The organism is Undibacterium sp. GW821-FHT07F11, from assembly GCF_059418665.1.
On record NZ_JBWKQH010000010.1, the window covers coordinates 112471 to 169638 of the forward strand.

Genomic DNA, 57168 nt, shown 5'->3' on the forward strand with positions numbered 1-57168 from the left:
GGATTGGCTTTTGGGATATCCATGAATTTTTGAGGATTCAAATCCACCAGCGGGAACCAGCTGCTCTGCACCTGTACCATGATGCGGTGACCACGGCGGAAGGTGTGCTGGATATCCGGCATGCTATAGCTGATGGCAGCGACTTTGCCAGGCACAAAGGGCTCTGGCTTTTCAAAGCTGTTACGGAACTTGCCTCGCAAAGGCTCTCCCCGGACCAACTGCTGATAACCAGCCATGGCCACTGACGGTGGCGGCACGTCATTGGCACGATCGCGCATTACCTGTTTATCTGGATAAGTCGAGGGATACACATCAATGAGTTTGACGACCCAATCGGCATCCGTTCCTGAAGTTGAGACAAACAATTTTGGATTGACTGGCCCGACGATGGTTACATCTTCCTCCAGTGGCTCAGTCTGATAAACCAGCACATCTGGCCGTGTCGATGCAAAGCGCTGGTCAGAAACGACATATTCACGCGGTGCACCAGTGGCAGCGTAAGAGATGAAGGGTACTGGCTTTTTAGGGTCGCTGACATATTCGTCGAAGGTATTAAATTCTGTCTGCGGCTCTTTCCAGCTCAGGCTGCCGTCATTGCCAAAATACAGAGTACGTTTTTGTGCCTGTTGCGGTGGCCAGCCAGGATATTCGCGCCAGACATTGGTGCCGGTTTCAAATACAGTCACTTCCGGCAAGGCCTTACCAGTCGTGCCTTTCAAATGCTGCTCAAAGAAAGGAAAAACAATGTTCTTGCGATAGTAGTCACCTGTTTTGGTGTCGAAGCTGACATTGCCAATTGACTTGCCATCAGCACTCGCCCAGCCGCCGTGCGACCAAGGCCCCATGACCAGGCCATTGTAATAACCCTTGTTATTACTTTTGATGCTGTGATAAGTCGTGAATGGTCCTTGCGGGTCTTCAGCGTCATACCAACCGCCGACAGTCAACACCGCTGCCTTGATGTTTTTCAGATGAGACGCGATGTTTCTGCTCTTCCAGAAGTCATCATAGGTACTATGCTCTATCGTCGGCATCAGCAATTCGCGCTGCTTGGCTGACAGCTGGGAAGTAATATTTTTCAGGCTCATATGCTTGAGAAAGTATTGATAGCCATCCGAGGTACCAAAATCAAACTCTTCCCAGCGTTTGGGCAAGGTGGTGGGATTTTTTTCTACTGTGAAGTTGGAGAAAAAACCAAAATTTGCCGCCAGCATGAAGGCACCGCCATGGTAAGAATCATCACCCATGAACAAATCAGTCACTGGTGCCTGAGGTGATGCTGCCTTGATGGCTGGATGCGAATCTATAATACTGGCCGAAGCATAAAAGCCGGGGTAGGAAATACCCCAGATACCTACCTTGCCATTATTGCCCTTGACGTTTTTCAGCAGCCATTCAACGGTGTCATGCATATCCTGGCTTTCAACACCCTCGCCAGCCAGCCTGCCGGCTTTGATATGCGGTGTCATTTCTTGCCATACGCCCTCTGACATATAGCGACCGCGTACGTCCTGTTTAACGAAGATATACCCACTTTGATCAAATTCTTTAGAGGGTCCCAGCGATTGCGGGTAAAAATCCACGCCATAGTGCGATTGCCCGCCCTCATAGACACCGCTGCCATAAGGTGAGCGTGTCATCAGGAAGGGATAAGACTTGCTGCCATCTTTGGGAACATATACCACTGTAAAAAGCCGCGTACCATCACGCATGGGAATCTGGTACTCATATTTGGTGTATTGTTCACGTATGCCAGGTTTGGCAGCTTCAGGAGCATCAGCCATGGCAGCTTCAGCAGCATATACCGGCAAATTGGCCATCAAGGCTAGAGCACACAAGGCTGCACATTTTTTAATCACAAATTTCATAATTCCCTTTAAGATAAGGCGCTATTGTTTTATTTATTCTGGTCGACATCCCTGCAGACGAAGTCTGGCGCAGCGAACGATAAAGAGAGTGAATTTTGCCCAATAAGTTTCCTGATTCCGACCTAAACTGCTAAATAGTCACCAAACAAATATTTTATTGCGGAAATACCATGAAATCACTCAGAATATTTGCCCTTGCCCTGGGTTTCCTAACGCTTACAAACTCTGTATGGGCGCGCCCTGGCGGTCACCATTTCCACCCGAGGGTGAGCATAGGTATATCCATACCGCCGCTGTATTTTAATTATGGCAACCGTCATAGCTATGTATCTGCGTATTACCCTTATGATTATTCCTGGCGCTATTACCCCAGCCTGGTGATCTCGCCCACAGTCAGCTACGTTACGCCAGCAGTCAGCAATGGCAACGTGATTTATACGGATAGCTATGGCACATACAATACCTATAGTCAAAGTTATGCTGACGACAGCAACATCATCAGCCAGCCTGACCCGACACCTCAATCTACAGCAGGCAAGGATTGGTTATATTGCCACCAGCCAGATGGCTTTTATCCTGCCATCAAGTCTTGTCCAGGTGGCTGGCAGCGCGTACCAGCACAGACAAGATAAACGCTAAACACCAGATACAAAAAGGGTGCAATTATTTACTAATTGCACCCTTTTTCACTAATTGAAGGCGGGTATTTATTTTGCCAGTACGGCACGTATAGTCGCAGCCAATTCCTCAGCAACAAATTTGGCAACATAGGCATCTGCACCTACTGTCTTGATATGGTCTTCGTTGGTCGCACCAGACAAAGACGAATGTATTACCACAGGCAGGAACTTGAATCTGTCATCTTGCTTGATCTTGCGTGTCAGGGTAAAGCCATCCATCTCCGGCATTTCCAGGTCTGTCAGCACCATTGCCACCTTGTCGCGCACGCCCTTGCCTTCAGCCTGCGCTGCAGTAGCCAGGGATTGCAGTTTTTCCCAGGCCTCTTTACCAGTCTTGGTCATGATGTATTGCGCACCCATGGCGGTCAGTGCTTGCTCTATCAGGCCACGGGCCACTGCTGAATCATCCGCAGCCAGAATGGATGCCCCGGCTTGCATTTTCAGTTTGGCACCTATGGTTTCAGGGTCAACATCCTTGGTGTCAGACGGTGTGATCTGGCGCAGTATCTGTTCTACGTCCAGCACCTGGGCCAGACGAGTATCTTCAGTATCACCATCGAGCCGGGCGATACTGGTCACCATGCCGCCAACAGCACTATTTTCTGCAGACAAAACCTGATTCCAGTCGAGACGCACGATTTCTTCTACAGATTCAACCGCAAAGCCCTGGGTAGTTCGTGCATATTCAGTCACCAGCATGATATTCAGGCCAGTCTTGGGCTTGAGCCCGACGACGGAAGGCAAATCGATGACGGGGATAATCTGCCCGCGCAAATTCACTACACCCAGCATATGGGGCATTGCGCCAGCCATGCCGGTAATCGTGGGCATGGCAACAATCTCTCGCACCTTGAAGACATTAATGCCAAACAGTTCTGACCTGTCGCTATTGCCATCTGTCCCTAACCGGAACAGCAACAGCTCAAACTTGTTGGACGCAGTCAGGTTGGTACGTTCGTCGACTTCTTGCTGTACGGAACTCATGTCTGTTTTCCTCATATTGATGGAACAGGGTTGCACCATTATCCTACGGTTTTACTGCAACGCAATTACTTTATAACACGGTAGCAAGGGGTATAAGCCTTACCTGGTAATTTCATGCGACTTTGTGCAACAAAAGATGCCAGCAAGGTGTCCATTGATGCCATTATTTCACTATCGCCGCGAATTTCAAAATGTCCATGCTTTTCTATCGCACGTATACCCTGGTTTTTGACGTTACCAGCAACTACACCTGAAAAAGCACGGCGCAGATTTGCTGCCAGCAAATGGGTTTCCTGGTTTTTGTGCAAAGCCAGATTGCGCATATTTTCATGGGTAGGCTCAAAAGGCTTCTGGAATTCTGCATCTATTTTCAACAACCAGTTGAAATAATAAGCATCACCCTTGGCTTTGCGGAATTCACGCACTTCTTTGATGCCAGCCTGCACTTCTTGCGCTACCCTGACCGGATCATTGACGATGATCTTGTAACTCTGCTGCGCTTTAGGCCCCAGGGTTGCAGCAATAAACTGATCTATCTGACGGAAATAATCTGCTGCACTTTCTGGCCCGGTAAAAATCAGGGGGAAAGGCAAATCAGCATTATCAGGATGCAGCAAAATACCCAAGAGGTACAAAATTTCTTCCGCCGTACCCGCACCACCAGGGAAGACAATAACGGCATGCCCCATGCGTACAAAAGCCTCAAGGCGTTTTTCTATGTCCGGCAAAATCACCAGGTCATTGACGATGGGGTTGGGTGCCTCAGCGGCAATAATGCCCGGCTCGGTGACTCCCAGATAACGGCCAGTAGTAATCCTTTGCTTGGCATGGCCGATGGTGGCACCCTTCATCGGCCCTTTCATGGCTCCTGGGCCGCAACCTGTGCAAATATCCATGCCGCGCAAACCCAGTTGATAGCCTACATGTTTGGTGTAATCGTATTCATCACTGGAAATCGAATGTCCTCCCCAGCACACCACCATATTAGGGTTAACTTGCGGCTTGAGCAAATTGGCATTACGCATGACGTGGAAAACGGCATCACTGATACCTTCAGTCGTATTCAGATCAAACTTGCGGTCGTCTTCAATGGCTGCCTTGATGAACAGGATGTCGCGCAATACGGCAAACAAGTGTTCCTGTATGCCCTTGATCATGACGCCATCAACAAAAGCGCTGGCAGGCGCGCCCTTGACGTCAAGCTTGATGCCTCGTTCGCGCTGAATAATGCTGATATCAAAGCTCTTGTAACGCTCCAGCAGTTCCTTGCCATCATCCAGGCCACTACCGCAATTTAATACCGCCAATGCGCAACTGCGAAACACTTGGTACAAGCCACCATGACTATTGTCGAGCAACTGCGCGACCTCGGCCTTGGACAAAACTTCCATGCGGCCGCCGGGAGAAATTTGTGTGTCGATGACTTCGAATTCCATAACTGCTTTTTCGCTCCTGAAAATGATCTCTGGTTGATGCATGCGTGGCACCACACTGCACTTCCCTGTGTGTCCATTATGCATCCAATTTATTCTACGGGTTGCATCAGCAGCATTATTTTCCACAGTTGCATTGTGAAGAATGGCAAATTACGCCGGATTCAGATTGCTGATTTGACGCTCGTATAAAAATATTTCTATAAACGATTGTATATAGCGCCCGCGCCATGTACAATTCGCCTCCTTCAGACGCGGGGTGGAGCAGTCTGGCAGCTCGTCGGGCTCATAACCCGAAGGTCGTAGGTTCAAATCCTGCCCCCGCAACCAAGTTTTTTTGTTCTGGTGCATTCGCACAAATTTACCGAGCACTATTTATACTTCTGGCAAGCAATTGCCGGGGTCGGTTTATTTTGCTTTTTGCTCAAGCGTCACAAAATATCGCCAAACATCAACATTGATCAAGCTCAACTGATGAAAGACAATAAAGATCACGCTACTCTGGAGTTACCGGGCTTTGGCGAACCAGCATTTTTATTGCCAGAAGCCAGAAAACCTTTGCCAGCACAACGTCAGCGCGGTAAAAAACAAGAGCAGCTTGAACTTCTGGAAGTACTGGGGCCAACTGACCGCACTGGTCTGCCAGCCTGGGTACATGATGAAAACACTGACCTGACTGGCTTGCCGGTCTGGCGCTGAACGGTCTGGCGCTGGAGGCGCTGGATTTGCTCAGCGCGCAAAACAAGTCAAACCCGCACCAAAGCCTTGATTATGGGCCATTGTCTGCGTGAAATCGGCAGACGTTCAGTACAACCGCTGACGATGATTTGCCACGACTCTGATACCTTTTCCTGATTATTCTCCACATCCACTAATTGCACTGCCCGTTCAACACCATTAATGGCTGTACGTGCGACAAGAGCATTCCTGTGCACCCTGACCAGCAAATCACCCAGCTCCAGCTCTATCGACGTCAGCGATTCTTCCAGCAGATATTCGCGCTGCACAGTATGCAGGGTCACATATTTTTGTTCTGCCTTCAAAAACAGTACATCTGCCACTGGCACTAATAATATTCTCCCTCTTTCCAGCACAGAAAAATGCTTGCGCCTGGATCCGCTGACATCTGCTGCCATGGTTTCAGGCAGGCGGCGTGCCACCTTCATTTTTTCACCGGCGCGCACCAGGGCGTCTACCAGGCGGCTGGCCCGCACCGGCTTCATCAGATAGTCAAGCGCGTGAACTTCAAAAGCCTTGACGGCGAATTCATCGTAGGCAGTCACAAAAATAATCGCTGGCGAGCGCAGGTTGGCCTGATGCTGTGCGAGGTGCTGCGCCAACTCTATGCCATTCATGCCCGGCATCTGCACATCAAGCAAAACGATATCTGGTTGCAAACTACTGATTTTCTCCAGCGCCAGCATGGCATTTTCTGCTTCACCCACCACCGTCACCGGGCATTCGGCCTGAATATCCGACAACAATGTCATCAACCTTTGTCTTGCGGGTGCCTCATCATCAACAATCAGTATTCTTGGTGTCATCATCTTTTAGCCGGGAATTGCAATTTAACCTCAAAGTACGCATCTACTACTCCGTATTGAATTTGCGCTTCGATATCATAAAGCAAACTTAGTCGCTGTCGTATGTTTTCCAGTGCCATTTGGTTACCAGAAACCATATTCGCCTCTGCATGGTAAGGATTACGGATGCGAATTTCCACCTTATCCAGTTGACGTTTTATCTCCACAGTAATGGTGGCCTGCTCCACCGATGGCTCAATGCCATAATGAACCGCATTCTCCAGCAATGGTTGCAACAACAAGGAGGGAATTTGTATTTCACCCAGCTCTTTGGGTGAAATTTTTTCTTTATCCCAGATCACCTGCATGCGCTCCCCCAGACGTATTTTTTCTATCGCCAGATATTGCTCACATAAACGTATCTCATCCTGCAGACTGGTGACATTACGCGTATCACGCATCAATACCCTGAATAGATCAGCCAGGTCTTCCAGAACGATCTCGGCACGACGCGGCTCGGTACGTATCAGTGACAAGGCAGTATTGAGGCTATTGAATAAAAAGTGAGGGCGTATCCTGGCTTGCAAGGCTTGCAGCTTGGCCTCACCCAACGCCGGCGAAAAAGCCCTGGTACGCAGTTCAAAATACTGTTGAAATGCCAGCGCCAGCAAACCAGTTGCGGCGACGACGAAGATGGGATTAAATTTAGGAAAACCTGCCAATATCCAGTATTGCGTACGCAAATACAGCATCAGCATGGAAGCTATCGCTGTTGGCAAGGCGCAACACAACAAGCGCTGAAACCAGCCAGACATGTAATATCGCATCGCCAGTCTGCGCAAATTGCATAAAACCAGCAAAGACAGCAAGCATATGGTTTCCAGCAATGCTGCGCTTTCCAAAAAATTTTGCAATACCACACGCCACTCATCCCCCCGCGACCACAAAGCCAGTAAGGCCAGCAGATTCACACTGATCAAGATGCGGGAAAACACACCCAAATTGCAACAATCAGGGATCAAAGGCTCACTTACGGTGTTTTTCTTATCGCTAGTCATTGTTGTTTATCTTTATTTTTTATATGCGCAATAGCGTCTCGAATGCGCCTTGATTCTTAGCTGACCTGCAGTTTATAAGTGACCACACGGGCACCCGGGTAAGTAAATTAAATGACTAATTATCCACGACCAGACAGACATCTGGCATTTCCAAGGGTAATCATGCGCAAAATCTGGGATAATCAAGGGAAATTCTCTCGCAAATGCAGCCAATATGGCAACAATTCACTATGACATCACAATTCAATAAAAAAAGCGAGGCATGGTCTGCCCGTTTCTCTGAACCTGTTTCCGATCTGGTCAAACGCTATACTGCCTCAGTTTTCTTTGACAACCGCATGGCTGCCTTTGATATTGAAGGCTCATTGGCGCATGCTGAGATGCTGCAGGCACAAAATATCATCACTGCTCAGGATTATGCTGACATACAACGTGGCATGGCACAGATCAAATCTGAAATCGACAGCGGCAAATTTGAATGGTTGCTGGATCTGGAAGATGTGCATCTGAATATAGAAAAACGCCTGACCGAGCTGGTAGGTGATGCTGGCAAACGCCTGCACACCGGCCGCTCACGCAATGACCAGGTCGCCACTGATATCCGTCTGTACATGCGTAGTGCCATCGACAATATCCTCGGCTTGCTGCAAGACTTCCGTCTGGCTCTGCTGGATCTGGCAGAAAAAAATGCCGATACTATCCTGCCTGGCTTTACTCATATGCAGGTGGCCCAGCCCATCACTTTTGGTCACCACATCCTTGCCTATGTAGAAATGTTTGGCCGCGATGCCGAGCGCATGCAGGATTGCCGCAGACGCGTCAACCGCCTGCCACTGGGTGCTGCAGCCCTGGCTGGCACAACCTTCCCTATCGACCGCGAACGCGTCGCCAAAACCCTGGGCTTTGACGAAGTTTGCTACAACTCGCTGGACGCCGTCTCTGATCGCGACTTTGCCATAGAATTTTGCGCAGCCGCTGCATTGGTGATGACCCATATCTCGCGCATGTCAGAAGAACTGGTGATCTGGATGAGTCCGCGCATAGGCTTCATTGATATCGCTGACCGCTTTTGCACAGGCTCTTCCATCATGCCGCAAAAGAAAAACCCAGACGTACCAGAACTGGCACGTGGTAAAACCGGCCGTGTGAATGGTCATTTAATTGCCCTGTTGACCCTGATGAAAGGCCAGCCACTGGCCTACAACAAGGACAACCAGGAAGACAAAGAACCTTTGTTTGATACGGTAGACACGGTCATCGATACTCTGCGCATTTTTGCTGACATGGCAGGTGGCATTACAGTCAAGCCAGAAGCCATGCGTGCCGCTGCCCTGCAAGGCTATGCCACAGCAACCGACCTGGCTGACTACCTGGTCAAGAAAGGCCTGCCTTTCCGTGATGCCCATGAAGCCGTAGCACTGGCAGTGCGTACCTGCGTAGAGAAAGCCTGCGACCTCAGCGATATGTCACTGGAAGAATTGCGTGCCTTCTCCAGCCTGATCAATGACGATGTCTTTGAAGTCCTGACGCTGGAAGGCTCAGTTGCGGCCCGCAATCATATAGGCGGTACCGCACCACAACAAGTCAAACTGGCCATCGCCAGACTGCGCAGTCAGTTAAGTTAAGCCAAGGCTGGCCAAACCTAACCAAGCAAGTTGGCATATCTACATTAAACTGCTGGCCAGGGTGCGATTTATCACACAGAAATCGCACCCGCCCACCAAGCTTTAAATTCCCGCATTAAATATTCATCTAAGTAGAAATACTGGGAATGTCGTTTTCACTCCAAAAAAGCATTTTTTCAGCGCTTACAGGCTCTCGTGTATGTGAAAAAATGTCTTATACTCGTGACGGCTAATGGAATACCTGCACTAAGCTCATGGTAATTCCAGAAGCACCAAATAAGACACCAGGAAACCATGCTGCGCAGGATTTATGCTCCTCAGGCAGGATTAGTTTTCTTGGTAGTCTATAAAATAAAAACTCAGGAGATATGTATATGCAAGTATTTCTGCGTCTGTCTAAATGGATCGACGTAATGAATGAGCGTATCGGTAGTCTGGCAAACTTGTTAATTTTATTATCATGTATCGTCAGCGCTACGAATGCGTTAATACGTTATGGTTTCGACTGGAGCGACAACTGGCCATTGGAATTGCAATGGTATTTGTTCGGTGCCGCCGTCATGCTGGGTGCCTCCTACACCTTCCAGAAAAATGAACATGTCAGGGTAGATTTGATTTACGCCCACGTTTCTGAACGTGCTCAACTCTGGATCGATATTTTCGGTATCGTCTTTTTCCTTTTCCCTTCGTGCATATTGTTTTCCTGGCTGGCCTGGAAATCCTTGTTCCTGCCATCCTGGGCAATTCTGGAACAATCGAGCAATTCTGGTGGGCTGCCGCGCTACCCCATCAAACTCATCGTTCCTGTTGGCTTTGCATTACTGACTTTGCAAGGCGTATCTGAACTCATCAAGCGTATTGCATCTTTGCAGGGCAAGACACATCTGGAATCGAAATACGAAAGGCCTGTGCAATGATCCCTTTAGAGTATATGCCGCCACTGATGTTTGGCGGTCTGGTGTTGTTCATGCTGGTCGGCTTCCCCGTTGCATTTTCGTTGCTGGCGGTGGGCTTGTCCTTTGGTCTGCTGTCGATAGAACTGGGCTTTTTTAACGTCGCTTTCCTGCAAGCTGTTCCACAACGTATTTTTGGCAGCGTGCTTGCCAATGATCTTTTATTGGCCATTCCCTTCTTTACCTTCATGGGGGCGATACTGGAGAAGTGTGGCCTGGCAGAAGACATGCTCGACTCCATGGGGCAGTTGTTTGGCCCTATCCGTGGTGGCCTTGGTTACTCCGTCATTATCGTCGGTTTCATTCTTGGCGCCATCACAGGCACGGTTGCCGCCCAGGTGATTGCGATGGCGATGATCTCATTGCCGGTCATGATGCGTTATGGTTACAACATGCGCTATACCACTGGCGTATTGGCGGCCTCAGGTACGATTACCCAACTGGTACCACCTTCACTGGTACTGGTGGTATTGGCTGATCAATTGAAAACCCAGACTTCCAGCGCCGACGTAGGCAGCATGTATCTGGGCGCATGGGGACCATCGCTGGTACAGATTGCGCTGTTCATCCTGTACACCTTCATCCTGTCCCGCATCAAGCCAGAATGGCTGCCTGCCGTCCCGAAAGAAGCACGCACTTTACAAGGCTGGGCCCTGTGGAAGAAATGCCTGCAAGGGATTATTCCATCAGCCGTACTGATTTTCATGGTGTTAGGCACCATGATGCTGGGTATAGCCACACCGACAGAATCCGGTGCCATGGGTGCACTCGGTGCAATCATCCTGGCGGTGTTGCGCGACAAGGAATTCAACAAGAGGGATAAACTGGCTTTCCGCGCCGGCCTGGCTGGTCTGGGCATCGCCCTGATCATCGGCCTGTTTTTCTACTCCGACACCAAAGAGATCAGCAAACCAGCGAAGCTCGCATTGCAAATTGCCCTGGTCGTTGTATATGTTGCTCTCGTCTGGCTGGTGACACGTGCCTATCGCATTGCTGATTTGCGTGCACTGATTACACTGGGATACCAGTCCACCATGCGCATTACCGCCATGGTTGTCTTTATCCTGATAGGCTCGACCTGTTTCTCCGTGGTATTCCAGGGCGTTGATGGCGGTGTATGGGTAGAACATCTGTTCACTTCCTTGCCTGGTGGCTGGATAGGCTTTTTGCTGATCGTCAATCTGTTCATTTTCTTCCTGGCTTTCTTCCTGGATTTCTTTGAAATTGCCTTTATTGTGGTTCCCATGCTGGCACCGGTTGCAGAAAAAATCCTCGCCCCAGTTTTACTGGAAAGCATGGGTAGCCCGCAAGCCGCCTCTTCTGCTGCACTGGTATGGTTCGGTGTGATGTTGTGCGTGAATATGCAAACCTCATTCATGCATCCGCCATTTGGGTTTGCGTTGTTCTATCTGCGTGGCGTAGCCCCCAAAGAAGTCAAGAGCTCGGATATTTACTGGGGAGCCCTGCCCTGGGTGGGTCTGCAGATGATCATGGTCGTGCTGGTCATGTGCTTCCCTGTCATGGTCACTGCCCTGCTTGATAAAGGCTCCAGCAAACCTGTGTCAGACAATCTGGTGATAGAAAAAACTGTCAATGAACCGGATGCCGACGTCAAGCCCCCGGTATTTAGCGACAGCACCGAGAAGCCCGCCAGCGCGCCTGCTACACCTGAAACGCCGCCAGAAGAGGAGCAACCAAAGTTCCAATTCCAGGAGCCGCAGAAGTAAGTGGCGAATAAAAGATAAACAAGCAGTATTAGCAATAAGAAAAAACCTCTGACTAGTAATAGCAGAGGTTTTTTCATTGCTGCAGGTAAGACACAAAACAAAAATCCCCGCAAAATTCTGCGGGGATTTTTGTTTGTAAAACCTGAATTACAATTATTTCAAAGCCTTGCCAAAGTTAAAGCGTGCAAAGGCTTGCTCAGCAACCCCGAACCATTGCCCCTGGTTGTTGCGGAAGTTGATCCAGTCCGTATATACCTTGGCGAATTTTGGGTTCTTTGCCACTTCTTCTGTAAAGGTCTCCTGGGCCGCTTTAAAGCAGGCATCCATGACAGGCTGCGGGAAAGGCTTCAGATTGATTTTTTGCGCCAGCAAACGTCCCAGCGCTGCCGGGTTGCGTGCATCGTACTTGGCTTGCATGTCGTTATGTGCTTCATGCGTCGCAGCCTCAATTGCAGCCTGGTATTGCTTGGGCAGCTTGTCCCATTCTTTCTTGCTGACATAGAAGGACAATTGCGCGCCACCTTCCCACCAGCCTGGATAATAATAAAACTTGGCAATCTTGTTGAAGCCCAGTTTTTCATCATCATAAGGACCTACCCATTCAGCAGCATCTATCGTGCCTTTTTCCAGCGCAGGATAAATGTCACCACCGGCGATCTGTTGCGGCACTGTACCCAGCTTGGACAACACGCGACCAGCAAAACCACCGACGCGGAATTTCAGACCATTCAAGTCTGCGACCGTCTTGATTTCTTTACGGAACCAGCCACCCATTTGGGTGCCGGTATTCCCGCCCAGGAAATTGACCACATTGTATTCAGCGAAGAACTCACGCATGAGTTTCATGCCATTGCCATGCAACATCCAGGCAGTTTGTTGACGTGAAGTCAGGCCGAACGGTACTGCTGTATCAAATGCAAATGTTGGGTCTTTGCCAAAATAGTAATATGACGCAGTGTGTCCCATTTCTACAGTGCCATTTTGTACCGCGTCCAAAACCGCCGTACCAGGAACAATCTCACCAGCAGAAAACACCCGTATATTCAATTTCCCATCTGTCAGTTCTTTGACGCGTGCTGCAAAAACCTCGGATGCACCAAAGATGGTGTCCAGACTTTTAGGAAAACTGGATGTCAAACGCCAATTCAGGGTTGGCAAAGCATCCGCAGCCAGGGCTGGTGCGGCAACCGCAGCGCCAACTGATGCACCTGCTGCGGCTTTTTTAAGAAAGGAACGACGTTCCATACTATCTCCGATATTTTGAATAATGACCAGAATTGCTCCCGGACCAACTTTGATTTAATGATGGCAGCACCATTTGCTAAAACCGAAATCATTCTATGGGCGTAAGCAGGAGCTAGCAATAAATGATTATATTGCAATGCAACAATTGCCACCAATCCCCGCGAACGATCAAGCTTTATTGCAGCGACAAGTATCAATTTCGCACACATGCACTGCGCCAGCAATATAGAATCCGGGGTGGTTCAGACAGTAATTTAAGTAGTACTACTGAGGGCGAATAACAACAGGCATATTTCTGTCTATGCATTTTTTCGCGTCATACACCAGAATGTAGGCTATTCAAAAAACGACAACAACTCTGGAAAAATTAATTCATGGACATCAGTAATCCACAATTTTGGTTTGCCATCCTGCAAATCATGGCAATTGATATTTTGCTCGGGGGCGACAATGCCATCGTGATAGGAATGGCTTGTCGTCGCCTGCCCGATCATCAGCGCAAACTGGGTATTTTCTGGGGTATGGTGGGCGCCATAGGCTTGCGCATTGCGCTCATCCTGTTTGCCCTGAACCTTTTGGCTATCCCTTACCTCAAGATAGTCGGTGCCTTGCTGCTGGTGTGGATAGGCATCAAGCTTTTGATACCAGAAGACGAAGAAGCACATGAAATTGATGGTGGCTCTACCCTGTTCACGGCAATCAAAACCGTGATCGTGGCCGACGCTGTCATGAGCATGGATAATGTCATCGCCATTTCTGGTGCTGCGGGTGGTCACAACTGGCTGGTTATTTTTGGTATTTTGCTGAGCATCCCGATTATCGTCATGGGTAGCCAACTGGTTTTGAAATTAATAGATCGCTTCCCTCTGGTCGTTTATTTTGGTGGTGCCATGCTGGGCTGGATAGCTGGCGGCATGTTTGCTGAAGATGTCGCCATCCACGGCTGGCTTAAATCCAATGTCCCTGCCGTCATCAATTTAATACCGGCAATTGGTGCAGGCATTGTTTTACTGCTGGGCAAACTTCAGGCGGGCAAGAGCAAAACGAAAGAGTAATAAAAAACGCCGGACTACATCAAGTCCGGCGTTTTCGTTTTTACTATAAGGCTATCGACTATCAACTACCTGCGATAGTCATGTTCTCTATGAGAATGGAGCCAGTTTGCTTCGTGCCACGTATTAAAGCATCATTGCCAACAGCAGCGATTTGCTGGAACATTTCGCGCATATTGCCAGCGATCGTAATTTCTTCTACTGCATACTGGATTACACCGTTCTCTACCCAGTAACCGGATGCGCCACGTGAGTAATCACCGGTTACATAATTGACACCCTGCCCCATCAGCTCGGTGACCAGCAAACCTGTACCCATTTTTTTGAGCATGCCAACAAAATTGTCTGCGCGCTTGGTCAGGCTGGAAGTCAGCGACAGATTATGCGAGCCACCGGCATTACCGGTAGTTTGCATGCCCAGTTTGCGGGCAGAATAAGTGGACAGGAAATAGCCCTGCAATACGCCATCCGTAACGATATTGCGCTTCTGGGTTTTTACACCCTCATCATCAAATGGTGAAGAACCAACAGCACCGATAACATGCGGATCTTCCACCACTTGTATATGGGACGGAAAAATTTGCGTCCCTAAAGAATCCAGCAAGAAAGTGGATTTGCGATACAGGGCACCACCAGATGTAGCCTGCACCAGGGCACCCAGCAAACCGGCAGCCAACGGTGCCTCAAACAAGACCGGGCACTTGCGGGTATCGAGCTTGCGTGCATTCAACCTCGCCAGTGCACGTTCCGCGGCATAACGACCTATGGCTTCTGGCTCTGCCAGTTTTTTGGCATTGCGCTGCGAGGAATACCAGTCATCCCTTTGCATTTTTGAGCCCCTGCCCGCAATAGGTGCAACCGAAATGGTATGACGGGAAATGGGATATCCCCCCATGAAGCCACGTGAATTGGCTGCCACAAAATGCGATTGCTGGGCGTGTACGCTGGCACCTTCGCTATTGGTGATGCGCTTGTCGACTGCAAAAGCCGCAGCTTCTGTGCGTTTTGCCAGCTCTATGGCTTCTTCTGCAGTGACCAGCCACGGGTAGCACAATTTGAGGTCACGCGGCGCCATTTCCAGCAAGTCTGCCTCAGGCAAGCCAGCGCAATCATCTTCTGCCGTGAAACGGGCAATATTGTAGGCAGCATCGACAGAATCACGCAGGGCCTGTTCAGAAAAATCCGAGGTACTGGCGTTGCCACGGCGTTGACCGATATACACCGTAATACCTATGCCTTTGTCACGGTTCTGTTCTATGGTCTCGACTTTACCCTTGCGTACGCTGATGGACAGGCCACCGCCCTCACTGATCTCAACTGCCGCATCCGATGCCCCTTTTTCACGGGCGAAACGCAACATGTCCTGCGCGATTTGCTTTAACTGGTCCTGGGTATGGGTGAAAACTGGTTTGCTCATGGATGGGGTTCTATGTTTGTCAATGCTAAATGACCAAATGGCCAAACGGAAATATCCTAATTATTTACCTTGATTCACACCATATATGGGTCAATTATGGGTCAATCGCAGCTTGATTTTAGGTAATTCCAAGCTAAAAAGGGTATCATAGCAGCCGTTTCATTAAGTTAATAGTAAAGGCGCAGAATTATGCCAAATCCAAATCGTGGCTCATGTGGCTACCAGTCCAGTGAGTTCGAACCAGAATACGAGCGTCCTTCCAAGTCACAATTAAAGCGCGAGATGACCGCCTTGCAGAAATTGGGGCAGGAATTGGTCGAGCAGCCGCGTGAACGCGTCAAGCGCGTACCCATGCCAGAAGATGTGCGCGATGCCATCCTTGAATGTCAGCAAATCAAGGATCATGAAGGCCGCCGTCGCCAGATGCAGTATGTAGGCAAGAAAATGCGCACTCTGGATGAAGAAGAAATTGCCCTGATCCAGAAAACCATCGATAGCTGGAAAGGTGCATCCAAGGCCGAGACTGCGGCAATGCATGCGCTGGAGCGTCGCCGCGACAAATTGCTGGCAGACGACAATGCCCTGACAGAGCTGATGGCAGAACACCCTCACCTCGACGTACAGCAATTGCGCACCATGATACGCAATGCCCGCAAAGAACAGGCTGAAAACAAGCCACCGAAGGCTTATCGCGAAATCTTCCAGATTTTGAAAGATTTGCAAAAATCCAAAGCTGCAGCCAACGCTGACGAAGCGGATGACGCAGACCTGGATGAAGAAGACGATGGGTTTGATGACAAGTGAGCCTGAACAAATGACCTCAGCAGATGGTGAAAAACTCAAAATAGGTCTGGTATCAATCTCGGACCGCGCCTCTGTCGGCATTTATCAGGACCAGGGATTGCCTGCATTGCAGGAATGGTTTGGCAAAGCGCTCACCAGCCCATGGGAAATGGTGACGCGTCTGATCCCCGATGAGCGCCCAGCTATAGAAGCGGCTTTAATCGCCCTGGTGGATGAAGAACAATGCCATCTCGTTATTACCACGGGTGGTACCGGCCCATCGAGACGTGATGTCACACCCGAAGCGACACTGGCAGTCGCTAGCAAGGAAATGCCGGGTTTTGGTGAACAAATGCGCCAGATCAGCCTGCAATTTGTACCAACGGCCATCTTGTCACGCCAGGTTGCGGTGATACGCGAAACGCCAGACCATGCTGCCTTGATTTTGAACCTGCCAGGCCAGCCCAAATCCATCAAGGAGACGCTGGAAGGCTTGAAAGACGGCGAAGGCAAGCAAGTCGTTGCCGGTATTTTCGCAGCAGTACCATATTGCGTGGATTTGATAGGTGGCCCGTATATAGAAACGGATGACGGCGTCTGCAAAGCTTTCCGCCCTAAAAACGCCATACGCGCCAAAACCCCATCTGCCTGAACGGCAAAAAACCGATTGCGATGGCAACCATACTGACGCATCCCGTTGTACCACTGACTTTGGGCCTGATACTGGGGCAAAAACGCCTGCCCTGGCCTCTGGTAGTAACGGGCATGCTAGCCGCGATCTTGCCTGATCTTGATGTGATCGCCTTCAAACTCGGTATTGCCTACGAATCTGCCTTTGGTCACCGCGGCTTCAGCCATTCCATCGTGTTTGCCATGCTGGTTGCCAGCCTGACCAGCGTCTTTCATGCACGTTTGCGTAGTTCAGCTCTGGTTTGCTGGCTGTTTATCGCTTTTGCCACACTTTCACACGGCCTGCTCGATGCACTGACTACAGGCGGCCTGGGAGTGGAATTTTTTTGGCCATTGACTGAAGAGCGTTATTTCTTCCCCTGGCAATTCATCCAGGTATCACCTATAGGCGTGAGCCGCTTTCTGACAGCGCGCGGATGGCGTGTAATACAATCTGAACTACTGACCGTCTGGCTACCCTGTGGCCTGCTTTTGCTGTCGGTCAAACTGGCTGCTTATTTTTCATCTTCCCGAAAATCATCATGACACAAGATATTTTAGAAACCGTAGAACTGGAAAGCACACCTAATCCAACTGTTGCCATTATCTGGATGCACGGCCTAGGCGCGGATGCGAATGATTTTGTCCCTATCGTCAGGGAGCTGGATTTGCGCGGCAATCCTGGCATACGTTTTGTCTTCCCGAATGCACCCACCATGCCGGTGACTATCAATGGTGGCTATGTCATGCGTTCCTGGTACGACATCCTTGGTACAGATATCGCCAAGCGTGAAGATGAGGCTGGTTTGCGTCTGTCACAAAAACGCATAGAGCAATTGATCGCCCGCGAGAATGCGCGCGGCATCCCGTCTGAGCGCATCATCCTGGCTGGTTTCTCGCAAGGTTGTGCCATGACTTTGCAAACTGGTTTGCGTTATCATGAAAAACTGGCAGGCTTGCTATGCCTGTCTGGCTATGTACCCTTGCGTGATGTGATTACAGAAGAACGCCATGCGGCAAACCAAAATACTCCCATCTTCCAGGCCCATGGCCGTGGTGACAATGTCATCCAGATACAACGTGCAGAGCAATCGCGCGATCTGCTGAAAGATCTGGGCTATCAAGTGGAATGGCATGAATACATGATGCCGCATTCCGTTTGCCCTGAAGAAGTGGATGACATCAGCCTGTGGTTGAAAAAAGTCTTGCAGTCTTAATGCATTACATCAATCAAAGCATCGCAGAAACCCTGGCAAGCCAGGGTTTTGTCATCTTGCCGGGCTTTCTTGATGAATCTGAATTACAGCAATTGCGGCAGGCTTGCCAGCCCATCTCTGATCAATACGGTGTGCGCCAGGTAATGCAAAGTTACCCAGGCATACGCCAGGCTTTGAACTGGAACAAACTCCATGCGCTACTAGATGCTGCAGATATGACAGAAGCACAAACAGTGCGCAGCATCTTTTTCAATAAGAATGCCGATCATAATTGGCTGGTACCCTGGCATCAGGATATGACTATTTGCGTCAACCAGAAAACCAAGTTTGCTGGCTATGGCAAATGGACTTACAAGAAAAATGTGCATTATGTAGAGCCACCAGCAGCAGTGCTGGAAGCGATGCTGACTTGCCGCATTGCCCTTGATGATGCTGGCGCTGACAATGCTGCGCTCAAAGTTATTGCTGGCAGCCACACATCGGGCAAACTTGACGATACCCAGATACAAGACGTCAGCCAAACTACCAGTTCTCATACCTGCATCATGCAGGCAGGCGATATCTTGTTGATGAAACCCTTGTTACTGCACGCGTCCGACAAGGCAAAACTGATTAGCCAACGCAGGGTACTGCATCTGGAATTCAGTAACTACATACTTCCACCGCCACTATATTGGGCAGAGGCTGTTTCCAGTACGACCTAGACCAGTGAAGCTGTTTTGTCTGCTTTAAGCGGCAAATAGTTGCGCAGGCACTTAATTACCACTGATTTCCAGGTCAAGGCCGGTTTTTCTATTATGTGCCACGAACATACCGCCAGCAATAGTGTCGCAAAACCCGACACCATCACCATACTCCACACGGCAATCCCCGGGAATAAAGCAGCAATTGCCTGCTGTACCGGGAAGGCATAAATGTACACTCCATACGAATAATCACCCATGCGGTTATAACGCCTTACCCCACCTTCAGGCAAGTAAGCAATGCAGGCCACAAGATAAGCAATCGTCAGGTTATAGACGCTAAAGAATACAGGTTTGCTGATGAACGCAGTTGCCAGTACCAGTAACAGCAAGGAATAGAAAAAACGCCTGGTCAACACCAGTTTTTCTTTCAGCACAAACAGGCTGGCACCAGAGAAAAACATGAACAGCAAACGGGCAAACTGACTATCGTAAAAAGGATAAAAATGAAGAAGGAATTCGCTATCTTGATAAAGGTAAAAATAGCGCATGAACATCAACATGGCAGCCAGCAAAGTAACAGCCGGTATCAGGTATGTCAGAATCTGTATGCGCCATTTCTTCAGCAGGGCCAGGCAACACCAGAGCGCCAACAATAACAAATACATCTTGATTTCGTATGGCATGCTCCACAGTGAGCCATTGACTGCATACGGATAAGGATTATGTACAAACACGCCGGGCAATATATAGGCGACATCGGGTAACAGCCTCGCACATTTGAGCAGGTATTTCCACGTCTCCACAGCAGACAAATATCCTGTCAACGGCAAGCTGCTGAAATAAGGTCCCAACAAAAATACTGTCAGCAACAACATGCATATCAGCGCAGGGAAAATGCGTAATACCCGTGCGCATATATAGTCAACCATGCTTTGCTTGTTGAGCAGGCTTGCTGTCACCAGCATGCCACTGACGATGAAAAACACATCAACTGCAATTGAGCCCGGGGTCATGCCTGTCAGTGCACCCCAAGGTTCTGGTTGACTCAACAGAGCAAAGCTATGTCCAACCAATACTGCCAGCGCAGCGACTATGCGCAACAAGCTCAGGTTATTGTCCCTGCCGCCTATGCATTCAGACAAGCGCATTCAGGCAAACTCTTTAAGTACTTCCAGATCGATTTGTACGGAGGCATCTCCGGCAGACATCCAGATTTGGCCGTCCTGTATCGTGCATTGCAATTGCATATTGCGCTGGGCGAGTTTTTCCAGTGCCTGACTTTGCACTGAGGGCACATTCATGACGCGCAAATTCTTGGCTCGGTCGAGACGGCTATTCATTGCCTTCCACCAGATATCACTGGCGCTGGCAAAACTATAGACGATGACTTGCTCGGAACGACCACAAGCCTTCAGCAAACGTCTGTCATCTGGCTGGCCTACCTCTATCCATAGCTGTATGGCGTCGGTGTAATCCTTGAGCCAGATATCAGGTTCCTCCGTATCCGAGATACCTTTGCCAAATTCCAGACGCTCAGCGGCATGGATGGCGAAAGCCAGCACGCGTATCATCATGCGCTCATCGGTTTCGGATGGGTGACGGGCAATAGTCAGGCTATGGTCGGCATAATAGCCACGGTCCATGTCCGAGATGTTCAGGTCGGCTTTATAAATGATGGATTTGAGTGCCATTACTTGAATACCACCGTTTTGTGACCATTCAACAAAATGCGATGTTCAACAAAGCATTTGACTGCACGTGCCAATACCACGCATTCCACATCGCGACCTATGGCTGTCAGGGTTTCTGGCTCCATGGAGTGATCAACACGTTCCACGTCCTGTTCAATGATAGGACCTTCATCCAGATCACCCGTCACAAAATGCGCAGTAGCACCGATCAGTTTGACGCCACGTTCATGTGCCTGGTAGTAAGGCTTTGCTCCCTTGAAGCTGGGCAGGAAGGAATGATGAATATTGATGGCCTTGCCCTTCAAGGCATCACACATTTGTGGTGACAATATCTGCATATAACGCGCCAGCACCACCAGTTCAATATCATTGGCAGCAACAATATCCAGCACTTTTTGTTCCTGCGCCTGTTTGGCTTCTGCCGGTGCACCCGCTGCCAGTGGCAGATGATGGAAAGGAATATTGTAGCTGGCAGCGAGTTGATAAAAGTCTGTGTGATTCGAGACGATGGCCTTGATTTCTACTGGCAAGAGACCGCTCTTGTAGCGGAACAGCAAGTCATTCAGGCAATGGCCTATCTTGGATACCATCAGCATCACGCGCGGCTTGTGATGGGCATCATGCAACTGCCAGTTCATTTGCATATTCGCACCCAAAGCCGCAAATTCTTCGCGCAAGGCACCGTCGCTCACACTGAAATCTTCTACCGCAAAATGCACACGCATGAAGAAAGTTGCAGATTGGGCATCGCCAAACTGGGCAGAATCGATAATATTACAGCCGTGGTTGGCCAGGAAGCCCGATACGCTATGCACAATGCCGCGCTGGTCAGGACAGGATAAAGTCAGGATATATTCTGGTCGTATGCTCATGATGTCAGTGTATAGGCCAGGATTGCTGCTTTCCATGGCCAGAAACAAATTAAATTCGTTAAATTGATTGCAAAGCTTAAAGATTAACCGTCTATTGTCGCATGATCAGTCGCATAATTCATAGAATCCATCTTCAATTAAATAATCACAACAAAAAGCACGATCGTTCTAATTAGTGTATAGTCGTTCTTCTGGCAGCCCCCAATTGGTTCAGACAGCAGCAACCTAAGTACAACATTCTGGAGACAACATGAGCACACTCAGCAATCAGCAATACCGCCTCGCCGCCCGCCCTGTCGGCAACCCCAAGCATAGCGACTGGAACTTCACAACAGAAGAAGTACGCGATATCACAGATGGTGAAATCGTCGTGCAAACCATTTACATCTCGCTGGACCCTGCCATGCGTGGCTGGATGAACGAAGGTAAATCCTATATCCGTCCGGTTGCCATCAATGAAGTCATGCGCGCTGGCGGCATAGGCAAGGTGATTGCCTCTAAATCCCCCAAATTTGCGGTGGGTGATTATGTTTCGGGCGGCACTGGTGTCCAGCAATACTGGGTAGGTGCAGCCGATGACAAAACTGCTGGCTTTTACAAGGTCAGCCCCAAACTGGCACCTTTGCCAAAATTCATGAATGCTCTGGGCATGCCTGGCATGACGGCCTATTTTGGTCTGCTGGATGTAGGTCAGCCTAAAGCTGGTGAAACCGTCGTGGTATCTGGCGCTGCCGGTGCGGTCGGCCAGACTGTGGGCCAGGTCGCCAAACAAAAAGGCTGCCGCGTAGTCGGCATCGCCGGTGGCAAGGATAAATGCGATTTTGTGGTCAATGAACTGGGCTTTGATGCGTGCATAGATTATAAAACCGGCTCAGTCAAAGATGGCCTGAAAGAACACTGCCCGAATGGTGTTGATATTTACTTTGATAATGTCGGTGGCGATATCCTCGATACCGTGCTGACCCGTATCAATCTGAAGGCGCGCATCATCATCTGCGGTGCAATCTCACAGTACAACAACACTACGCCTGTCAAAGGCCCGGCCAACTACCTGTCGCTGCTGGTGAACCGTGCCCGCATGGAAGGCATAGTCGTGTTTGATTACGCTGCCCGCTATGGCGAGGCAGTGGCAGAAATGGGTAAATGGATGGCTGAAGGTAAATTCCAGACTCGTGAAGATATTGTCAAAGGCCTGGAAACTTTCCCTGATACCTTGATGATGCTATTTGAAGGTAAAAATTTTGGCAAGCTGATTTTGCAGGTAGCAGACGAATAAAACTTTGCTTGGAGTCGGTCAGAAATCGGCCTGATTTTGAATAGATCAGGCCGCAGCACTTCAGTTTGTTTTTGGGGTAATTGCAGGAAAACTGAAATACAGGCGCACGCCTTGATCGTCTTCACTCTCAAGCTTTACAGTTCCCTTGAATATACCCTGCACGAGGTTATGGACGATATACAGACCCAGACCTGACCCCCCCTGTCCCAGGCGGGTTGTATAAAAAGGTTCAAACACCTTGTGATGCAAGGCTGGCGCGATGCCTGAGCCGTCGTCCGTATAAACGAGTTCAATCATCCCGTCCCCGCTACGCGCATCAATGACGATATGCTTATCCGTTCTTCCCTCAAAGCCATGGGTAAGGGAATTAACGATAAGATTATTGATGATCTGCTCCAGATGGCCTGGAAAACTATCCATCATCAGCCCTTCAGGAATGCGGTTATCAACCGACACCACTGCGCGATTGATCATGCCACCAAGGGCATTGATGCTGTCTTGTACCGCAATGCGTACATCAAATGAGCGTCTGCGCTGGCTGGTCTGGTCTACTGACACACGCTTGAAACTGTCTATCAATTCACTGGCACGCCCGCCACTGCGTACAATCAATTGACCGACATCAGCACATTCATCCAGGGCTTGCACCAGACCTGAGCGCGTCACCTTGCCACTCTCGATCAGTTTGGCCACGTCCTTGAGTTTGTCTGCCAGAGATGAAGCGGCCAGCAACATATTTCCTATAGGTGTATTGAGTTCGTGCGAGACACCCGCCACCAGTACGCCCAGCGAAGCAAGTTTTTCTGATTCAATGATCTGCGTCATGGCGCGACGCAATTCGTGTGTGCGTTCTTCCACACGCAATTCCAGTTGCTCGTTCAGGATGCGCAATTCCTCTTCAGCCTGCTTGCGCTCGGAAATATCGACGTGGGTACAAATCATGCGAGTGGCAACTCCATGCTCGTCATGGCTGACGATCATGCCTCTGTCTATGACCCATTTCCAGCTACCATCCTTACCAAGAATTCTATGCTCACTGTGATAGCGCGGCATGGCACCAGCAAAATAAGCACGCAACGCGTCCCGGACCAACGGCAGCTCATCCGGGTGTACCAGGTCCATACCGCCATCGACGGTAGCCGGGATTTCATTACTGCCATAGCCATGCATACTGGCCCAACATGATGAGTACAGCACATGACCCGTTTTGATATTCCAGTCGGATACCCCATAGCCAGCGCCTTCCAGGGCAAAACTCCAGCGCTCTTCGCTCTCGCGCAACGCTTCCACGGCCTGCCTGTGGGCTCGTCTTTGCGCGGCTTCGCTCATTTCACGTTTGATGGCAGGCGGCAGTCGTGCCAGGCTATCTTTCATGACATAGTCATGTGCACCGGCCTTCATCAGGGCGACTGCAGCATTGTCACCAAGCTCGGCAGAGACAACGATAAAAGGCAGGTCCAGGCCAGATTCTTTTAACAGTGCCAGAGCTTCATTGGTATTGAAATGCGGCAGGTTGTAGTCTGAGAGTATGACATCCCAATCACACTCAGCCATGGCCTGGCGCATCTCTTCACTAGTTTCAACCCGTGTCATACTGACATCAAAATCGGCACGACGCAGGCACAGCAAGACCAGCTCTGCATCCATATCAGAGTCTTCAACCATCAGCAAAGCCAGTGGTGTTGCCATGTCAGCCCTGTTTCATCTTTATTTGCCTGATTATGATTGGTGCGGATTTTCGTTAATCACCAGCCAATACAAACCCAATTGCTTGATGACTTCGGCAAACTGTTGAAAATCCACTGGTTTGCGTATGTAACTGTTCACACCAAGATCATAACCAGCCGCCACATCCTGCTCTTCCCGCGAAGAAGTCAGGATCACCACCGGCACTCTGTGGGTACGCGGGTCATTGCGTATCTGCCTTAATACTTCCAGGCCATCTACTTTAGGCAACTTCAAATCCAGCAACACCAGCATGGGAGGATTTGCATCTTCTCTATTGGCATAATTCCCCTGGCAAAACAGGTAATCCAGTCCTTCCTGCCCATCCTGGGCAATCACGAGATTATTGGTGATATGGCTTTTCTTGAAGGCGCGTTCGGTCAAGCCTATGTCACTGGGATTATCCTCTACCAGCAAGATGGTTCCTGTACTCATTGAAACTCCTTCAAGGTAAAATAAAATGTCGCCCCTTCGCCTGATGTTGAGTCTGCCCAGATATGCCCACCATGGCGAAAAACAATACGCTGCACCGTCGCCAGACCTATGCCTGTACCGCTGAATTCACTGGCTTTATGGAGTCTTTGAAATACACCAAAAAGTTTGTGGGCATAGCGCATGTCAAAACCCGCGCCATTGTCTTTGACATAGAAGGCTCGCACCTCTGTCTGCGACAATGGTTCTGTTATGTGCACACTGCCAAATGTAATCTGAGGCAGTTCTTTCATTTTAGAAAATTTGGCCGCATTTTCGAGTAAATTAGTCAAAACGACTTCCAGCAAACGTTTATCACCCCAGGCGTGCAAGCCCGGAGCAATGACGAAGTTGTATAGACGCTGCTCATTTGCGCCCTGTTGCGCGTCCTGTATGCGTGCCGCGATGGTCGTCGCCAAATCACTGAGATCAACTTCGCGCATAGTCAGGGCTGCACGGCCTAAACGTGAGAACTGCAACATATCGTCTATCAGCTGCCCCATGCGCTGGCTTTCAGCACGCACCCTTCCCAGATACTCCTGGCCTGTTGCATCCAGTTGCGGGCCATAATCTTCTTGCAGGGCCAGACTCCAGCCATCAATACCACGCAAGGGGCTGCGCAAGTCATGCGATACTGAATATGAAAATGCCTCCAGTTCCTTATTGGCGGTTTCCAGCTGCGCAGTACGTTCCTGCACCTGTTTTTCCATACTGTCGTTGATCAGGCGTAGCTCAGCCCGTGCCAGTTCATTCTCGACCAGCAGCGTGCGCATATCTTCTGCAGCCTTCAATTGCTCACTGATATCAGTATGGGTGCCTATCATGCGCGTAGCTTTACCTTCGGCATTCTTTTCCACTACCATGCCACGCGACATCACCCATTTCCAGCTACCATCCTTGCATAACATTCTTTGTTCTATACTAAAAAAATCTGATTTACCCGATAAATTATTATCCAGTTGAGCAAACGCACGGGCAGCATCTTCTGGATGTGCAAGCCTGGTATAAGTATCAAGAATGCCGGGCAATTCATCTTCGCGATATCCAAGCATTTCTTTCCAGCGTCGCGAATAGACGACTTCATTGGTGACAAGATTAAAGTCCCAGACACCATCGCCAGCACCTTCCAATGCAAATTTCCAGCGAAATTCACTTTCCTGTAAATCTTCAACGAACTGATCAAGACGCTGCTGCATGGCATTGAGCGCACCAACAACTTGTTCAAGCTCGTCCCCTGCTACTCTGGGGCCTGGTTTACGCTCAAGCTGCAATTTTCCTGCCTTGCTGCCTGCAAACAGGCGATCTGAAAACAAAGCGATTTTTTTTAAATGCCGCCCCACCATGTATTGAAACAGCATGAGGATAAACAAGGACACCAGGAAAGTCTTGATGGTCTGGGTAATCAATATCACCACCACCTTGTCGCGCAAGCGTTGATAAACACCTTCCAGATTGGCGACGATCAGCACGCTACCTATATGAACCTGATTTTGCCTGTGGATGAAGTTAAGCGGGAATTCATGGCGTATGACGTGCGTGCTGATGGCTTGCCCTGCCCTGGCAACGAGTGCCCCGTGATCGGTACGCACTTCGGCATATTGCATGTCAGGTAATCTCAGGATGCCGTTCAGTTGCAGCTCCAGGTCACGTACACTGGTCACCCACAGGCTGGATGACAAACTTTCTTCATAGCTGGATTGTATCTGCGTCATCTGCGCTTCTATATCGCTGACTTCCCGCTTATAGTCTATTGCCAGCTGAAATACCGTAGACACCAGCGTCACCACAGAGCTGAACATGAGGATGGCAATCGCTATCCTGCGCCCCAGACTATTGGCGCCGCTTCCACCCAGATTGCGTATCAGTGAGCGCATTCAAGCACCGGCTATGGGCTGATAGCGTTTTAAAACTGAATCAAAAATCCGCTTATGAGTACCATCCTGTTTCATCTTGCGGATTTCTTCAGCCAGCCTGGGTACCAGTGCCTCATGTTTCTTGTGGAGGTATAAAAACCAGTCACCCTCAACAAAAGCCGGCTCCATGATCTTGATGTCCTTGAGTCCCAGGCTCTTGATGAAATGCAAACCTTCCAGTTTTTCTATCACCGCAACATCTATCCGTCCTTTATCCAGCATGGAAAACAATTGCGTACCCGTTTCCAGTTTGAGCAAGGACCGGGTATCAACGATATTCCGTTCAAGAACTTTCCAGCCTGTGAGTATGCCTACGTCAAAAGGCTTGAGACTATCAGCGCCTGTCACAGTAAAACTGGGTTTGCGGGTAAACACCACCATTTGATAAAACATGACGGATTCTGGCACGCGCACAAGATTCGGGTAAGTCTTATCTATACCCAGGACGCGCGAGACATCACCATCATCAATACCATTGTTAACATTGAGCAGACTGCGCTCAGCCGACATAGGCTGGATATCGACCTTGAACCCTACGCGCTTGAATAACTCAGCGTAGAACAGGTCAAGTACGCCATCGCGCCCAGGGGAAGTAATTGGTGCAAAAAAGGGGGTATTTAATACCAGCGTAGTTTCTGCATGAACGGAACTGGCCAGCATCAGCCCCAGCATGACTGACAGCCAGATTTTGATACGGATACTCATGATCGCCTCCAATGCACTTCAAGGAGTAAGAGAACCACAAAAGCTGCTTGCTTTGATCACTTTCCGCCGTTTTCATGCCACTGTCAATGCATCTTCAAATGACTGTGGCAAAGCTGATTTTCGCGGCAATTCAGCATATTAAATAAGCATATCAATTCGATATATTTATCCGCGTAACCAAGGAGCCAACCAGCCCAAGCCGGCACTGGTTCCTGCTTTAGGACGGTACTCACAGCCTATCCAGCCTGGATAGCCAAGCTCATCAATCAAATCAAACAGGTAGGGGTAATTCACTTCCCCTACATCAGGTTCATGCCGGTCCGGCACACCGGCTATCTGTATATGACCTATGCCGGCATGCTTGCGTGACATATCGCGGCGCAGCTTGGTGGCAACATCGCCTTCCACGATCTGACAATGATAGATGTCAAATTGCACACGCAAATTCTCTACACCAATTTCCTGGCAAATCTCTTGCGCCTCATCTTGCCGGTTCAAAAAATAACCCGGAATGTCCCGTGTATTGATGGGTTCAATGACGATGGTGATACCTTCCCGCGAGGCCAGCAAGGCAGCATAGGCCAGATTGCGTAAATAGACGGCACGGTGTCTTTCCCTGTCTTGCTCAGGCTGTATCAATCCAGCCATGACGTGCAAATGACGGTTACCCAGGATGCGCGCATAATCAAGTGCAGTATCAAAGGCTTGCTTGAACTCTTCTTCCCGGCCAGGCAGAGATGCGATACCACGTTCGCCCAACGCCCAGTTGCCTGGCGAGGTATTGAACAAGACTTGCTCCAGTTCATTTGCATTGAGCAAGCCTTTCAATTCAGTCGCGGCATAATCGTAAGGGAACAAATATTCGACCGCCCTGAAGCCATCTCTGGCAGCAGCGGCAAAGCGCTCAGTAAAAGCTAATTCGGTATACATCATGCTGAGGTTGGCAGCAAAACGTGGCATGTCTGACTCCTTATCTTTTAGCGTAATGTTGCGCCATGAAGGCACATACCATCAACTGTAGCTGATGAAACAGCATTAGTGGTAATAAGACCATACCAACCGCATGGCTGGCAAATAAAACTTTGGCCATGGGCACACCACTGGCAAGGCTTTTCTTTGAGCCACAAAACACGATCGTGATTTCATCTTCCTTGCTGAATCCAAGACGGCGGCTGATGATGGTTGTCAGACTCATGATGATCGTTAGCATCACGGCGCTGATACCCAACAAACTTGCCAGCATCAAAGGTGGTAACTGCTGCCACAATCCCTGCACTACTGCTTCGCTGAAAGCGACGTAGACCACCAGCAAAATTGAGCTTTGATCCACCATGGTCAGTGTGCTGGCATATTTTTCCAACCAGGCTTGCAACCAGGGCCGCGCCAACTGTCCTGCGATAAAGGGTAATAATAATTGATAAACAATTTTCAACATCGCATCCAGTGACGAATGACTCTCACCATGTGCGACGACAACCATGCCGACCAGTAATGGGGTCAGGAAAATTCCCAGCATATTACTCAATGAGGCACTGCAAATGGCAGCAGGCACATTGCCACGGGCTACGGATGTAAATGCAATTGACGATTGCACGGTCGAGGGCAGTACACATAGAAAGAGTATGCCTACATAAAGTTCTGGTGTAACCAGAGACAAGAGTAAGGGCTTTAATGTCACGCCCATAAGAGGGAAGATGGCAAAAGTAAATGCCATCACCAGCAAATGCAGACGCCAATGAGTAAGACCAGCCAGCACGGCCTGACGCGACAACTTGGCCCCATGCATAAAAAACAGCAAGGCAATCATGCCGACAGACAAATGATCAAAGCCTGATGCGACCACCCCGCGTGCAGGAAACAGGCTGGCCAGAGTGACCACGCCTAACAGCAGCAAAGTCATGTTGTCGGGTAAAAAACGCGGGCGTTTCATGTGGGGAAAGCAAGAAATAGAGGTAATTGATTGTACTTGAATAATGCACCTTACTTGCCAGCATGTAGATGCTGCCCTGTAAAGCGTAGTCTGAGTCCAACAAATGCCTGGCTTAATGCCACCTCCCCTGAATTGCCGCTTACAGAGATGGAACCACCGCCGGTAAATAGATATCGCAAAACTCTGCAGGCATGCGGCGTGCCCGGCCACTGCTAAGCTCTATGCAGACCAGATTCCAGCGCCCCCTGAGTACGGTGGCACTATCGCTATCGCGTATCAATTGAAATCGCCGGTCCATGGTGAGTTTGCCATCGCTGGCAAACAGCCATGTCGCCAGCGTCAGCGATTCGCCAAGCAAGGTTGGCAAGACATAATCATATTCACCACGCCTGATGGCCATGGCGCGGTCCAGGCGATGGTAGTCTGCGAGATTCAAGCCCAGCGCTTCAGAATGACCCCATGCGACTTCTTCACACCAGCGTACATAGACTGCGTTGTTAGTGTGATTCAAACCATCGATATTACTTTCTTGCGGCTTCACTGCTCGCGTGAACGGTTGCGGATAATCCCAAACCATGGAAATACCTGAAGTCTCTAAAGCCCCTGAAGCATTTAATTCAGTCATATATATACACGCAAAAATTTAATCGCTAAAACACAGTGTTTACAAACCAATCACAAGCCCAGTTCTTGCCAGATCTGGTCTACCTTGGTTTTGACTTCCGGCGTCATCTCTATGGTCGTACCCCACTCACGGCTGGTCTCACCTGGCCATTTATTGGTGGCATCTATACCCATCTTGCTGCCGAGGCCGCTGATGGGCGAAGCAAAATCCAGGTAATCAATCGGCGTATTATCCACCAGCGTGGTATCGCGCAAGGGATCAACGCGGGTAGTGATCGCCCAGATGACTTCTTTCCAGTCACGGATATTGACATCTTCATCCACGACGATGATGAACTTGGTATACATGAACTGGCGTAAAAAACTCCAGACCCCGAACATGACGCGCTTGGCATGACCCGCATAAGCCTTCTTCATTTGCACCACTGCCATACGATAACTGCAACCTTCTGGCGGCAAATAAAAGTCCGTGATTTCACTGAACTGTTTTTGCAACAGAGGGATGAAGACTTCATTCAGCGCCACCCCCAGTACCGCAGGTTCATCTGGCGGTTTACCTGTATACGTAGAGTGATAAATAGGATCACGACGCATGGTGATGCGGTCTATGGTAAAGACCGGGAACCAGTCTTTCTCATTGTAATAACCGGTGTGGTCACCATACGGTCCCTCCAGCGCATGCTCATAGCCGCTAGGGTGATTTTCATCAGGATAAATATGCCCCTCCAGCACAATTTCGGCTGATGCTGGCACGCGCAATTCACTGCCGATTGCTTTTACCAATTCGGTACGGCTGCCACGCAAGAGACCGGCGAACTGGTATTCAGACAAACTGTCTGGCACCGGCGTCACTGCGCCTAATATAGTCGCCGGATCTGCACCCAGGGCAACGGCGATGGGATAAGGTTTGCCTTTATTGACGATGCCATGTTCACGGAAATCCAGCGCACCACCGCGATGTGCCAGCCAGCGCATGATGACTTTATTGTGGCTCAAAACCTGCTGTCTATATATACCCAGATTCTGACGCTTTTTATTGGGGCCTTTGGTAATCACCAGACCCCAGGTGATCAATGGCGCAACGTCGCCAGGCCAGCAATGCTGTATGGGTAAACGGGCGAGATCAACGTCATTGCCTTCCCAGACTATTTCCTGGCATTTGGCGCCGCGCAGTTCTTTTGGTGACATATCCCAGACGGCTTTGACCAAAGAACCCATGCCCATGATTTCTTTAAAACCCTTGGGAGGTTCCGGTTCTTTCAATGCCGATAAAACATGGCCTATCTGGCGCAATTCGCTCAGGTTTTCTGCCCCCATACCAAGTGCTACGCGACGTGTCGTTCCAAATAAATTACCCAGTACTGGTATGGTATGACCAACAGGTTTGGTGAATAAAAGAGCCGGACCTTCGGTACGCAAAGTGCGGTCACAAATCTCGGTCATTTCCAAATGTGGTGAAACAGGCAAGTCCACCTGTTTAAGTTCGCCTTTTTCTTGCAATTGGGAAATAAAATCTCTCAAGTCAGAATATTTCATCATTTTTCGCTTTTTCGTATCTCTGCACTAGTCGCACTAGCAATTTCTGCCAAGTGCTTGATTTTATTGAATTTTGCTGCATTGCAGCACAAATCATAAGACATAAAAGTAATTACTTTCCTGTTTGATAGTGTTGACTTGATATAAAACCGCCCCTACAATTCGCCCAACTTGATGAAGAGGTTAATGACTTCCGCCACTTTCGACACAAAGAGAGTTTCGCCAAACGGTAACATCATTCACGGGGATCGGGCCCCAACATAACATTGTAAGGATTGTTTTCAAAAGGCGTCTGCCTTATCCCGAAAAAAGTTGTTTGTCACTGGACACACCATGAACAGGTTCGACGGACCTGATTTGACAAACGGCTCCGGCGTCTCACGATCACACTTGTGACGGGGACGATGTTTCTGATTCGCGGAAGTACGCACTGTGTTTGGCTTTTAAGTAAGTTGAATGACGCATCGCGAAGATTCAGGAGGTAAGAATGTTTCAACGTTTTATTTTAGCTGTACAACAAAGTAGTTTTTCTTCAATGGACATGCGCAAAGCGCTCTCCATGGTAGCGCGTGATACAACCAGTGGCTTATTCACCACCCTGCGCAACCTGCTGACACTCGCTGGCATCATTGCAATGACCGTTTTGGTCACGATGTATGTCAAACCTGAACTTACCGACAAATTCAAAGGTTTGTCACCCTATGCTGAAGCAGGCGAAGAGCCCGCGGAAGCCGTAGCAGCTATACCAGCACCTAATCTTGCCCATTTGATGCAAGCACCAGGCCAGGCTGATTCTGACAGCAATTTGCAAAAAACAAGCACATCTGAAGAAGAAGCAAAAATGATGGGCAACACACGCCAGCAACAATGGGTAACCACCTGGCTGGCCAAACGCTACCGCGTGGCTACCGATGCTACCAACATGCTGGTATCTGCAGCTTATCTGACCGCCAAGGAAATCAAGATTGATCCTTTGCTGATTCTGTCTGTTATGGCGATAGAATCCGGCTTGAATCCTTTTGCTGAAAGCCCGGTAGGAGCGCAAGGCTTGATGCAAGTTATGTCAAAAGTACATCACGACAAGTTTCAGGATCTTGGTGGCGTTAAAGCCGCCCTGAACCCTGTTGCCAATATCCGAGTTGGTGCTTTGATATTGAAAGACTATGTCACCCGTGGTGGCTCTGTTGAAGCTGGCCTGAAGATGTATGTAGGTGCAGCCGATGCCGACAATGATTCTGGTTATGGCGCCCGTGTATTGAATGAATACAAGCGCCTGAAAGATGTATCAGCAGGTAAAAATGTGCCTACCTTCTTTAGTGCCCCTGCACCAGCACCTGTGCAAGCCCGTCCTATCGAAGCGGCTCCGGTACACAAGCCTGATGCTACAGAAGCTAAATTGACAGTAGAAACGAAAAAAGACCAGGTCGCAGCACTGTAATCCTGCTCGTTCCTGTTCTTTTGAAAAAGCCACCTGAATTTTGATCAGGTGGCTTTTTCACTTCCTGACGCCCCTAGCATAATTATCTGTGAGCCAGGAACTTCTTCAACCTTGCAACTGCTTCCTGCAAATTCTCCAATGAATTGGCATACGACAGACGCACATACGATGTCGCTGTCGCTGGACCAAAATCCAATCCCGGCACGATCACCACACCGGCTTCGTTCAACACCTGTTTGGCAAAAGCATCTGCATCGTCAGTAAATCTGGAACAATCGGCATATACATAGAATGCACCATCGGGCATAACTGGAATACCAAAGCCAAGCTCACGCAATGCTGGCACGATGTAGTCACGGCGGCGCTTGAATTCTGCCTTGCGCTCTTCATAAATGGCGATAGTCGCAGGCTCGAAGCAAGCCAGGGCAGCATACTGTGCAATCGAAGACGGACAGATGAACAGATTTTGCGCCAACTTTTCCAGTGCAGGCACGATACGCTCAGGCACCACCAGCCAGCCAAGACGCCAACCCGTCATATTGAAATATTTGCTGAAGCTATTGATGACGACCACATCCTCATCCAGCGACAGGGCAGAAAATGGTGCGCCATCATAAGTCAGTCCCTGATAAATCTCATCAACGATGCTGAAGCCACCCAATTCTTTTACTGCAGCGACGATCTTGCCCAGTTCTTCATGCTCAATGGACGTGCCGGTAGGATTCGATGGAGAAGCCAGCAAAACGCCGCTGCTGCGTCCATCCCATTGCTGGCGGACGATTTCTTCAGTCAGTTGAAAGCGGTGGTCAGGCCCGCTGGCGATGAGTTTTGCCCTGCCCTCAAATGCCGCAACAAAGTGGCGGTTGCAGGGATAGCAAGGGTCAGGCATCAGCACTTCCCTGCCCGGTTCGACCAGCGCGGCACATGCCAGTAGCAAGGCAGCCGATGCTCCAGCCGTCACAATAATGCGGGAAGCTGGCACGTCAAGACCAAACACATCACGGTAGTGCTGCGATATCGCCGTGCGCAATGCAGGTAAACCCAGGGCAGAGGTATATTGCAAACGCCCTGCTGCCATGGCCTTGGCGGCAGCATCGATAACCGCTTGCGGAGCTGTAAAGTCTGGCTCGCCTATACCCATATGAACGAGATGACGGCCCTGCTTTTCCAGTTCTGCCGCCATTTTCATGAGTTCCATCACATGAAAAGGGGCGATATTGTCCAGTCTTGCTGCGAGATTTTGATGCATGGCACTTCCTAAAAACACAGGCTAAAAAAAAACCGCCTTATTTATCTTTCAAAATAAGGCGGTAGATACTTTTACAAATATGGTCAGTAACTTAGTCAGTAACTTATTTACCCGCTGCAACCTCAGTCGCACGCAGTTTTGCTGCCAGCTTGTCGAGTACACCATTGACATACTTGTGACCATCCAGACCACCAAAGGACTTGGTCAACTCTACCGCTTCGTTGATGACGACGCGATAAGGGATTTCTATGTGGTTCTTCAATTCATAGGCACCGATCAGCAAGGCCGCATGTTCGATCGGTGACAATTCCGCAATACTACGATCGATCAAGGGCGCAATTTGCTCGCGCAATTCTATGGATTGTTTGATAGCACCATGCAGCAGGGAGTCAAAATGCTCTCTGTCAGCCTTGTCAAAACCGTGAGCTTCACGGATATGAGCTTCAATCGCGCCGGAATCTTCATTATTCAGCAGCCATTGGTACATGCCCTGCAAGGCAAATTCGCGCGCCCTGTGGCGTGGCGAACGGTTCTTGCTGGGATTGGCGTGTTGGGTTTTATTATTCATATCTTCTCTTACTTAATTTACTTAATACAACTGGCGATCATCTACTCTGGCTCAAACTTGCGCTTCAACTGATTTAAGCACAAGTTGAACCTGAACAAGACGATCAGGCATCATAGTGCACGTCTTCTGTAGCTTCTGCCAGTTCTTCCAGGGCCAGGGTCAGGTTGGCCATTTCTACGGCAACGCGGGCGGCATCGCGGCCTTTTTCCTGCATGCGCACTTCAGCCTGTTCATCATTTTCTGTGGTCAGGATGGCATTGGCGATAGGGATGCCAGCATCCAGGCCCACACGGGTAATACCTGCACCGGATTCATTCGATACCAACTCGAAATGGTAGGTTTCACCACGGATGACTGCACCCAGGGCGATCAGGGCATCGAACTGATTGGTTTCTGCCAGTTTTTGCAAGGCCAGCGGCACTTCCAGTGCGCCGGGCACAGTTACGTGCAGGATGTCTTCATTGAGTACGCCCAGCAATGACAATTCAGCCAGGCAGGCATCCAGCAAACCCTTGCCGATATTGTCGTTAAAACGCGCCTGTACGATACCCACACGTACGCCTGCGCCATCCAGATTTGCTTCGTAATGTCCAACGGTCATAATATTCTTTCTTGCGTTTTTCGCGCCTGATGTGATGTGAGTGATGAAAATGCACTAAAAAGACCGCTGGTGACACTGCTGCGGCCCGGCACTCTCATCCTTATTTGTCTGCGCACGGCTTATCGAGATACCCAACAACTTCAAGATTAAATCCTGTCATGGACGGCATCTTACGTGGATTGGCCAGCAATTTCATCTTGCCCACGCCCACATCCTTCAAAATCTGTGCACCTATGCCATAGTTACGCAAGTCCATGCGTGCGGCACGGCCTGCTGGCTTGGTTTCTGGCGTATCGAGTGCCTTGAATTGGTCAAACATCTGCTCGGCAGTTTCTTCGCAATTGAGCAGGACGATGACGCCAGAATCTGCCTTCTTGATAGCTGCCATGGCCGCCGCGACATTCCATGAATGCGTGGTAGCCTGGCTTTCCAGCAAGTCTATGATCGATACCGGTTGGTGCACACGTACCAGTGCTTCTTTTTCACGGCTGATATCGCCATGCACCAGCGCCAAATGGGCAGACCCACTGGGCTTGTCGCGATACACCAGGGCCTTGAAGCTGCCATGCACGGTATGCATTTCACGCTCGGCCACGCGGTCAACTATGCTCTCTGTCTGGCTGCGATAATGAATCAGGTCGGCAATCGTCCCTATCTTCATATCGTGTTCTTTGGCGAATTCGATCAAATCAGGCAGGCGGGCCATGGTGCCGTCATCCTTCATGATTTCGCAAATCACGGATGCCGGTGTCAGGCCAGCCAGTTCTGCCAGGTCGCAACCGGCTTCGGTATGGCCAGCACGCATGAGGACGCCGCCTCTTTGCGCCTTCAGCGGGAAAATATGGCCAGGCTGGACGATGTCAGCAGCAGTGGACTTCTTGTCAACAGCAACCTGTACCGTGCGGGCACGATCAGCGGCTGAGATACCGGTGGTCACGCCTTCTGCTGCTTCTATCGACACCGTAAAGTTGGTGCCAAAGGAAGTACCGTTGCGGCTGGTCATCATGGCCAGGTTCAACTGATCGCAACGTTCTTCTGTCAAAGTCAGGCAAATCAGGCCACGGCCAAACTTGGCCATGAAATTGATGGCTTCTGGTGTGACAAACTCGGCAGCCATGATCAGGTCGCCTTCGTTTTCTCTATCTTCTTCATCAACCAGTATCACCATGCGGCCAGCGCGCAATTCGGCAACGATTTCCTGGGTAGTAGACATGCTCATAGGGGAATATCCTGAACCGGGCCACAGACGCAAAATCTTAGGGCCACTGGTTTTTCAGTGCAAATGAATGAAGTCGCTATTTTAAAGGATTTACGCCTGCTCTTCCCGTGCTTTATGTCTATTTATATGCTGTTCAGCTTGATTTAAGTCCGATTCAGAAGAATTTTTCTAGATTTGCAGCTGGCCTTGTGCAATTTCTATCACTTTGCCACCTACCCGTATACTCCTGTCAGTTGCCACATCCAGGTAAAGCTGGCATGGACGCCTGACTTGTGCACCCTGGGCTATGCGCATGCTGATGGGTAAATCACGCCCCTGATGCTGCCACCAGCCTCCCAGGTTGGCACAGGCAGAACCTGTGCCCGGGTCTTCGGCAAAGCCGCCGCCCTGCCTGGCAAAGAAATAACGCGCCGTTACGGACAGGCGCTCATCCCCTGCCACAGGCTCATCAAAGGCAAATACATAGACAGACTTGCGCCCCAGACTATTGGCAGGCCAGACAGGCAGCTTGCTGGCATCTGGCGCGGCACGTAAAACTGCATCCATTGAATTCAAAGGTAGCAGCATTTGTTCGCTACCAGTGTTGATCCACAGCGGCACAGAATGAATATCGCTTTCATCCAGCCCAAGCAAAGAAGCTGCTTGCGCGGCAGAAAGGCCACTGGCTTTGACCACAGGTTCGCCTTTGTGCGGTGTGGTCAGTGTCCAAATGCCATTCTCAAGACGCAGATCGACCAGGCCCGCCTTGCACTCAAGCGTAATCTGGCTGGAATTACTGGGGCTGCCAACCACCTGCGCCGCACCCAGGCTGGGGTGCCCAGCGAAAGGCATCTCTGTATCTGGCGTAAAGATGCGCATTCTTGCAGTAGCAGTTTCTGAGGGCAATACAAACACAGTCTCAGACAAATTGAATTGCAGGGCCAGGGCCTGCATTTGCTCATTCGACATGCCTGTGGCATTTTCAAATACACAAAGTGGGTTACCGCCAAGAGTTTCTTCTGCAAACACATTCAAGAGGCGAAAAGCGTAGTTAGTCATCGTTTTTTCACTATTCTTTCTTCAAAAAATCAGGCAAGCGTGGATTTGGCATGGGCGACATTCACTTCTGCAGGCAGCAGTATGCGGTTTTTTACCGCCGTCAATTCAGCCAGTATGGAAATCGCAATCTCTGCCGGGGTCTTGCTGCCTATATATAAGCCTATGGGGCCATGGAGTTTTGCCAGTTGTTCGTCATTGAGATCAAACTCTTTTAGTCTCTCACGTCGTTTGGCATTGTTAATGCGCGAGCCTATGGCACCGACATAAAAAGCATCGGACTTCAAAGCCTCCATCAGCGCCAGGTCATCAAGCTTGGGGTCATGCGTCAGGGCGACCACGGCACTGCGGCTATCCAGCTGCATTTCCAGCACCAGGTCGTCGGGCATGGCATGAATCAGTTGCACACCTTCGACTTTCCAGCCGCTGCGGTATTCTTCACGCGGGTCGCAAACCGTGACCTGATAATCCATGCCGACTGCAATACTGGCCAAAAAGCGTGACAACTGCCCTGCCCCTATGATGAGCAAGCGCCAGCGCGGCCCATGCACTGTTATCAAAGCTTCATCAGTAAACTGTAATTGCTGGCCCGGATCAGCCTTTGCGAGTGTCACCTCCCCGGTGCGCAAATCCAGGCGTCTGGCCAGCAATTCATGTCTTTGCAGGCCCTGCAGCAAGGCATCAAGCTGGCTGCGTGCAGATAAAGGTTCTATTGCCAGTTCTATCGTGCCGCCACAGGGCAGGCCAAAACGGTGGGCTTCATCCGCGGTAATGCCGTAGGTGACTATCTCTGGCAAATGACGCTGCATGCCTTCACGCTGTACTCTTTCTATCAAATCGTCTTCTATGCAACCGCCAGAGACAGAACCTACTACCTGGCCATTGCCTGCAATAGCCAATGTCGCGCCTTCGGGCCTTGGGCTGGAACCCCAGGTCTTGATGACAGTGACCAGTTCGCAGGGCTGCCCCGCCTTGATCCAGGCGTCACAGGTTTTGAGTACTTCGAGATCTATGCTGTCCATTGCTTGCTATGTTTTCCTGTTATCTGGCTGTGATGTGAACTTATTAATGAGTCATTTTCGCATGATTTTGACTTTGACCTTTCTCATAGAAATTATCTATACAAATTGTCTTATTTCCAGCATTTCTTTGCATTACAATGCCTGCCAGACCACCACTCTGGAGACTACCTTGTCCACCATCAAACAAAGACTGGCTGCCGTACCCGAAGGCGCAGGCGCACTTTTTTTCATACAGATTTTCGCCACCCTGGGTTTTGCCGTACTGTATTCCACCCTGGTGCTATATGCCACCAAGAAGCTGGGCTTCACCGCCAAGGATGCCACGGCCATCATGGGTGTGTTTGGCGCTTTCAATTATGGTCTGCATTTGTTTGGTGGTTATCTGGCCGGTCGTTTTATCAGCAACCGCAACCTGTTTGTTGGCGGCATGATCTTGCAAGTGATAGGCTGCGCGACTATCTCCATGGGTACGTCGGCGACAATGTACTGGGGTCTGGCTTTCTTTCTGACGGGCAGTGGCCTGAACGTCACCTGCCTGAACCTCATGCTGACGCAACGCTTCAAGCCTGAAGACAATCGCCGTGAAAGCGCCTTCCTGTGGAATTATGCAGGCATGAACCTGGGCTTTTTTATTGGCTTCACCGCAGCCGGTTATTACCAGTTGCAAGAGGACTATGCCAGCCTCTTCATCTTCGCCACCATAGGCAATTTCATGGCCATCGTGCTGGCAGCGGTTAACTGGCGCAGGTTATGCGATCTGAACACAACACTGCTGGATGCAACGGCAAACCAGTTCCGCATGCGTTTCATGGTGGGACTGGCTGTTATGGTTGGCCTTGTGCCGCTGGTTGAATTCATGCTGCACCGTGCAGAAATGACAGGTAACCTGGTCATGATCATCAGCATCGCGATTGCAGTTATCTTCATTATCCTGACTGCCATCCACAAAGAACCACGCGAACGCAATAATATGACGGCCTATGTCTTGCTGACCATAGGTTCACTGGTATTCTGGACACTGTATCAAATGGCCCCGATGGGTTTGCAACTGTTTGCGGTCAGTAATGTAGATCGCATGGTCTGGGGTTATGAAGTTGCGCCGCAATGGATACAGAATATCAATAGCTTTGTCATCATGTTTGGCGGCCCACTGATGGCGATGCTGTTTGACAAGCTGCGTGCCAAGGGCTGGAATATTGATATCCCGCGCCAGTTTTCTGCTGCACTGATTATCATCGGCCTTGGTTTCCTGGTTCTGCCCATAGGTATAGCAACTGCTGCCAGCAATGGCCTGGTGGCTTTCAAATGGATATTCATCAGCTACATCCTGCAAAGTATTGCTGAGCTGCTCATTTCACCTATCGGTTATGCCATGATAGGCAAACTTGCACCGCGCCAGTATCAGGGCGTGATGATGGGCACCTGGATGTTGGTAACAGGCACAGCATCTATCCTGGCCAGCAAATTTTCAGGCCTGATACCTGAAGCGACCGAGGGTCTGGCCTCATCCACCAATCCAACCTATAACTACATCTTCTCCTTGTTGGGCTGGAGTAGTGTCGGCGTGGGCATCGTCCTCATCATTCTGATCCCTGTCTTGCGCAAACTGATTACCGATGGACCTGCCAAGGAGGCATCGGCAGCAGCAAGCCCGGTTGCACAGGCAGAACCGGCATAACAAGAAAAGCGACAGGCAAGGCGGGCACAATGAAATGTGCCCGCTTTTTTATTCCTTGATGGGAGTGAAGCGCATGACTTCTGCGCCATTGATCAGCAGCATTTCAAAAAAAACGGACCTGGGTCTGGTCCAGATGGAACCATCATGGGCGCGATAAACAATGACAGGGCTTAAGTCAGATTCTTGCGTTGCCTCACACACCAGTTCATAAATCCCGCCTTTGTAGTGGCGAAAACGTTGCACACCCTTGGTTTTTATCAAAGGCACGGGGGCAGCATCAGCAGCAATCTCAGCCGCTCGGTGCTTTTTCAAAAATGCTGGCACCTTTACCGCTGCCAGCTTGTTAATATCCTGCAGCAGGCGCGGGTCAATTGTGGAATAGCCATAACGCTGTCCCAGCTCACTGGCAATACGCAGCATCAGGGTAGATGCCACTTCCGCATCTGCTTCTGCCCTATGGGCAGAACCTTTGAAACGTATGCCCATGGAAGCTGCCAATGGCCCCAGTGAATAAGTGCTCAAACCAGGGAAGACTCTGCGCGCCAGTTTGACGGAGCAAATCACGCCATCATGGGCAGGCCATAAACCCAATCTGTCACTCTCGGCCAATAAGAATTTTTCATCAAAACTGGCGTTATGGGCAGCCAGTGTATCAGTGCCAATAAACTCCACGAGTTCAGGCAATACTTCAGATACTGGCGGTGCCTTATCGACCATGGCCTGGGTAATGCCTGTCAATTCAGTAATAAAGTAAGGAATACGCACATTGCTGTTGATAAGGCTGACGTAGCGGTCAACTATTTCACCACCGACGATGCGCAAGGCTGCCACTTCGGTAACGCGCCCTCCCTGGTCTGGTGACATGCCGGAGGTTTCAAAGTCAATCATGACTACAGGTTTTTCAAACATCATATTTTTTTCACTAGCGGGAACTTATGAAGAGCAATACAATCTATCTGTACTGCGCGTCAATAAAAATCTATGACGCTCCTTAATTTTCATTCACTTTCAACCCTCAGGACTCGGGTAAATGCACTTTCAAACTACAGCGTCACTAGTAACACCGTGGTGCAACCAGGCTTTTCAGCACTGGCGACGTAGCTTTGCGCATGCCCCAAGCCCCATTAAGTTCGAATAGTCCGAATAGTACAAATATTTAGACCAATTCGACTAATCTGCGCTATTCGCCAGATGCTCCGATGATACGGTAGTAGTCGCTGACCCAGTTTGCTCAGCTATACCAAGCCAAATCAGGCATTAGTTATCATCCATCTTTGCTTTTTGCTACATCCTGGTTGCGCATAGACGCCCAGACCTGTGTACTGCTATTCATCTCGTCAAGAATAAAGACACGGGCAAATTATTGTATTGCTCATCATGAAAAATAAAATTTTAGACATGTTTTCACTCCCGGAACGGGATTTATTACGCGATCTTGTCTATCGGCGTCTCTGGACTTCGATACTGATCAGCTCATTTGGTGCCCAGGTCACCATGCTGGCGCTGCCATTGACTGCAGCTATTTTGCTGCACGCCAGTGCCACACAGATGGGCATGCTGACCTTCATGGAGATCCTGCCTTTCGTCTTGCTGTCGCTACCTTCTGGCGTCTGGCTGGACAGGGTACGCAAGCTGCCGGTTTATGTAGTCGGCGAAATCATGATCTCCATTTCGGTCGCCAGCGTGCCTGTGGCCTGGTGGCTGGGTTATCTGAACATGACATGGTTATATATAGTCGGCTTCATGATAGGTATGGTCAACACCACGGCAGGTACGGCTTCCCAGATCGTGCTGACACAGATCGTGCCGCGTGACCGACTGGTGGAAGCACATGCAAAAAATGCCCTGGCAACCTCTGGGGCTGAAGTTGCAGGCCCTGCCACTGCCGGCGCATTGATCAAACTGCTAGGTGCACCAATAGCCTTGCTGGCTGATGCTATCTTGCTGCTGACATCAGCCGTGATCTTGCGCGGCATCCATGTGAATGAAGTCAGGGAACCACGTGCAGACGCGCATTTCTGGCGTGATTTGAAAGCTGGTTTATCCTTTGTTGCCAATAAGCCTTTGCTGATTGCACTGGCACTGACAGTAGGTGGCTGGCAGCTTTGCTATAACGCTGCGCTGGTCGTGCAAATCCTGTTTGCCACGCGTGAACTGGGTTTATCTGAACAGGCAGTTGGTCTCAGCTACATGGGCATGGGTGTGGGTACCATTATCGCCAGCGTGTATGGCAGCCGCATCAGCCGCAATATCGGGCCAGGCCCCTGCATGGTGCTGGGTGTGGCAGTCTGCGGCCTGGGCTGGGGTTTGCTGGCTTTGGCACCTGCCAATAACTGGGGTATCGCTGCATTTGGCTTCATGCTGATGTGCTTCTCCATAGGTGGCGTGCTGATCTTTATCAACTTCCTGGCTTTGCGCCAGGCAGTTACGCCAGAAGCCATGCTGGGCCGCATGACCAGTACCATGCGCTGGCTGATATTGATACCGGCAGGGCCTGGGGCCTTGATAGGTGGCTGGCTGGGTGAGCATATGGGTTTGCGCTATGCGCTGGGTTTTGCAGGTGTGGCGGCCTTGCTGCTGGCAACATTAGCGGCAAAAAACCCGATTATTCGCGGCATCACGGTCTTGCCACGCCTGAGTAAACAAGAGGAGATGCAACAAGTTTAAGGATGGCATTGCAAACAGGCTGAAAAAAGCGTGATAATGCGCGAATATTTATGTTTTTTCATCGATCCCCCTCAGGAGACAGAGGGGGATTGTTTATTCGCTGCGCTGAAATGGATCACCCTCTTATTCAGCTTTTTTGACAACAAATAGGTAGACCAATGCCAACAGAAATGTCAACGCCTGCTGCCAAGCCGGACTCAGGGTTCAAGCCCTATATCCCTGCCTCAGCCCATCTCCCCGAAATGACCGCAAGAGCCCTGATCATGGGTGTTCTGCTTGGTATGGTTTTCGGTGCATCTTCATTGTATCTGGTACTCAAGGTCGGTTTGACCGTCAGTGCCTCGATACCGGTAGCCGTGATAGCCATCACCCTGTTCCGCCTGGGCAATAAACTGGGCGCGAAAGATGCCAGCATTCTGGAAAACAGTATTACCCAGACCGCTGGTTCTGCTGGCGAATCCCTGGCATTTGGCCTCGGTGTCACCATGCCAGCCATCCTGATCCTGGGTTTTGACCTGGAAATTTCCCGCGTCATGCTTGTCGGTTGCCTTGGTGGCTTGCTCGGCATTTTGCTCATGATCCCCATGCGCAGAACCATGATCGTTGAAAAGCATGATGAACTGAAATACCCTGAAGGCACCGCCTGTGCCGAGGTCTTGAAAGCAGCAGCAACCGACGCGTCCCGCGAAGCTGCTGGTGAAAAAAACAATCCAAATGCAGCAGATGATGCCAGCAAACGTGCTGCGATTATCTTTGGCGGCTTTGGTATTGGTCTCCTGTACAAGATCGCCAACGTTGCACTCAAAGGTTGGAAAGACACGCCTGAAGTTGTATTCGGTGCTCCACTCAAAGGTGGTTCACTGGGTGCTGAAGTATCTCCTGAATTGCTGGGTGTAGGCTATATCATCGGCCCGCGTATTGCTTCGGTCATGGCAGCCGGTGGTGTCATGTCTTACCTCTTGCTGATACCGATGATCAAGTTCTTTGGTGATGCATTGAGTGTGCCACTGGCTCCCGGAACCAAGCTCATCAGTGAAATGAGTTCACATGATGTGCGCGGTGCTTATATCCTGTACATAGGCGCTGGTGCGGTTGCGGCTGGTGGCTTGATCAGCCTCATGCGTGCAATGCCTACTATCTGGCGCAGTCTGTCGGCTGGCTTGTCTGGCCTGGGCAAAGGTGCTGCGGCCGCTACTGCGCCATTGCGTACTGATCAGGATATCCCGATGAAGTGGGTAGTGATTGGCGCGCTGGCCATCATCGCTGTTATTACATTTGCGACACCGCTGCACATGAATTTCCTGGGTGCCTTGTTAATTCTGGTATTCGGCTTTCTGTTTGCTACGGTCTCTTCCCGTTTGACGGGTGAGATAGGTTCTTCTTCCAACCCCATCTCTGGCATGACGGTAGCAACCCTGCTGTTCACTTGCCTGATCTTCCTGATCATGGGCTGGACTGGTGGTCAATACTATGTCACTGCCCTGTCTGTCGGCGCGATTGTCTGTATCGCTTCCAGCAATGCCGGTACCACCTCACAAGATTTGAAAACCGGTTACATCGTCGGTTCCACGCCACGTTTGCAACAGTATGCGATTCTGGCTGGTGCTCTGTCTTCTGCCCTGATTCTTGGCCCTATCCTGTTGAAGTTGAATGACTCCGGCACTGTCTATGTACCAGCAGCGCAAGTTGCCCCGGCTCTGCAAACAGATGCATCGAAATTGACGGACACTGCACAACTGCAAGGCCCGCAAGCTGATACAGACAAAGGCACATATAAAGTCTGGCACAAGAATGACAATGTTGGCGGCCCTGCCGGTAAGTACTTTGTCGACAATGCAGGCAAGGCAGTCTATCTGGTTGACCCGGGTATCAATGGTGCTTACAACAAACGCCCTGACGGTACTGAAGTCAAGAAATACGATGCACCGAAAGCCGTACTGATGTCTTACATCATCAAGGGCATCCTGGACAGACAATTGCCCTGGACCCTGGTCCTGTTTGGCGTGATGATTGCGCTGGTACTGGAAATGGCGGGCATCCCATCGCTGGCCTTTGCAGTTGGTGTGTATTTGCCGCTGTCATCCTCTGCTCCGCTGTTTGTCGGCGGCATGATACGCTGGGCAGTAGATCGTCGTAACAACAAGCTGGAACATAATAAGCATCTCAGTGAAGAAGAGAAACAGGCGGCGGGTGACCGCAGTTCCGGCGTCTTGCTGTCATCTGGTTATATTGCAGGCGGCGCACTGGCAGGTATTGTGATTGCATTCACGGCGGGTATCCTGACCGATTTTGACAAGAAAATCGGTGACTGGGCTACTGCAAACAATCCTTTCTTTGAAGGTGCCAATGCGAATGCCCTGTCCATGATTCCTTATGCGCTGATTGCCTTTGCCCTGTACTGGGTTGCGCGGGAAAAGAAAACTTCCTGAGCATAGGATGCAGGACCAAATTTGAAACCTGAAGCGTAAAATGAAAGGCTTGATTGCTTGAAACAATCAAGCCTTTTTATTTTGCCTGCTGCAGAATGGCAGAGACCAAGTACAATATCCAAAATAATTTATCGGAAATAGCCATGTCTGCACCTCAAGCCGCTGTCGATTGCAAGAACCAACCCGTCGTCGTGGGCGATATCGTCCGCGTGGTCAATCTCGACAAAAGATTTATCAAGAGCTTCCCTGAAGATGAACGTATCCTGATTGAATCAATGATAGGCCAGTTCTTCAAGGTCATCGCCATGGATGAAGAAGGCGCGCCCTGTGTCGTGCGCGAATGGCATGACGAGCGTGGTATCATGCAAACCCATGTGATAGCGCTTGATGCAGAAGACATGGAAAAAATTTAAGCATCAGGGTAAAGCATCAACAAAAAAGCAGCCCCAGGCTGCTTTTTTGTTTTTAAACTCGAATCACCCAATAAACAATCAACGAATATAGTCAAACAATGATAATCCGGATGTTTTGACAAATGATTGCTGTGCCGCCTGCAAGGTAGTTTGCTGTTGGTTGAGTTCAGTAATCGCCTTGGCATAATCAAGATCTAGCAAGGCAGATAAATCCTGCTTGAAGGCGACGCCCTTGGCGTCACCCTCGCTGTCCAGGTCATCAATTTCCTTCAGGCTGGTACCCAGCTGGGCACGTACTGTCAGCACATTATTCAAAGACTTGTCGACATTATTATTACCTTGAGTCAAAGCGGCATTCAGGTCTTTTTTTGCTGCAGCCGTATTGGCAGGCGTATTCAAGGCATTGATGATGTCAGTGACAGTTTCAAAAATATTCTGATTACCTGGCTGCACCGAGAATTTATCGCCAGGGCCAGGTGCAACTACCGGTGGGCCACCAGCGTTGGTGACATTCAAATCTATGCCATCAAAGGTAACCGTCCCGCCGCTGACATAAGGTGTCAATGGAACCACCACATTACCCGTGGTTTTATTTGTCACGGTAAATGAAGTACCCAGATTATCAAACGCAACTTCGTAGTTATTACCTGTCAGATTTGCTGAAGTCGGTACATTGATCGTCGCATTTGCCACCGCCAACCCGACATTGGAAGGATTGGACTGCACATTGAACTGACCAGCCGAAGTGCGGATATTTTGAAAAATATCTGTGCCGGGGCCACTGATAGGTATTTGCCTGGAAGTATCTGCCTGGATAAATCTCTGCCCCTGGTCGCCATTATAAGCAGCGCCACCAGCTACTTTTGTATAAGGCGCTGTCGTTGTATTGAAACCGGAAAACAGATAATTACCCGTGCCATCGGTAGAGTTGGCCAAGCCAAACAACTGGTCAAGATTGCCCTGCAATTGCTGGGCTATAAATCCACGTTCAGTATCTGTATAAGAACCATTACCGGCCTGGACAATCAGCGCCTTGATATTGTGCAGCGTATCAGTGACATTGCCCAAAGCACTTTCAGCTGTACTGAGATTATTTTTGGCGGCTTGACGATTAGTCGCAAACTGCGTATTGATGGAATCTGACTGCGAAATAACCAGCGCACGTGCGGACGCGATAGGATCATCTGCCGGGGTTAGAATACGACGACCTGCAGCAATCTGTTGCTGGGTCTTGTTCAAGCCGACCTGCAGATCACTGATGCTGGCGCCGCCGGATTGATAAATAGTGCTGGTACTGATACGCATGATTACCTCTATCTGCCCAACGCCAACAAGGAGTCAAACAATGTACTTGCAATTTGCATCAGCTTGCCTGCTGCCTGATAGGCTTGCTGATAACGTAATAAATTTGCTGCTTCTTCATCCAGGTTCACGCCGGATTCTGATTGTTGGGCCGTGATATTCTGGGCCAATAATTTTGTTTCAGAGGCATTGGTAATTTCCAGCTCATGAGCCTTGTTACCCACCAGGCTGACAAACTGGGCATAGCCGCCCTGGAAAGTCGTAGTACTGCCACCGACAGTATTTTTAGTTTGCAAATTACTCAAAATAACCGCATTGCGGTTATCACCAGAGCCATTGGTGTTCGGGGCTACGTTAAACACATCACCATTGGCTGGATTGCCGGAAACAGAAAAACTGATGCCGTTATAACTAATGGTAGACCCCGAGGTATAAGGAACTGCCGTGCCTGCCGGATAGGTAGTCGATACACTGCCATTGGTCACAGTGACATTGGTAGTAGCAGGAAAACCGGTAAGTGTATTACCAGCCGAGTTATAGGTCAGCGTACTTGCCGCTACCGGCAAAGCTGCTGCCAGGGTAAAAGTGTCGCCATTGGCTGGTGGTGCTGCACCATCCTTGATCGCAAAGCTGATACCGCTAAAACTGATGGTTGCCCCACTGGTGTATGGCACTGTGGCTGGTGGCGGGTAAGTGGTCGTGACAGCACCAACTTTGACGGACACCGTTGCACCTGCCGGAAAGCCGGAAATCGTATTCGCTGGCGAGGCAAAGGTCAGGTTGACTGGTGCGGCCAAGGTTGAGCCCAGGAAAGAATCATCGGTAGTCGCAGGCCCTATAGTGGCAGTAGCAGAGTTACTGGCAGAGGATACCTGCGAATTGGCAACACCAACGCTGATCTTGCCACTGCCTGTATTGGTCGTGGGGAAAGATGTCGTTAAAGGCGCTGCCGCTGCCAGTTTGGCAGGATCTTGAATAGTCACTGCAAAAGTGGAACCACCAGCCGCTGTCGGCCTGATCAAAAATTCATCGCCAGCCGCTGGCACAGCCGCCGCAGGTGGTGGTGCTAACTGAAAGTTAATGCCATCAAATTTCAAAGGCAGGGTCGCGGAAGACTGCGTCGCGCCATCCGACAAACGGGTAATTTTATAATTGCCACCTATAAACTGCAGACGATAATCGCTGGTAGTCAAGGCTGAGGTATCGGTAATGGTGGCATTAATACTGGCTGTGGAAGTATTCAGGGCACTCGGGGTAGTCACAGGGCCTGCAACACTAAAGAAATTACCACCAACCTGCCCATTTAAATCCAGGCCAAGCTTTTGCTGATTATTAAACTGTGTGGCAAGACCTATCGCTATCCGGCCTATGCTGTTTTGCGCAACATCCAGCGTGCTGGCACGAAAATCGAATAGACCACCCAGCTTGCCGCCAGCAAAACTGTTTTCAGGCAATAAGACTGGCACACCATTGGCCAGGTAAGACACTTCTGTACGAGTGGGATCCGTCAGAGACTGGCTCACTGCCAGCTGATTGACATTGCTACCGAGTACAAGTGGCTGACCATTACCAATGAAGACATTGTATTTTGCGCCCTGTGGCACCACGCTGACCTTGGTCAGCTTGCTCAATTCAGTAACGATCTGATCTCTCTGGTCAAGCAAATCATTCGGGCCACTACTGCTGCTTGATATACCTTGTGCTTTCTCAATAGTATCATTCAGGTTCGCCAGCTGTGCCGCGTAGCTATTGATGGCACCAACTGTCGTACCGATCTGACCATTGACGTCAGCAGCAATCTGGTCGAGACGTGTTTGCAGACCATTCAAACGCCCGGCCAGCGATTGTGCAGATGACAAGGCAGCCTGACGCGCCGCAGCACCTGCAGTACCATTAGGGCTGGCTGCAAGGTTTTGAAATGCTTTGAAAAAATCCTGCAATGCGGGGGTTACACCTGCTGTCGGATCGGCAACCAGGTTATTGATCTGGCTGATTTGAGTGAGATACACGTCCGCCTGGTTTTTTGCAGACTGAGAAGCATTAACCTGACCAGCAAGAAAAGAATTGTATTGGCGCTGTATCTGGGTAACAGATACACCTTGCCCGATAAATGAACCACCAAGATTTTGCGGCTCATTCGCAGCCTGCAATATAGTTTGACGATTGTAACCGGGTGTTGATGCATTGGCAATATTGTGACCGGTCGTCGTAATACCCAGTTGCGCTGCATTCAGTGCAGATAGCCCAATGCCAAATATATTTGAACCCATAATTGAACCTGCTCTTTTGCTAAGTTATACACCCAGTGCTTTCAATCATGTTTTCGGTGCGTTTCTGCAAAACTTTAATCTGATTGCACTTTCACTGGGGAAACTTATGTTGGAATTATGTTGAAAGGGAGTTTTTGATGATCTTTGTTAACTTATTGGCATACTCAGGATCAGTGGCATAACCAGCTTTTTGCAAACCCTGGGCAAAGCTTGAAGCATCTTTGGCATTAGCCATCACGTTTTCATAACGTGGGTTTTTCGTGATCAATTTGGCATAGTCTTTAAATGCATCAGCATAAGTATCGTAAGCCTTGAACTTCTCTACCCTGCGTTGGGCTACACCATTCACGTATTCAGTTGTTACAGCGTCAACTGTCTTGCCTTTCCAAGCTTTGGTTGCTTTCATGCCAAAGATATTGTGACTGCTGGAACCGTCAACAGTTTTAATTTCACGACGTCCCCAGCCGCTTTCCAGCGCTGCCTGGCCCAGCATGAATTTTGCCGGGATACCAGTTTCCTGGCTTGCCTGCTCTGCATGCACGGCCAGTTTTTCCTGGAATTCACGTATATGGTTAGGTCCAGTATAGGCAGTTTTTGGCGCATTCGCTGGCATTTGCTCAAACTTGAGGTTATCCAGGTAAGTGTTGATGCCACGCATGCTGGCAGAACTACCAAGATTAGCTATCGTATCGCCACTGGCAGACTTGCTGCCGGTATCTCCCTCAAGGGCCTGATTCATGGCATTGTTCGACAATTGCCTGACCAGCACATCCGCCAGGCCTACGCCTTTCTTGGCCATGGTCTGTGACAGTTGCTGATCCAGCATGGAGGTGTACATGCGACTTTGTTCACTGTCAAAGAGACCGTCCTGGCCACCTGCCTGACGCATGGACTTCAGCATCATGTTCATGAACAGTGCTTCAAACTGCTGGGCAGCACCCTTAATCGCTTCAGGCGAATTATTCCTGGCCGACTGCTTGAGCTCGTCAAGACCTTTGCTGTCGAAGGCTGTTTTATCGGTGAAATCGGTGCGCCCTATCATCACGATTCCTTAGATAATTTCCAGATCTGCACGCAGGGCACCAGACGCCTTGATGGCCTGCAATATGGCCAGCAAGTCTTGTGGTGTAGCACCGATGGCATTCAAGGCCTTGACGACATCTGACAGAGAAACGCCTGCCTTGAGCATCAATAATTGTCCGGCATCTTTGCTGATTGTGACAGTTGAATTCGCCGTCGGCGCAGTTTGTCCGGCGGCCAGGGCATTTGGCTGACTGACGGTATTGTCCGTATTAATAACGACAGACAAATTACCGTGTGCCACGGCACAGGTTTCCAGTGTCACTGCCTGGTTCATGACGATGGAACCGGTTCTCGCATTCAAGATCACCTTGGCTGCCATTTGCGCTGGCGTCACATCAATGTTTTCCAGATTACCCAAAAATGCTACGCGCTGATCAGCAATGGCTGGTGCCCTTACCTGTATTACACGACCATCCATGGCTGCAGCAGTATCCGGGCCAAAGCGGCGGTTGATAGCATCAACCACGCGGCTGGCAGTAGAAAAATCAGAACTGTTCAATTCCAGTTGTATCGTCGCACCCTGCGCTACGGAATTGGGCACAGACCTCTCTACCGTCGCACCAGAAGAAATTTTACCTACGCTTAAATGATTGACCTGCGCCTTGCTGCCGTTTGCAGAGGCACCCACACCACCGACCAGCACATTACCCTGTGCCATCGCGTAAATCTGGTTATCGGCACCTTTTAAAGGGGTCATCAACAAAGTGCCGCCACGCAAACTCTTGGCATTGCCCATCGACGATACCGTGATATCCAGTGTTTGCCCGGGTTGTGCAAAAGGTGGCAAGGAGGTGGTCACCATGACTGCAGCCACATTCTTTAATTGCAGGCTGGTTCCCACCGGTATGGTGACACCCAGTTGCTGCATCATGCTGATAATACTTTGTACCGTAAACGGGGTTTGCGTGGTTTGGTCACCGCTGCCATCCAGACCAACGACCAGGCCATAGCCGAGCAATTGATTTTGCCGCACGCCCTGTATGCCTGCCAGATCCTTGATGCGTTCAGCACGACTTTCCGGCATGATCATGGCAGCCATCACAACCATGACAAGCATGGCCACCCTGATCATTCTGGATGTGGAAAGTGCGTTCATAAAACTATCCTGACAATTCGCTGTAAAAAATTCACTACAAAGGAAGGAAACTAAGGAAAAACCGCGCAAACATGGAACTCATTTCTGTCATGTCAAGCTTCGATGTGGAACGATATTCAAAACGCGCATCTGCCACTTGCGTGGAAGCCACGACATTTCCCGCTGCTATCGTGGTTGGATTGATTACGCCAGAAAAACGCACGAATTCTGCCCCTTTATCAAAGGCCAGTTGTTTCTCGCCACTGACCAGCAGATTACCGTTTGGCATGACATCAATTACTGTGACAGCAATCGTACCGGTAAAATTATTACTGGCAGTTTGCGCGCCTTTTTCATCATATTTGGTAGAAGACGAAGTCGCCAGACTAGCTTGCGCCGTTGTCGTCGCCGGAACACCAAATACCGTAGGCGCGGCAAAAGAAGCGGCACCAGATTTGCTATTGGAAGCAGCAGCAGCCTTGCCAGCAGAAGTTTTCTCGACGATGGATATCGTCAGAGTGTCACCAACCATACGGGCCCGGGCATCTTCATATAAGGGGCGATAAGTAGCCTGCTGAAAAATCGCACCATTCGCCTGCTTCTGTGGCTTGGCCGATTGCGCAGGAATGGACGTAGGCTGATGCACGATAGGCGGCGGCGTCATTGCGCAAGCCGTGAGCGCCAGCAAAGGAAGCAATAAGAAAAATTTTGTGTATTTCATGATGTACTCACCAAGCTGGATTCATCAATATGGTGCTGATTATTTGATTGCAGCTGCAATAAAGTTGCGATTAAAGTTGAGACAAGCGCTGCAACATCTGATCTGATGTAGTGATCGCCTTGCTGTTGATTTCATAAGCGCGCTGCGTCTGTATCATATTGACCAGCTCTTCTGCCACGTTGACGTTGGATGTTTCAACAAAGCTTTGCATCAGCAAACCAGCGCCATTGGTGCCCGGTGTATTCGTACCGGGGTTGCCGGACGCTGCTGTTTCTACATACAAGTTTTCACCCATTGCCATCAAACCGGCCGGATTGATAAAAGTGGCCAGTTGCAGTGAACCGACTTGCACAGGCGCGACGGAACCTGGCTGCGTCACCGACACCGTGCCATCACGTCCCACTGTAATGGATTGCGCATTAGCGGGAATAGTGATTGCAGGCTGGATAACAAAACCACTGGAAGTAACCAGTTGCCCCTGATTATCAGTCTGAAAAGAACCATCACGGGTATAGGCAGTAGAACCGTCAGGCAGCAAGACCTGAAAAAATCCCTGGCCTTGTATTGCCACATCCTTGCTATTGCCAGTCTGTTGCAAATTACCTTGCGTGAAAATCTTTTCTGTAGCAACCGGGCGCACACCGGTACCGAGTTGCAAGCCAGACGGCAATTGCGTTTGTTGTGAACTTTGCGCACCGGGTTGGCGTATATTTTGATATAGCAAATCTTCAAACACAGCGCGTGAACGTTTGAAGCCATTGGTGCTGACGTTGGCCAGGTTATTGGACACGACGTCCATCTGCGTTTGCTGCGCATCCAGGCCAGTCTTGGCTATCCATAATGAACGTATCATTGCTTTCCCCTTTTGCCTTGGTTTACTTTGCCTCGCTTTATCTTGGCGGCAAAGATTTCTACAAGGCTATTGTGCTACAGAAGCACTCAACTCAAAGTCAGGATTTGACCTGCTTTATTGGCGTTATTCTCGGCATTCTGCAAAAGCTTCATTTGCATTTCAAAACTGCGTGCCAGATTAATCATGTTGACCATGGATTCAACAACATTCACATTACTGTTTTCCAGCATGCCACCAGCAACACCTACCAAAGGGTCTGCATCAACGGCAACACCATCTTTTGTTTTGAATAAGCCATCGTCTCCACGCACCATATTCTCTTCAGGAGGATTAACCAGTTTTAACCTGCCTATGACTTGCACGGCATTTGGTTTGGTACCGGTGGGGATGGTCGATACCGTACCATCCTTGGCGATGGCAATTGATACTTCTGGCGGTATGGTGATGGGCCCGCCATCACCCACCAGATTCAAACCACTCTGCGTCTGCAAGATACCGTTTTCGCTGACCTTCAGACTGCCATGCCTGGTAAAAGCCTCGGAACCATCTGCCTTTTCCACCACCAGCCAACCCTTGCCCTGCACTGCCACATCCAGTTCGCGGCCTGTATTTTGCATGGCACCGGTAGAAAAATCCGTACCTACCGTGGCATCCACCACGAAAGCACGGGTAGGCAAGCCATCACTCTTGACTGGCACAGCACGGAATGAATCCAGTTGCGCCCTAAAGCCCGTAGTCGTGACATTCGCCAGATTATGCGAGACGGTAGCCTGCTGCTCAAGGATATGCTTGGCACCGGTCATCGCGGTATATACCAGTCTATCCATGAGCTACTCCTGTTTGTCTGAGATTTAAAACACGCATATCAATTCAGCTAAAAACTTCACCACTTCACCATTAACGCAGGTTGACCAGTGTTTGCATAACCTGATCCTGCGTCTTGATGGTTTGTGCATTGGCCTGGTAGACACGCTGGGCGGTAATCATGTTCACCAGCTCACCTGTTAAATCAGTATTTGAATCCTCTGTCGCAGATGAAGTCAAAGTTCCCAGGGCACCAGAATTTGGTGGCCCAACCAGGGCATTGCCAGAAGTTGCGGTTTCTATCCACTGATTATCACCAGTTGATTGCAAACCATTTGGATTGGTGAAATTGGCCAACACTACTTGCGCCAGAACAGCTGTTTTACCATTGGTATAACTACCGACGATAGTGCCATCTTTAGCCGTATTGAACTTTGCCAGCTTGCCGGATGCATAACCGTCCTGGGTGTTTTTACTAACGCTGAAATCCGAACCAAATTGTGTAGTACCAGTGAAATCGTATTTGATATCAAGCGTCGTATTAATCGGCGTCACCGCACCAGTACTGACTGGCACTGTCAAGGTAGTTGCACGCGGATCTGTGGCAGAGAACTGCGGTGTTACCGCACTCAACCTGCCAAGGTTATCAAAGCCAAGACGGGTAATGGAGTTGGCCGTCGCACCCGCGCCAGCGATCAGGACACCATCAACAGTGGCAAACACGTCCCACTCAATCGTGACAGGCGCAGTAGGTGGCGTCGCAATATTGTCTACCTTGACAAAAAATGACTGAACAACGTGTGAGTTACCCAAGCTGTCAAACACAGCAAGGGAAGTGGAACTGTTATAAGTAGTCGGATCAGTCGCACTAAAAGCGATAGGTGTAATGACAGGCGGAATCGTAGCTGGCAATTGCGTACCAGGAACAAGTTTGCGCGAATCCAGATTCATGACCGCATTGATCAGCGTTGACTGTGCAGGCGGAATATCTGCAGTATTGATGTTGATGGGAGCAGCAGCACCCGTAGACAGTACGCCTGCGGCATTGGCTACATAGCCCGTCAATTGCGCACCCTGCGCATTGACGATATTGCCAAGTTTATCCAGTTGGAACTGACCGTTACGTGTATAGGTGACAGCACCATTGGTCGACATGCGGAAGAAGCCGCCGCCATTAATTGCGATATCGAGGGGATTATTCGTCGTCGAGATATTACCCTGCGTGAATTGCTGCACGACACCCGATACTTTAGTACCAATACCCACAGTACCTGCAGAAGAGCCATTAAGTGAATTGGCATAGACATCGGCAAATTGCGTCTGTCCTTGCTTGAAACCCACGGTGCTGGCATTGGCAATATTATTACCAATCACATCCAGGGATTTGGAAGCAGCGTTAAGTCCACTCAGTCCTTGTTGAAAACCCATGATATTTCTCCCTTACTTAGGCTAGTTCGTCGTTACGCATTACTACAGGATTTGATACAGGATTACTCCAAGGATCAATAAATTTGTCTTACGTCATTCATACTGACATCACCAATATTTGGCAGGCTGAGCTTCAAGCCCTGAGAGCTTGAGGTAATGCTCGATACCACACCAAATGCCAGACTGGTCGCATCCAGTTTTTTGTCTGCCGCATTGGCGACAAACTCGAATTTATAGGCGCCATTGGCGGCTGTCGTACCAGCGTCGGTTTTACCATCCCAGGTCAGGGTATTCACACCTTGCGGCAAGGCACCCAGAGTCATTTTTCTGACAATCACGTCCGAGCTGTCACGTATCACCACTTCAACATTGCTGGCAGCCTGCGGCAATTCAACGCCGTAAATACCCTTGCCTTCCGTGACTATCATGGAATTGCCTGGTGCGATCACGCCGTGGCCTATCATGCTGGCGGCCTGCAGGTTTTGTCCGCTCTGGAAACTGGCGCTCAGGGCAGTCACCGATGCATTCAACTTATCGATACCAGAAACTGTAGACAATTGCGCCAATTGACTGGTCACCTGGGCATTGTCCATAGGGTTCAATGGGTCCTGGTTCTTGAGCTGGGTTACCAGCAAAGTCATGAAGGTGTTTTTGGCATCTTCTGTCGAATTTGCCGAGGCTTTTGCCCCGTTCATTGTCGCCAGCAATGCTGGATCAACGGTACTGCTTTGTACGCCACTGGTAGCCATGATCTATTCCTTCAAGAAATCTTATTGCCCTAAAGTCAAGGTCTTCAGCAACATGGTTTTTGCTGCATTCATGACTTCTACATTGTTTTGATATGAACGTGATGCCGAAATCATATTCACCATTTCTTCCACCACATTCACATTTGGCATGGCGACATAACCCTTTTCATCCGCCATCGGGTGTTTTGGGTCATACATCAGTTTAGGCGGATTAGTATCTTCTACAACCTCATTTACCTTGACGGCGGTAGACGCAGTGCCTGCCACGGGCACTGCACTGAAAACCACCTGCTTGGCTTTATATGGCGTACCGTCTGAACTGGTGACACTGTCGGCATTGGCCAGATTGCTGGTTACCACATTCAGGCGCTGTGACTGCGCACTCATGGCTGATCCGGCAACATTGAAGACATTAAAGAGTGACATGATGATTATCCTTGTATCGCTGCCAACATATTCTTGATCTGCATATTGATAATGGTCAGGCTGGCTTCATAACGCAGGGCATTGTCGGTAAACTGATTACGCTCCACATCCATATCAACAGTATTACCATCGACGCTACCTTGTACTGTGGGGCGGTATTGTGGCGTCATGCCTGCTACGCTACCCGGTGTGTCGATGTGCTGGGCTGCGGTCTTGCTCAAGGCTGTCGGTGACTGGTTCAGGTTTTGCCCCAGGGCATGGCTGAGTGCGCTGGAGAAATCAATATCCTTCGCCTTGTAATTAGGTGTGTCAGCATTGGCAATATTGGATGCCAGCAATTGCTGACGCTGCCCCCGGACTGACAAGGCAGTCTCGTGGAATTTCAAAAAGTCATCTAATCTGCCAACCATCTTTCTCTCCTCTGCCACTGTGCTTTACTCATAAGGCACACAAGGGTTTTCTATACCTTGCATCT

General features: G+C 49.8%; 54 protein-coding genes and 1 tRNA gene (1 of these 55 only partly in view). 19 read left to right on the plus strand and 36 right to left on the minus strand.

The window, feature by feature from the left end; translation table 11 throughout:
- Positions 1–1868, minus strand: partial view of a CocE/NonD family hydrolase gene (locus AC07OI_RS23505; RefSeq protein WP_495258900.1) — the 5' portion only. Its footprint begins 82 nt before the window's first position; 1868 of the gene's 1950 nt are visible here — the first part of the coding sequence; the start codon lies at positions 1866–1868; the stop codon falls past the left edge of the window.
- A 170-nt stretch (positions 1869–2038) separates the two neighbouring features.
- Between AC07OI_RS23505 and AC07OI_RS23510 the strand changes: the two genes are divergently transcribed.
- The gene (locus AC07OI_RS23510) at positions 2039–2500 is read left to right on the plus strand and encodes a hypothetical protein (RefSeq protein ID WP_495258901.1); all 462 of its coding nucleotides are present in this window, start codon (positions 2039–2041) and stop codon (positions 2498–2500) included.
- Positions 2501–2575: 75 nt separating this feature from the next.
- Here the strand turns inward: AC07OI_RS23510 and AC07OI_RS23515 are convergent, their stop codons facing one another.
- Together AC07OI_RS23515 and ppnN are read right to left on the minus strand one after the other, a co-directional pair.
- Entirely contained in the window at positions 2576–3532 is a 957-nt protein-coding gene (locus AC07OI_RS23515; protein ID WP_492705920.1) for a chemotaxis protein, read from the minus strand.
- 65 nt (positions 3533–3597) lie between these two features.
- Complete coding sequence (gene ppnN, locus AC07OI_RS23520) at positions 3598–4968, minus strand: nucleotide 5'-monophosphate nucleosidase PpnN (protein WP_495258902.1); 1371 nt, start codon at positions 4966–4968, stop codon at positions 3598–3600.
- Positions 4969–5218: 250 nt separating this feature from the next.
- Between ppnN and AC07OI_RS23525 the strand changes: the two genes are divergently transcribed.
- Positions 5219–5295 (plus strand) — tRNA-Met (locus tag AC07OI_RS23525).
- A gap of 144 nt (positions 5296–5439) precedes the next feature.
- Entirely contained in the window at positions 5440–5664 is a 225-nt protein-coding gene (locus tag AC07OI_RS23530; RefSeq protein ID WP_423008691.1) for a hypothetical protein, read from the plus strand.
- A 47-nt stretch (positions 5665–5711) separates the two neighbouring features.
- Here AC07OI_RS23530 and AC07OI_RS23535 read toward each other — a convergent pair whose 3' ends face one another.
- Both AC07OI_RS23535 and AC07OI_RS23540 read right to left on the minus strand, forming a co-directional pair.
- Complete coding sequence (locus tag AC07OI_RS23535; RefSeq protein ID WP_492705917.1) at positions 5712–6512, minus strand: LytR/AlgR family response regulator transcription factor; 801 nt, start codon at positions 6510–6512, stop codon at positions 5712–5714.
- Complete coding sequence (locus tag AC07OI_RS23540) at positions 6509–7546, minus strand: sensor histidine kinase (RefSeq protein ID WP_492705915.1); 1038 nt, start codon at positions 7544–7546, stop codon at positions 6509–6511. Before AC07OI_RS23540 ends, AC07OI_RS23535 begins: the two co-directional genes overlap by 4 nt.
- A 230-nt stretch (positions 7547–7776) precedes the next feature.
- Here AC07OI_RS23540 and argH point away from each other — a divergent pair, with 230 nt between their 5' ends.
- The 3 genes from argH (at position 7777) to AC07OI_RS23555 (ending at position 11851) form a co-directional block, all read left to right on the plus strand.
- Entirely contained in the window at positions 7777–9171 is a 1395-nt protein-coding gene (argH, locus tag AC07OI_RS23545; RefSeq protein ID WP_492705913.1) for an argininosuccinate lyase, read from the plus strand.
- A gap of 374 nt (positions 9172–9545) precedes the next feature.
- Entirely contained in the window at positions 9546–10088 is a 543-nt protein-coding gene (locus AC07OI_RS23550) for a TRAP transporter small permease subunit (RefSeq protein WP_492705912.1), read from the plus strand.
- Complete coding sequence (locus AC07OI_RS23555) at positions 10085–11851, plus strand: TRAP transporter large permease (RefSeq protein WP_492705910.1); 1767 nt, start codon at positions 10085–10087, stop codon at positions 11849–11851. Before AC07OI_RS23550 ends, AC07OI_RS23555 begins: the two co-directional genes overlap by 4 nt.
- Positions 11852–12004: 153 nt before the next feature.
- On the opposite strand, the gene AC07OI_RS23560 is transcribed toward AC07OI_RS23555, so the two are convergent.
- Complete coding sequence (locus AC07OI_RS23560) at positions 12005–13096, minus strand: TRAP transporter substrate-binding protein (protein WP_492705909.1); 1092 nt, start codon at positions 13094–13096, stop codon at positions 12005–12007.
- Between the two features lie 374 nt (positions 13097–13470).
- On the opposite strand from AC07OI_RS23560, the gene AC07OI_RS23565 reads away from it, so the two are divergent.
- Positions 13471–14151, plus strand: a complete 681-nt coding sequence (locus tag AC07OI_RS23565; RefSeq protein ID WP_495258903.1) for a TerC family protein — start codon at positions 13471–13473, stop codon at positions 14149–14151.
- A 61-nt stretch (positions 14152–14212) separates the two neighbouring features.
- Here the strand turns inward: AC07OI_RS23565 and pmbA are convergent, their stop codons facing one another.
- Positions 14213–15565 (minus strand): metalloprotease PmbA, encoded by a 1353-nt coding sequence (gene pmbA / locus AC07OI_RS23570; RefSeq protein ID WP_495258904.1) that lies wholly within the window; start codon positions 15563–15565, stop codon positions 14213–14215.
- Positions 15566–15754: 189 nt separating this feature from the next.
- Between pmbA and yjgA the strand changes: the two genes are divergently transcribed.
- Genes yjgA through AC07OI_RS23595 form a run of 5 tightly spaced genes read left to right on the plus strand, consistent with a single transcriptional unit; the run spans position 15755 to position 18938 of the window.
- Positions 15755–16369, plus strand: coding sequence for a ribosome biogenesis factor YjgA (gene yjgA / locus AC07OI_RS23575; protein ID WP_495258905.1), 615 nt, complete (start codon positions 15755–15757; stop codon positions 16367–16369).
- 10 nt (positions 16370–16379) lie between these two features.
- Positions 16380–17000: a molybdopterin adenylyltransferase gene (mog, locus tag AC07OI_RS23580; RefSeq protein WP_495259054.1), complete on the plus strand. Its 621-nt coding sequence runs from the start codon at positions 16380–16382 to the stop codon at positions 16998–17000.
- 20 nt (positions 17001–17020) lie between these two features.
- Positions 17021–17563, plus strand: coding sequence for a metal-dependent hydrolase (locus AC07OI_RS23585; protein ID WP_495258906.1), 543 nt, complete (start codon positions 17021–17023; stop codon positions 17561–17563).
- Positions 17560–18234: an alpha/beta hydrolase gene (locus AC07OI_RS23590; RefSeq protein ID WP_492705900.1), complete on the plus strand. Its 675-nt coding sequence runs from the start codon at positions 17560–17562 to the stop codon at positions 18232–18234. Before AC07OI_RS23585 ends, AC07OI_RS23590 begins: the two co-directional genes overlap by 4 nt.
- Positions 18234–18938 carry a phytanoyl-CoA dioxygenase family protein gene (locus tag AC07OI_RS23595; RefSeq protein ID WP_492705899.1) on the plus strand — a complete coding sequence of 235 codons (705 nt, stop codon included), beginning with the start codon at positions 18234–18236 and terminating at the stop codon, positions 18936–18938. The genes AC07OI_RS23590 and AC07OI_RS23595 overlap by 1 nt, the downstream gene beginning before the upstream one ends.
- On the opposite strand, the gene AC07OI_RS23600 is transcribed toward AC07OI_RS23595, so the two are convergent.
- The 3 genes from AC07OI_RS23600 to purU are packed head-to-tail and all read right to left on the minus strand — an operon-like array spanning position 18935 to position 21519.
- Positions 18935–20068, minus strand: coding sequence for an acyltransferase family protein (locus AC07OI_RS23600; protein ID WP_495258907.1), 1134 nt, complete (start codon positions 20066–20068; stop codon positions 18935–18937). The genes AC07OI_RS23595 and AC07OI_RS23600 overlap by 4 nt on opposite strands.
- Positions 20069–20611 (minus strand): YaeQ family protein, encoded by a 543-nt coding sequence (locus tag AC07OI_RS23605; RefSeq protein ID WP_495258908.1) that lies wholly within the window; start codon positions 20609–20611, stop codon positions 20069–20071.
- Positions 20611–21519: a formyltetrahydrofolate deformylase gene (gene purU, locus AC07OI_RS23610; protein WP_495258909.1), complete on the minus strand. Its 909-nt coding sequence runs from the start codon at positions 21517–21519 to the stop codon at positions 20611–20613. Before purU ends, AC07OI_RS23605 begins: the two co-directional genes overlap by 1 nt.
- Before the next feature lie 214 nt (positions 21520–21733).
- On the opposite strand from purU, the gene AC07OI_RS23615 reads away from it, so the two are divergent.
- A complete protein-coding gene (locus AC07OI_RS23615) occupies positions 21734–22759 on the plus strand; it encodes an NADP-dependent oxidoreductase (RefSeq protein WP_495258910.1) in 1026 nt (341 codons plus the stop codon).
- A 60-nt stretch (positions 22760–22819) separates the two neighbouring features.
- Here AC07OI_RS23615 and AC07OI_RS23620 read toward each other — a convergent pair whose 3' ends face one another.
- The 4 genes from AC07OI_RS23620 to AC07OI_RS23635 are packed head-to-tail and all read right to left on the minus strand — an operon-like array spanning position 22820 to position 27573.
- Positions 22820–24448 (minus strand): sensor histidine kinase, encoded by a 1629-nt coding sequence (locus AC07OI_RS23620; RefSeq protein ID WP_495258911.1) that lies wholly within the window; start codon positions 24446–24448, stop codon positions 22820–22822.
- Between the two features lie 30 nt (positions 24449–24478).
- Positions 24479–24919 carry a response regulator gene (locus AC07OI_RS23625; RefSeq protein WP_492705890.1) on the minus strand — a complete coding sequence of 147 codons (441 nt, stop codon included), beginning with the start codon at positions 24917–24919 and terminating at the stop codon, positions 24479–24481.
- Positions 24916–26829, minus strand: a complete 1914-nt coding sequence (locus AC07OI_RS23630; RefSeq protein WP_495258912.1) for a PAS domain-containing protein — start codon at positions 26827–26829, stop codon at positions 24916–24918. Before AC07OI_RS23630 ends, AC07OI_RS23625 begins: the two co-directional genes overlap by 4 nt.
- Positions 26830–27573: a substrate-binding periplasmic protein gene (locus tag AC07OI_RS23635; RefSeq protein WP_495258913.1), complete on the minus strand. Its 744-nt coding sequence runs from the start codon at positions 27571–27573 to the stop codon at positions 26830–26832.
- On the opposite strand from AC07OI_RS23635, the gene AC07OI_RS23640 reads away from it, so the two are divergent.
- Positions 27572–27715: a hypothetical protein gene (locus AC07OI_RS23640; RefSeq protein ID WP_492705886.1), complete on the plus strand. Its 144-nt coding sequence runs from the start codon at positions 27572–27574 to the stop codon at positions 27713–27715. The genes AC07OI_RS23635 and AC07OI_RS23640 overlap by 2 nt on opposite strands.
- 23 nt (positions 27716–27738) lie before the next feature.
- Here the strand turns inward: AC07OI_RS23640 and otnI are convergent, their stop codons facing one another.
- The 4 genes from otnI to ubiD all read right to left on the minus strand — a co-directional run bounded on the left by otnI (position 27739) and on the right by ubiD (position 31663).
- Complete coding sequence (gene otnI, locus AC07OI_RS23645) at positions 27739–28533, minus strand: 2-oxo-tetronate isomerase (protein ID WP_495258914.1); 795 nt, start codon at positions 28531–28533, stop codon at positions 27739–27741.
- Between the two features lie 10 nt (positions 28534–28543).
- Positions 28544–29503: a bile acid:sodium symporter family protein gene (locus AC07OI_RS23650; RefSeq protein ID WP_495258915.1), complete on the minus strand. Its 960-nt coding sequence runs from the start codon at positions 29501–29503 to the stop codon at positions 28544–28546.
- A gap of 139 nt (positions 29504–29642) precedes the next feature.
- Positions 29643–30128: an acyl-CoA thioesterase gene (locus AC07OI_RS23655; RefSeq protein ID WP_495258916.1), complete on the minus strand. Its 486-nt coding sequence runs from the start codon at positions 30126–30128 to the stop codon at positions 29643–29645.
- A 50-nt stretch (positions 30129–30178) separates the two neighbouring features.
- Entirely contained in the window at positions 30179–31663 is a 1485-nt protein-coding gene (gene ubiD, locus AC07OI_RS23660) for a 4-hydroxy-3-polyprenylbenzoate decarboxylase (protein WP_495259055.1), read from the minus strand.
- Positions 31664–32198: 535 nt separating this feature from the next.
- Here ubiD and AC07OI_RS23665 point away from each other — a divergent pair.
- Entirely contained in the window at positions 32199–33101 is a 903-nt protein-coding gene (locus AC07OI_RS23665) for a transglycosylase SLT domain-containing protein (RefSeq protein WP_495259056.1), read from the plus strand.
- A gap of 82 nt (positions 33102–33183) precedes the next feature.
- On the opposite strand, the gene AC07OI_RS23670 is transcribed toward AC07OI_RS23665, so the two are convergent.
- The 6 genes from AC07OI_RS23670 to AC07OI_RS23695 all read right to left on the minus strand — a co-directional run bounded on the left by AC07OI_RS23670 (position 33184) and on the right by AC07OI_RS23695 (position 38795).
- Complete coding sequence (locus AC07OI_RS23670) at positions 33184–34350, minus strand: pyridoxal phosphate-dependent aminotransferase (RefSeq protein WP_495258917.1); 1167 nt, start codon at positions 34348–34350, stop codon at positions 33184–33186.
- 103 nt (positions 34351–34453) lie between these two features.
- Positions 34454–34918: a transcription antitermination factor NusB gene (gene nusB, locus AC07OI_RS23675; protein ID WP_492705875.1), complete on the minus strand. Its 465-nt coding sequence runs from the start codon at positions 34916–34918 to the stop codon at positions 34454–34456.
- 103 nt (positions 34919–35021) lie between these two features.
- A complete protein-coding gene (ribH, locus tag AC07OI_RS23680) occupies positions 35022–35519 on the minus strand; it encodes a 6,7-dimethyl-8-ribityllumazine synthase (RefSeq protein ID WP_110253023.1) in 498 nt (165 codons plus the stop codon).
- Between the two features lie 100 nt (positions 35520–35619).
- Positions 35620–36738, minus strand: coding sequence for a bifunctional 3,4-dihydroxy-2-butanone-4-phosphate synthase/GTP cyclohydrolase II (gene ribBA, locus AC07OI_RS23685; RefSeq protein ID WP_492705872.1), 1119 nt, complete (start codon positions 36736–36738; stop codon positions 35620–35622).
- A gap of 168 nt (positions 36739–36906) precedes the next feature.
- Positions 36907–37776 carry a PhzF family phenazine biosynthesis protein gene (locus tag AC07OI_RS23690; protein ID WP_495258918.1) on the minus strand — a complete coding sequence of 290 codons (870 nt, stop codon included), beginning with the start codon at positions 37774–37776 and terminating at the stop codon, positions 36907–36909.
- A 29-nt stretch (positions 37777–37805) separates the two neighbouring features.
- On the minus strand, positions 37806–38795 hold the full coding sequence (locus AC07OI_RS23695) for an XdhC family protein (protein ID WP_492705869.1): 990 nt from the start codon (positions 38793–38795) through the stop codon (positions 37806–37808).
- Between the two features lie 61 nt (positions 38796–38856).
- Between AC07OI_RS23695 and AC07OI_RS23700 the strand changes: the two genes are divergently transcribed.
- Positions 38857–40473 (plus strand): peptide MFS transporter, encoded by a 1617-nt coding sequence (locus tag AC07OI_RS23700; RefSeq protein ID WP_495258919.1) that lies wholly within the window; start codon positions 38857–38859, stop codon positions 40471–40473.
- A 48-nt stretch (positions 40474–40521) separates the two neighbouring features.
- Here the strand turns inward: AC07OI_RS23700 and AC07OI_RS23705 are convergent, their stop codons facing one another.
- Positions 40522–41385, minus strand: a complete 864-nt coding sequence (locus AC07OI_RS23705; protein ID WP_495258920.1) for a DUF1653 domain-containing protein — start codon at positions 41383–41385, stop codon at positions 40522–40524.
- 486 nt (positions 41386–41871) lie between these two features.
- Here AC07OI_RS23705 and AC07OI_RS23710 point away from each other — a divergent pair, with 486 nt between their 5' ends.
- From AC07OI_RS23710 to AC07OI_RS23720, 3 genes are all read left to right on the plus strand, one after another.
- Positions 41872–43140 (plus strand): MFS transporter, encoded by a 1269-nt coding sequence (locus AC07OI_RS23710; protein WP_492705863.1) that lies wholly within the window; start codon positions 41872–41874, stop codon positions 43138–43140.
- A 158-nt stretch (positions 43141–43298) separates the two neighbouring features.
- Positions 43299–45569 carry an OPT family oligopeptide transporter gene (locus AC07OI_RS23715; RefSeq protein ID WP_495258921.1) on the plus strand — a complete coding sequence of 757 codons (2271 nt, stop codon included), beginning with the start codon at positions 43299–43301 and terminating at the stop codon, positions 45567–45569.
- Between the two features lie 143 nt (positions 45570–45712).
- Entirely contained in the window at positions 45713–45982 is a 270-nt protein-coding gene (locus tag AC07OI_RS23720; RefSeq protein WP_422952091.1) for a hypothetical protein, read from the plus strand.
- Between the two features lie 78 nt (positions 45983–46060).
- Here AC07OI_RS23720 and flgL read toward each other — a convergent pair whose 3' ends face one another.
- From flgL to flgB, 11 genes are all read right to left on the minus strand, one after another.
- Complete coding sequence (gene flgL, locus AC07OI_RS23725) at positions 46061–47287, minus strand: flagellar hook-associated protein FlgL (RefSeq protein ID WP_492705859.1); 1227 nt, start codon at positions 47285–47287, stop codon at positions 46061–46063.
- Between the two features lie 8 nt (positions 47288–47295).
- Positions 47296–49554, minus strand: a complete 2259-nt coding sequence (flgK, locus tag AC07OI_RS23730) for a flagellar hook-associated protein FlgK (protein ID WP_495258922.1) — start codon at positions 49552–49554, stop codon at positions 47296–47298.
- 115 nt (positions 49555–49669) lie between these two features.
- On the minus strand, positions 49670–50596 hold the full coding sequence (gene flgJ, locus AC07OI_RS23735) for a flagellar assembly peptidoglycan hydrolase FlgJ (RefSeq protein ID WP_495258923.1): 927 nt from the start codon (positions 50594–50596) through the stop codon (positions 49670–49672).
- A 9-nt stretch (positions 50597–50605) separates the two neighbouring features.
- Entirely contained in the window at positions 50606–51709 is a 1104-nt protein-coding gene (locus AC07OI_RS23740) for a flagellar basal body P-ring protein FlgI (RefSeq protein WP_495259057.1), read from the minus strand.
- A 58-nt stretch (positions 51710–51767) separates the two neighbouring features.
- Positions 51768–52433, minus strand: coding sequence for a flagellar basal body L-ring protein FlgH (locus tag AC07OI_RS23745; protein ID WP_492705854.1), 666 nt, complete (start codon positions 52431–52433; stop codon positions 51768–51770).
- A 70-nt stretch (positions 52434–52503) separates the two neighbouring features.
- A complete protein-coding gene (gene flgG, locus AC07OI_RS23750) occupies positions 52504–53286 on the minus strand; it encodes a flagellar basal-body rod protein FlgG (RefSeq protein WP_162040926.1) in 783 nt (260 codons plus the stop codon).
- Between the two features lie 86 nt (positions 53287–53372).
- Entirely contained in the window at positions 53373–54113 is a 741-nt protein-coding gene (flgF, locus tag AC07OI_RS23755) for a flagellar basal-body rod protein FlgF (RefSeq protein ID WP_492705852.1), read from the minus strand.
- Positions 54114–54183: 70 nt separating this feature from the next.
- Entirely contained in the window at positions 54184–55518 is a 1335-nt protein-coding gene (gene flgE, locus AC07OI_RS23760; protein WP_492705850.1) for a flagellar hook protein FlgE, read from the minus strand.
- Between the two features lie 74 nt (positions 55519–55592).
- Positions 55593–56267 carry a flagellar hook assembly protein FlgD gene (locus tag AC07OI_RS23765; RefSeq protein WP_492705849.1) on the minus strand — a complete coding sequence of 225 codons (675 nt, stop codon included), beginning with the start codon at positions 56265–56267 and terminating at the stop codon, positions 55593–55595.
- A 21-nt stretch (positions 56268–56288) separates the two neighbouring features.
- Complete coding sequence (flgC, locus tag AC07OI_RS23770) at positions 56289–56693, minus strand: flagellar basal body rod protein FlgC (protein WP_162040922.1); 405 nt, start codon at positions 56691–56693, stop codon at positions 56289–56291.
- A gap of 5 nt (positions 56694–56698) precedes the next feature.
- Positions 56699–57103, minus strand: coding sequence for a flagellar basal body rod protein FlgB (flgB, locus tag AC07OI_RS23775; RefSeq protein WP_492705848.1), 405 nt, complete (start codon positions 57101–57103; stop codon positions 56699–56701).
- Between the last annotated feature and the right edge of the window lie 65 nt (positions 57104–57168).

What these genes read in the sequence shown, in the direction of transcription:
- ppnN (WP_495258902.1), bottom strand. Translation starts at nt 4,968, where the DNA reads ATGGAATTCGAAGTCATCGACACACAAATTTCTCCCGGCGGCCGCATG.
- AC07OI_RS23650 (WP_495258915.1), bottom strand. Translation starts at nt 29,503, where the DNA reads ATGAAACGCCCGCGTTTTTTACCCGACAACATGACTTTGCTGCTGTTA.
- AC07OI_RS23625 (WP_492705890.1), bottom strand. Translation starts at nt 24,919, where the DNA reads ATGAGTACAGGAACCATCTTGCTGGTAGAGGATAATCCCAGTGACATA.
- AC07OI_RS23585 (WP_495258906.1), top strand. Translation starts at nt 17,021, where the DNA reads ATGGCAACCATACTGACGCATCCCGTTGTACCACTGACTTTGGGCCTG.
- flgE (WP_492705850.1), bottom strand. Translation starts at nt 55,518, where the DNA reads ATGGGTTTTCAACAAGGACTGAGTGGACTTAACGCTGCTTCCAAATCC.
- AC07OI_RS23615 (WP_495258910.1), top strand. Translation starts at nt 21,734, where the DNA reads ATGAGCACACTCAGCAATCAGCAATACCGCCTCGCCGCCCGCCCTGTC.
- flgF (WP_492705852.1), bottom strand. Translation starts at nt 54,113, where the DNA reads ATGGATAGACTGGTATATACCGCGATGACCGGTGCCAAGCATATCCTT.
- AC07OI_RS23690 (WP_495258918.1), bottom strand. Translation starts at nt 37,776, where the DNA reads ATGACTAACTACGCTTTTCGCCTCTTGAATGTGTTTGCAGAAGAAACT.
- nusB (WP_492705875.1), bottom strand. Translation starts at nt 34,918, where the DNA reads ATGAATAATAAAACCCAACACGCCAATCCCAGCAAGAACCGTTCGCCA.
- AC07OI_RS23595 (WP_492705899.1), top strand. Translation starts at nt 18,234, where the DNA reads ATGCATTACATCAATCAAAGCATCGCAGAAACCCTGGCAAGCCAGGGT.
- AC07OI_RS23635 (WP_495258913.1), bottom strand. Translation starts at nt 27,573, where the DNA reads ATGAGTATCCGTATCAAAATCTGGCTGTCAGTCATGCTGGGGCTGATG.
- pmbA (WP_495258904.1), bottom strand. Translation starts at nt 15,565, where the DNA reads ATGAGCAAACCAGTTTTCACCCATACCCAGGACCAGTTAAAGCAAATC.
- AC07OI_RS23515 (WP_492705920.1), bottom strand. Translation starts at nt 3,532, where the DNA reads ATGAGTTCCGTACAGCAAGAAGTCGACGAACGTACCAACCTGACTGCG.
- flgB (WP_492705848.1), bottom strand. Translation starts at nt 57,103, where the DNA reads ATGGTTGGCAGATTAGATGACTTTTTGAAATTCCACGAGACTGCCTTG.
- AC07OI_RS23535 (WP_492705917.1), bottom strand. Translation starts at nt 6,512, where the DNA reads ATGATGACACCAAGAATACTGATTGTTGATGATGAGGCACCCGCAAGA.
- flgG (WP_162040926.1), bottom strand. Translation starts at nt 53,286, where the DNA reads ATGATACGTTCATTATGGATAGCCAAGACTGGCCTGGATGCGCAGCAA.
- ubiD (WP_495259055.1), bottom strand. Translation starts at nt 31,663, where the DNA reads ATGAAATATTCTGACTTGAGAGATTTTATTTCCCAATTGCAAGAAAAA.
- AC07OI_RS23560 (WP_492705909.1), bottom strand. Translation starts at nt 13,096, where the DNA reads ATGGAACGTCGTTCCTTTCTTAAAAAAGCCGCAGCAGGTGCATCAGTT.
- AC07OI_RS23665 (WP_495259056.1), top strand. Translation starts at nt 32,199, where the DNA reads ATGGACATGCGCAAAGCGCTCTCCATGGTAGCGCGTGATACAACCAGT.
- AC07OI_RS23620 (WP_495258911.1), bottom strand. Translation starts at nt 24,448, where the DNA reads ATGGCAACACCACTGGCTTTGCTGATGGTTGAAGACTCTGATATGGAT.
- flgK (WP_495258922.1), bottom strand. Translation starts at nt 49,554, where the DNA reads ATGGGTTCAAATATATTTGGCATTGGGCTATCTGCACTGAATGCAGCG.
- AC07OI_RS23590 (WP_492705900.1), top strand. Translation starts at nt 17,560, where the DNA reads ATGACACAAGATATTTTAGAAACCGTAGAACTGGAAAGCACACCTAAT.
- AC07OI_RS23745 (WP_492705854.1), bottom strand. Translation starts at nt 52,433, where the DNA reads ATGAAATACACAAAATTTTTCTTATTGCTTCCTTTGCTGGCGCTCACG.
- AC07OI_RS23720 (WP_422952091.1), top strand. Translation starts at nt 45,713, where the DNA reads ATGTCTGCACCTCAAGCCGCTGTCGATTGCAAGAACCAACCCGTCGTC.
- AC07OI_RS23600 (WP_495258907.1), bottom strand. Translation starts at nt 20,068, where the DNA reads ATGCGCTTGTCTGAATGCATAGGCGGCAGGGACAATAACCTGAGCTTG.
- ribBA (WP_492705872.1), bottom strand. Translation starts at nt 36,738, where the DNA reads ATGAGCATGTCTACTACCCAGGAAATCGTTGCCGAATTGCGCGCTGGC.
- AC07OI_RS23510 (WP_495258901.1), top strand. Translation starts at nt 2,039, where the DNA reads ATGAAATCACTCAGAATATTTGCCCTTGCCCTGGGTTTCCTAACGCTT.
- AC07OI_RS23530 (WP_423008691.1), top strand. Translation starts at nt 5,440, where the DNA reads ATGAAAGACAATAAAGATCACGCTACTCTGGAGTTACCGGGCTTTGGC.
- mog (WP_495259054.1), top strand. Translation starts at nt 16,380, where the DNA reads ATGACCTCAGCAGATGGTGAAAAACTCAAAATAGGTCTGGTATCAATC.
- AC07OI_RS23715 (WP_495258921.1), top strand. Translation starts at nt 43,299, where the DNA reads ATGCCAACAGAAATGTCAACGCCTGCTGCCAAGCCGGACTCAGGGTTC.
- AC07OI_RS23605 (WP_495258908.1), bottom strand. Translation starts at nt 20,611, where the DNA reads ATGGCACTCAAATCCATCATTTATAAAGCCGACCTGAACATCTCGGAC.
- argH (WP_492705913.1), top strand. Translation starts at nt 7,777, where the DNA reads ATGACATCACAATTCAATAAAAAAAGCGAGGCATGGTCTGCCCGTTTC.
- AC07OI_RS23740 (WP_495259057.1), bottom strand. Translation starts at nt 51,709, where the DNA reads ATGATCAGGGTGGCCATGCTTGTCATGGTTGTGATGGCTGCCATGATC.
- AC07OI_RS23630 (WP_495258912.1), bottom strand. Translation starts at nt 26,829, where the DNA reads ATGCGCTCACTGATACGCAATCTGGGTGGAAGCGGCGCCAATAGTCTG.
- AC07OI_RS23700 (WP_495258919.1), top strand. Translation starts at nt 38,857, where the DNA reads ATGATTTTGACTTTGACCTTTCTCATAGAAATTATCTATACAAATTGT.
- AC07OI_RS23765 (WP_492705849.1), bottom strand. Translation starts at nt 56,267, where the DNA reads ATGGCTACCAGTGGCGTACAAAGCAGTACCGTTGATCCAGCATTGCTG.
- flgC (WP_162040922.1), bottom strand. Translation starts at nt 56,693, where the DNA reads ATGTCACTCTTTAATGTCTTCAATGTTGCCGGATCAGCCATGAGTGCG.
- yjgA (WP_495258905.1), top strand. Translation starts at nt 15,755, where the DNA reads ATGCCAAATCCAAATCGTGGCTCATGTGGCTACCAGTCCAGTGAGTTC.
- AC07OI_RS23640 (WP_492705886.1), top strand. Translation starts at nt 27,572, where the DNA reads ATGATCGCCTCCAATGCACTTCAAGGAGTAAGAGAACCACAAAAGCTG.
- purU (WP_495258909.1), bottom strand. Translation starts at nt 21,519, where the DNA reads ATGGAAAGCAGCAATCCTGGCCTATACACTGACATCATGAGCATACGA.
- ribH (WP_110253023.1), bottom strand. Translation starts at nt 35,519, where the DNA reads ATGACCGTTGGACATTACGAAGCAAATCTGGATGGCGCAGGCGTACGT.
- AC07OI_RS23710 (WP_492705863.1), top strand. Translation starts at nt 41,872, where the DNA reads ATGTTTTCACTCCCGGAACGGGATTTATTACGCGATCTTGTCTATCGG.
- AC07OI_RS23540 (WP_492705915.1), bottom strand. Translation starts at nt 7,546, where the DNA reads ATGACTAGCGATAAGAAAAACACCGTAAGTGAGCCTTTGATCCCTGAT.
- AC07OI_RS23555 (WP_492705910.1), top strand. Translation starts at nt 10,085, where the DNA reads ATGATCCCTTTAGAGTATATGCCGCCACTGATGTTTGGCGGTCTGGTG.
- flgJ (WP_495258923.1), bottom strand. Translation starts at nt 50,596, where the DNA reads ATGATAGGGCGCACCGATTTCACCGATAAAACAGCCTTCGACAGCAAA.
- AC07OI_RS23705 (WP_495258920.1), bottom strand. Translation starts at nt 41,385, where the DNA reads ATGATGTTTGAAAAACCTGTAGTCATGATTGACTTTGAAACCTCCGGC.
- AC07OI_RS23655 (WP_495258916.1), bottom strand. Translation starts at nt 30,128, where the DNA reads ATGACTGAATTAAATGCTTCAGGGGCTTTAGAGACTTCAGGTATTTCC.
- AC07OI_RS23565 (WP_495258903.1), top strand. Translation starts at nt 13,471, where the DNA reads ATGGACATCAGTAATCCACAATTTTGGTTTGCCATCCTGCAAATCATG.
- AC07OI_RS23550 (WP_492705912.1), top strand. Translation starts at nt 9,546, where the DNA reads ATGCAAGTATTTCTGCGTCTGTCTAAATGGATCGACGTAATGAATGAG.
- AC07OI_RS23670 (WP_495258917.1), bottom strand. Translation starts at nt 34,350, where the DNA reads ATGCATCAAAATCTCGCAGCAAGACTGGACAATATCGCCCCTTTTCAT.
- otnI (WP_495258914.1), bottom strand. Translation starts at nt 28,533, where the DNA reads ATGCCACGTTTTGCTGCCAACCTCAGCATGATGTATACCGAATTAGCT.
- AC07OI_RS23695 (WP_492705869.1), bottom strand. Translation starts at nt 38,795, where the DNA reads ATGGACAGCATAGATCTCGAAGTACTCAAAACCTGTGACGCCTGGATC.
- flgL (WP_492705859.1), bottom strand. Translation starts at nt 47,287, where the DNA reads ATGCGTATCAGTACCAGCACTATTTATCAATCCGGCGGCGCCAGCATC.